The sequence below is a fragment of the Okeania sp. SIO2F5 genome (genome assembly GCF_010692685.1).
GTDB lineage: Bacteria > Cyanobacteriota > Cyanobacteriia > Cyanobacteriales > Microcoleaceae > Okeania > Okeania hirsuta.
This window is the reverse complement of the sequence record NZ_JAAHGU010000005.1, coordinates 1-57,671: the sequence shown is the minus strand read 5'-3', so window position 1 is coordinate 57,671 and position 57,671 is coordinate 1. Positions and strand designations below refer to the sequence as shown.

Sequence of the window (57,671 nt, the reverse complement as noted above, 5' to 3'; positions counted from 1 at the left end):
TTTTTAAGCTCTTATTGGTTTGATCGTTACTAATGACCGAATAATTAAAGTTTAAAACCTCTCCTTTAAAGGGGAAAAGCTCTCGTTAGCGGAGCTTCCAGTAGAGTGGGATGGCGTTAGCGGAGCGGCTCTGTTAAGAGCGGGTCTCTTCGCCATATCCAATGGACTAAGAGAAAAGAAAAAATTTTCCTTTGAGTCAATCCTATGTTTTCAAGGAGAGGTAATTGTTAATTATTCATTGTTAATTGTTAATTGTTTCTACTAACCATTCTTAAAGGCTATTTACTCTGAATTTACCTATTTCAAATTTTGCTATTTTTTGACTTATTTGAAATTTATGATTGATTCTATCTACTAATTTTTTTTGTTCAATAATTTGGGTAGCTTCTAATTACAGTGAATCAGTCTAAAATATCTAGAAAAATTACTGATTGCTGACTATTGATTTGTGATTTTCTGGTACATAGTTAGAATTAATTCGTTCAATTACTTTATTTTCTACTGCATCTCTTGCTGAACGAATTGCATTAGATATAGCTATAGCTTTAGAAGAACCATGACTAATAATACAAATTCCTCCTACTCCTAATAGTAATCCACCTCCATGTTCTACATGGTCTATTCTTTGCTTCATTCGTTTTAAATTAGGTCGTAATATTGCAGTACCTATTTTTCCACTCAGTCCTGGCGTTAATTCTTCTTTCATCATTTGCAATACAGCATCACCCACTGCCTCAGCAAATTTTAATAAAACATTTCCGGCAAAACCGTCACAGACTATCACATCAAAACTGCCAGATAAAACATCCCGACCTTCTGCATTACCAATAAACTTAATTTGATTATTTTCTTGCAGTATTTGATGAGTCCTGACTGATAAATCATTTCCTTTTGATGGTTCTTCCCCAATATTCAGTAGACCCACTTTTGGTTCAGTAGTCCCCAGAACATATTCGCTATAAATTGTCCCCATAACTGCAAACTGCTCTAAAAATTTAGGACGGCAGTCTACATTCGCACCAACATCAAGAATCAGTACTGGTTTTTTGGGAACCATAGTTGGCAAAACTGCCCCAATTGCAGGGCGATCGATTCCTGATAGTCGTCCCAAACGTAGTAATGCGGAGGCCATGGCTGCTCCTGAATGACCTGCAGATACCACAGCATCAGCCTCTTTTTGCTTGACTAAGTTCATCGCCACATTAATTGATGCTTTGGACTTACGTCTAATAGCAGTCAAAGGTTCTTCGTGCATTTCCACAATTTCCTCCGCAGGGACTATTTCTGGCAGAGGTTGATTTGACTTGTGATTAATACAGGCTTTGATTTTCTGAGGGTCGCCAACTAACAATACTTTTACACCATGAGTTTCTTGTGCTTGTATTGCTCCCTCAACAATTTGTGATGGGGCGTAGTCCCCACCCATAGCGTCTATTGCGATTCGTGTAGGTGTTATTCCCATTGATCCAAGTTAGAGAAGCCTTCAAGATTTTATCAGTTAATTGATATTTATTTACTTTTGAATGAATGACTTTTGAAAAATTACTCTCTCAGACATTAATTCAATTGATAACAGCAAAAAAATATTTTCTATAAACATACAAAAGATACAGCTTTCCGAGTCCATTGACAGAAGTCTTGATTACTGATAATTTTTGACTTAATAAATATCAATTTATTTGATTGGCTGCCTCTTGCAATTTTTCGACTATTTTTTTATTCTTTTGGCTACGGCTACCATATAACCTAGCACTAAAAACTTTGATTATTTCTAAGATATCTGTACCCAAATCTTCTTCTTCTGTGGATTCAGACAAGTGATTAATAATCACTATTTCTGTGCCAAAAATCTCACAAATTGTAAAAATTAGTTCCGAACCAAATCTTACTAAACGGTCTTTATTTGTTAAAACTAAACGCTCTACTTTTTCTGAGCAGATCATTTTTATTAATCTTACTAACCCCCGTTTTCTATAATTGATTCCAGAGCCTAAATCTCGGATAATTTCTACTAGCCAACCCTGATTCTTACAGTAGGCTTCTAGTACCATAATTTGTCTATTTAAATCGGCTGTTTGCTCAGAATTAGAAATGCAGGCATAACCAATAGTTTTACGTTCTCCAGCTCTTAGTCCAAGAAGAGTGGTCACGTCATATCGGCGATGTCCATTTTTGGTTCTTTCTGATTGGATTTTGCCTTCACGTTCCCATCTTCTTAGAGTACTTTCTGCTACTCCAAGTAGTTCTGCGGCTTTCCCTATAGAAATTTTGCTCATTTTCAGAACTTAGCATATTCAATAAACAAGTTTAGCAAATAATTTAGTAAAATTTTGTCAATCTTTAATCCTTCTTTTTTCAGTAATTAAAGTCAAAAATAATACTTTAAAGATTTCAAGAATTTAGAATGCGCGAATTTAGAATAACCTCTTCTTATAAATAAGAGGATTGGATCAAAGGATTTTTTTTCTTCTCTTGGTCGATGATCGGACAGCGAGGGGACCTCGCCATCCCTCGACCGCTTTTTTCTCCATGAATGGAGAGGCTTTATACCTGAATTTTTCGGCAAGTATGAAATTAACATCTCCAGAAAAGAGGGAACAGAGAACAGAGAACAGGGAACAGGCAGAAATAATTGATAATTTATTGAATTGAGTTATGTGGGATTTGTTCAGCTATGGAATTATATCTCTATGGCTAGAAATGGCAGGCATACAAACTATTGGGCAAAATACTGTAACCATACTCAAATGGCAAGCAGGTGTACCTCAATTAATTTCACCTGAAAATTCCGATCGAATATTAACTATAAAAGTAGATGAATACTTGAAAGGTTTGGCAGCCAAGAGATTACTAACTTCCGATGCTCAGGGTATATGGATACAGTCAGAATTTAAACTTTTGCATGGCCGCGAAGGTACACTTCCGATGCCTGGTGCTTCCTTAACAAAAATCGCCACATCTTTAGCTGCCCTAGAAACTTGGGGACCTCAACATCAATTTGAAACCTCCATCAGCACCACAGGACCAATTACAAATGGAATATTGCGAGGAGATTTGGTAATAAATGGCGGTAATGACCCATATTTTGTCTGGGAAGAAGCGATCGCCCTGGGTAACGCCATCCAAAAATTGGGAATTAATCAAGTCACAGGTAATTTGATTGTAGTGGGTGATTTCTGGATGAACCATCAGACTAATCCCATAGTTGCAGGCCAATTATTGCGAGAAGGTATCAATTCAGCCACTTGGTCTAATAATGTGAGAAATATCTACAACCGAATGCCACCAGGAACACCTCTGCCAAAAGTAGCGATCGCTGGTTCTGTAATATCCCAAAAATCTGTATCTACAGAAATTCCAATTATTCGACACAAGTCTTTGCCACTTATCTATATTCTCAAAACTATGAATGTAGAAAGTAATAATAAGTTGGCTGAAATAATAGCTAGTAATTTGGGTGGAGCAAAAGTTGTTCAACAAAAAGCTGCCTGGACTGCGGGAGTGCCTCAAGCAGAAATTCAGTTAATTAATGGTTCTGGGTTGGGAGTAGAAAATAAAATTTCTCCAAGAGCTGTGAGTGCAATGTTAATAGCTATTCAACGGTATCTTCAAACTTCTGAGTGGGTTATTGCTGACTTATTTCCGGTATCTGGTTATGACCGAGGAACTTTAGTAGACCAGTCTAGGAGTATTCCCCAGGGTTCGGCGGTGAAAACTGGTACTCTCAATGATGTGATTGCTTTAGCTGGAGTTATTCCTACCCGTGAAGAGGGTTTGGTTTGGTTTACGATGATTAACCGAAGTCCCTACTGGGAAGCAACACGGGTGGAGCAGGATAAGTTTTTACAGCAATTGGTAAGTCTTTGGGGAGTTACTGAAGTACCTGCTGTGATTACTCCTCAGATTAATGGTAATAGGTTGGGTTTGGGAGCTAGCGATCGAAATCAGATTTTGGGACAACAAAATTAAGGTGTTGCTGAATAAATTTATGATTTCACAGGAGTTAGTATTGCATCCGATAGGAAAAAGCGTAGCTCCTCCGGAGAAGGCTAACTGATAACTGAAATTACTTTTAGCTACTTACCATTACATTTAAGCAACGTTGCCAGACAAGGATTTGGCCACGGATACACGGATGATTAATCTGCATCCTGTGAAGCTCCAAAAAAACGGCAAGGTATAGCAATGAGCGCTCAGGTATTTACAATGTCCAGCTCAAAGTGCAGTAAGCGAAAAGGTGTACAAAAAATAATGTGTAAATATGCCAGCGCACATTGCTATATTTCTCCTTGCATCGCCAAAAAAATCATGATACGATTTTGTTATTAGGTGTTGTTCGCCCATATATATGACTTTTTATTCAACTAAAAAACAGCATATCGTTACTGAATATATATAGAAGAGATACTCGCACCATCAAAGCACCAGAAAAATTATCATCCTGTGAAGCACTTTGCTGGAAAAGTAACGATTGGAAAATGTTTCACCCCATCAACAGTATCAATATTATTCATGTAGAAGCGATCGCTATATTCACAAACCCAGAAACTATCATTTTGTGAAGCTCTAAAAAACGGCAAGGCTTTTCCCCTTGCATCGCCAAAAAAATCATGATACGATTTTATTATTGGGTGGTGTTCGCCCAGGGCAAACGCATCTCGTCAATAAACTAGGGGTAATTATCAATAAACCGGGTTTTATTGCGCTTGTTGACAATAGACTTTCAACATATAGTGTCTATAAAATCAAATAAACACTATATATAGGCAAGCAAAAATAATATGCGTTTGCGATGCGTGTTTGTCCGTACGCATGACTTTTTATTCAACCAAAAAACAGCACATTGTCACTGAATATATAGAGATACTCACATCATCAAAGCACCAGAAAAATTATCATCCTGTGAAGCACTCAAATAAAGAACTAACGGCCGGAAAAATTTTCACCCCATCAAAAGATCGATATTACATATTCACAAATCCAGAAATTATCATCTTGTGAAGCTCTAAAAAAGGCAAGGCTTTTCCCCTTGCATCGCCAAAAAAATCATGATACGATTTTATTATTGGGTGGTGTTCGCCCGTATGCATGACTTTTTATTCAACTAAAAATGGTGTGAAAACTTACCACTAATTGAATTTCATACATCAAATCAGCAACACCACAATTAGGAGTAATTTTTTTTATCATTTTAGAAGAACGTGCCGATCAAAAGAGAAAATATTCTAATTCTCTGGATTAACTGCCGAAAATAAAGCAGAATAATCCACATCTGACAATCCTAGTTCAATAGTTTTCCCCAAAACTTTACGCACTCCTTCTTGAATACTCACATCAAGTCCTACTGATTCTGCCGCATTAATAAATATGTTCGTATCCTTCAATAAATGTTTAGCTGGAAAATTAGGATTTTCATAATTTCTGTCTAACATTCGTTGTAATTTTTTATCAAATGTTGGAGCATATAAAGCGCTATCTCGAACAATTTGCATAAACAAATCTACATCTATTCCTTCCCGAACTATCAACCCTAAACTCAGAGCAAAAGCAGTTGTTAAAGAACCAATTAATTGATTCATTGCCAACTTAATTGCAGCACCACTACCTACCGCACCAATATGTAATGGTTCGGGACTAAATATCTTTAATAAACCACACCATTTTTCATATTGTTCTGGGGAAGCTCCCACCATCACAATTAAACTACCAGATTTTACTTGAGGAATACTGCCTAAAACAGGAGCTTCTAAATATTCACCGCCACAAGCAACAACTTCATCTCTAATTTGTTTACTTTCAGTAGGAGAAATAGTTCCCATTTGAATTACTGTTCGACCCGATAATTCCGCTTTTGAACTATCAGATAAAAGTACATCTTTAATAGCCGTATAATTTGTCAACATCAAAATCAAACATTCAGAATTTTGAATAGCTTCAGCCGGAGAATTAGCAATTTTAGCACCTGCATTTTCTAAAGGTTCTAATTTTGATTGAGTACGATTATAAGCAGTTACAATATGATTAGCTTCTAACAATTTTTGAGCCATTGGCAGACCCATTAAACCTGTTCCTAAAAATCCAATTTTCATTAGTCATTTCCTCTATGTTTTCAGATGTATATACCATTATTTTTGATATTTGTCAAAAAATATAGCATTTAACAAACTAATTCAAAGCAATGATTTCTAGAAATATTGTGCTAAACTTGCTAAGACAATGGGCTATAATAATATGAAATTTTGTCTGAAATTGAAAGGCTAAAATATTTAGTTGTTTGATGAGTAATTTGTAATTTATCGGTAATCCAAAATAACTTACTTTGAGGGTAAATCAGTTAGTAAATAGTATTTATCAACGGCAAAAATATTATTTGCTAGAGCCTATTTATTCTTATTTATGTCCCAATCTAAAACTACCAATCAATGATATTATACCAAGGGTAAAAAAAGAATGTTTAACTTAGGTAAAACTTCAATTATTAAGTAATTAACACAGGCGGAATGACATTTTTGATAATTAGCACGCCAGTTAATATTAATTATTCAAAAAAACATACCCCTGAAAACTAGTGCAGGATGGCACAAATAAGTGACCAGTAAAAGCACTGGCCTCTTCGTGAGATAGAATACTCATCGGTGCGATTGCTATCAGAGGCCAGGTCAAAAAAAAACCCCAGTAAAACAGGAGATTAACGGAGTAAACTAGAATTTATTCAAACCCAATCAACCAACAACCTTATTCCCTTACATCTCGAAAACTCCAGACCTGACCGACAATTTTACCTGTTAACTGTTGAGGCTTTCAACAATTAATAATTACTAATTAATAATTAATAATTAATAATTACCTCTCCTTGAAAAGAAGATGATTGACTAATCATGAAAATTTTTATTTATTATCCCCTTAAAAGGGGAGGCTTTAAACCACAATTTTTCGGTAAATAATATTCAATTACACTACCATTTTTTAATCTTAATAAATCCCGTTTTTTGATATTCTCTTGCACAAGTAATGCTTGAAAGGCGATCACATCTACTTCTATCAAAGGTTCTAAAATCAAATAAACTAACTTTTGGCTATCATCCGTTACTAATCCTATTTTAGTTTTTGCCTTCAAAAGTATCAAACTTCCACTAAAATCGGTAAAATTATCCGATGACTTACCAATATTAACAAATATAATAGTAGTATCAAAGAAAATAACTTCTTTATCCGTGTATCTATATTTTAACCAACTAAAATTATGGAAGATATCAACGATAAAATTCTAAATATAGTGGCAGAGTTTTTTGCCTCTTTTGGTCAAAAAGAAGCATTTACTTTATTACTGGCAATAGACAGAGAAAAAGTATATAATGATTTCTTAAAAACTGAGGCTGGTTTTAACAGTTATAAGCTAGCTTTTCTGGATAAAGGCATTAAAAATTCTCCCTATCAAAACCAGGTAGAAAATTATCCAGAACATTTAACTAGGCTGCCTAATTTAGCAATCCCAGGAGCAAAAACTTTTCCTAATGTTGGCGAACTTCCTGATATTGATGAACAGGCTCTTAGTTTTATTCATCCTGATATTAAAGAGGCTTGTATTTGCCTAGTTGGTACTGCTGGCGGACCGTTAAAATATCGTTGGTTAGGCAGAAATTCTTTGGATAAATGTCAATATTGGAGTTCTACTAAAATTATCGCAATCTTAAATGTTATTTGTTCTATTAATAGCGATATTAATACTTGTAAAATCATAGGAGATGGAAAAAATTTAGACTTTAATGATGTTGTAGAAGATATTTTTACTTATGGAAAGAAAATTGGTAGTTCAAATGCTTTAGCTGCAATATTTAAATGTTTTCAGATTTATGTAGATTTAGAATCATGGCTCAAGGAAATCACAGGTAATAATCATACGGAATTTCAAGGTTTATATGGTGAGGAACCGTTTATTTTTTCTCCCCAAATAACACAAGACGACCGGGTATTATTAAGTGCAGTATCGGAAAGTAAAAAGCGAGCAGAACAACCTGGAGAAAATACTGTCGCTACTTATGATTTAACTAGAATTATGTCAATGGTTGGTTACTATTATCATTTACCAGAATCGGCAAAACTGCCAGGAATGTCTTGGGAAAATTTGCAACCTTTTATTCGTAATGCTGGTAAAGATACTGCTCGTTATGTTGATGTGGCTCTGGAAAAATTGGGTATTCAAGATAGTATTAAATATCCTGTTATTCTATCTAAATTAGGTTTTGGATATAGTAGCAGTCGCAAACGTACAGAACTTACTTATACTTGTTTTACCCAGTTTGAATATCAGCAAAAAATCAGGTCTATGGCGATGACTTTGCGGGCAGCAAGAGCTTTAGGAGATTTTGACAAAGAAGCAGTAGAAATAGATGCACGGATGGCAGCCGAAGTTACGGAAATTCTGAGGCGTTTAGTAACTGATGAACTAGAATAATTTCCAATCAATATAATATTATATATTATTAAATAAAAAAAACAGAAACTCTAAGAAAAAATGCAGATTTTTTTCGCTCAAATAAAGTAATAATTTTTCTCTTTATTTTATTTTTTTGAGCAGGAAAGCAGAAGTTTAAATAATTAACAATTACTTTTTATTTTCAAGAAGATCATTAACTAATACCAAGACTGATAAGTGTTTGTTATATCATCTCCGGTAGCATGGTTTGTGTATAGAATTAAGTCAGCATTGGAATAAACCTTTAAACATAAGCGCCTTTTACCCTCTGCCTTCCTTCCAGCAAAGTATAAATCCAAGGATTTATTGAGGTTGAAAAAAAATTAAATAGAAGTTGCTTTGACCAAAGTATAATATATTTTTCCGGAAATTTCACAGCTAAAATTATTGTAATTCTCTGTCTCCTCTCAATAATTTGGATTTGTTTTGCGAAAAGTCTATTGCTGTTAAAATTATGAGGTATAAAGATTAAAAAATATCATTAATTCCTGGCTTTTGAAATCATCAACTTACACCAAAGTAAGTTGAAAATTAGAGATGATATAATGTTCGTTTAATTAGTAATAAAAAACTTCCTTATTCTTTCCTCCTGACTCCTGACTGCTCCGTAGTTATTTATTAAGTATTCAACCGGGTATGAGAGACTGTTTGTAAAAGGAATATTGAATCCAGGCGTAGAGTGGGTTAGGCGACAATAACTATGAATCGTAACAAAATTTAACTTTCCGCCGTAACCCACCGAATATTAAGTACTCTGGCCGTCTTAATCTTTAGTTTATAAACACTCTCTGATATGAGAGTAAATCTGGAAAGTTTACGCTATAACATATCTGCTTGGAGGTACAAAAAACATGAAATAAAAAAAATTGTATCTCATAAATAATTTATTTCCCAACACAAAATACTCGAAATAATTTTTAGATTTCTATATCGGGTGCTATGGCTGTTAATATATTTTATATAAACTATTTTTATGAAAAACTAATAATGAACATTAATCGACGCAAATTCTTAATCTTAAAGAGTGCAACTTTAGGATCTATGGTTCTAAGTGCTTGCCAAACATCAACAGATCATTCTTCTTCATCCGTAACTCCTTCTACTTCAATAAATGATACTAAATCAGTGGAAAACTCTGGGGTTTTTCAACTAACACCTCTACCTTATGAATATGATGCATTGGAACCTTATATCGATCAAGAAACTATGCAGTTTCACCATGATAAACATTATGCTGGTTATATTAAAAATTTGAATGGAGCGATCGCTAAGTATCCTGAACTTAAAGAAAAAAATGCAGAAGATTTATTGCGTAGTTTGAATACTTTACCGGAGGATATTCGTACTGCTGTACAAAACAATGGTGGTAGTTATGTTAATCATAAGATGTTTTGGGAAATTATGACTCCTAATGGTGGGGGTGAACCTGAAGGAAAAATAGCTGCTGCTATTAATGAAAGTTTTGGTAATTTTGATAGTTTTAAGCAAAAGTTTAATGCTGCTGGTGGTGGTCGTTTTGGTAGTGGTTGGGTTTGGTTGGTTTTGGGTAAAGGCGGAAAGTTAAAGGTTACTAGCACTCCTAATCAAGATAGTCCTTTTTTGACTGGGGATTATCCGATTATGGGTAATGATGTTTGGGAACACGCTTATTATTTGAAGTATCAAAATCGTCGCGGTGATTATTTGAATGCTTGGTGGAATGTTGTTAATTGGCCGGAGGTTAATCGCAGGTATGAATTGGCGATCGCTTTAATTGCTTAGTAATGGTTACTTGCTAAAATCTGATTAGTTTATCGAATATTTAAGGATTGGATTTTTAGTTGAATCAATAGTCATGCGTAGGTGCAAACGACTCCTAATAAGTTAATAGTATCAAAATTTTTTTGGGGATGCAATGGTAATTTTTGCTGTTTTTTTTGGAGCTTCACAGAATGATAATTTTTGTGGTGAGGAGTTATCAGGTTAGGTGGGAATTATCGAATAGATATTGATTTGATTGATAATTTGAGAAATTTGGTGGTGATATTTATTTGATTTTTTATGGCTGAGAAGATGAGTTAATTTCGTGGAGTGGAAATTGTGGGAAGAGTAGGAAGCAATATTCCTTGGCAAGGTTGAGGCGATCGCTACAAAACAACCACATCTTTGTTTTTTAGATGCTTCACAGAATGATTTTTCTCTGGTTTTAAGTGAACCTTTATGTTCTGCTCTTTCTAGGAGTTTTATCTGCTGTTGACGATACGGCTGATGCCACGCTTCGCGATCGCTACAATCTCTTAATATCCTAATCTTACTTTCTTAGTTGAATAAAAAGTCATGCGCAGGGGCGAACAACCCCCACTAAGTTAATAGTATCACAATTTTTTTGAGGATGCAATCAGAAATCCTTCCGAGCGCCGATTTTTCAGGAGCTTCACAGGATGATGATTTTTGTGGTGAGGAGTTATAGGTGGGAATCATCGAATAGATATTTATTTGATAATTTGAGAAATTTGGTGGTGATATTTATTTGATTTTTGATAGCTGAGAAAATGAGCGAATTTTGTGGAGTGGAAATTTTGGGGAGAGTAGGGAGGGATATTTCTCGGCAAGGTTGAGGCGATCGCTAGAAAAAATAGAATTTTTATATAGAGCTTCACAGAATGAAAATCCTTGTAGTTTTTGGATAATAGATGGGAATAATAGAGAAGAGATTAATTTCATTATTAGATATTTAGTTGTTTGAGCCATTTGATAAATCAAATACAGAAATAGTAACTATTGCAACTCTAACCTTTGAACTTAGCTAACCTTCTAATAAGTAATTCCCTACCAGAAAAAATTATTCGATCTAATTGTAAATATACTCAATTAATTTAAAACTTATAGAATCAAGGGAAAATACTAATGCTCAAAGAAGCTTGCTAGGAATAGGAATTAGTCATCAAATTATTGGCATAATTAAAGAGAAAGCTAAAGTTGCAGGAGTAATAACTGAATATCTATGCAAGTTACTATATTTTTTCCATGAAATAGGTTAATTCTGTCAGATTAAAATTGTTTCCAATAACATAAAGCAATATTCCTCGGCAACCTTGGGAAAACCATTTTTTTAATTGCGTGAAAAAAAGTTAGTCACAGAATATGAAAAATTTTCCAGATTTTACTAATTACGGTTATCAAGTTAGCAAAGAATTAGGGTGTAATTTACAAGGTGGAAGGATTACATATTTAGCTTCCTCTATCACTTCAAATCGACAGGTTGTAATTAAGGAATTTAGATTTGCTATTGCGGATGGGAGTTGGTCAGCTTTTAAGAATTATCAACGGGAAATATCAGCTCTCAAACAATTGAAATATTCTCAAATTCCTTGTTATTTAGACTCTTTTGAAACTGAGTCTGGTTTTTGTTTGGTAACAGAATATATTCATGCTCCATCTTTAGCAGAAAGGCATATTTTTACTCCTGAAGAGGTGAAAAAAATTGCTATTTCTGTTTTAGAAATTTTGGAATATTTGCAAAATTTTCAACCACCAATAATTCATCGGGATATTAAACCGGAGAATATTTTAGTAGATGAAAATTTACAGGTTTATTTGGTAGATTTTGGTTTGGCAAGATTGCGAGGAGGGGAGTTAGCTTTGAGTAGTATTGCGGCAGGAACTCCAGGATTTATGCCACCGGAGGAAATGTTTAATCGACCTTTGACAACTGGTTCAGATTTATATAGTTTGGGGGCGACTTTAATTTGTTTATTGACGGGAACTAGAAGTGTGGAAGTTGATAGGTTATTGGATGAAGATTATCGGTTTAAGTTTGAAGGTTTGGTTCCTAATTTACATTGGCGTTTTACTCAGTGGTTAAGAAAAATGGTGGAACTTCATCAGAATAAGCGTTATGAAAATGCTATTTTGGCTTTGCAAGAATTAAAGGGAGTTCCTGTTGTTGGAGGTGGGGAAATTTTTACTTTTCCAGAGAATGAAGTTAAGGTAATTCAAAAATTTGTTGGCAGAAAAATTCCTGTTGTTGGAGGTGTTTTTGGAGCTGAGGAAATATTTGCTTTTTCAGAGGATGAAGTTAAGGCCGATAAAAAATTTGTTGGTGTTGTGGAAAATGGAGAAATATCTGCTATTGGTAGGGGGATACTTAAGGTTAATCAAAAATTTGTTGATGTTGTGGAAAATGGAGAAATATCTGCTATTGGTAGGGGGATACTTAAGGATAGGAAAAAATTTGTTGGTGTTGTGGGAATTGTAGTGATTATTGGTATTTTGGCTGGAAAAAGTATTGTCTCGTTGGGCAGTAAAAATATCAACTTAGTCGAGCAAACCCATGTACATAGAACTTCAGAAAATAATCCTTATTCTATAAGCACTTTAAGTAATAATTTTTCTGAACTTTTTTCACCACATATTTGTATTGGATCGTTGGAAAAAGAATGTCTTGCCTCATTTATAAACCAGGTTCAGACCACAGGAGAATGTATCAGGTGTGACCTTACTGGGGCGAATCTAGAAAATGCTAATCTTGAAAATTCTAGTTTACAAGGATCATTTTTAGAAAATGCTAATTTACGAAATACTAATTTAAAAAATGCTAATTTAACACTAACAAATCTTAGGAATACATCAATTAATGAGCAAACTATTTTGAGTCCTAAATGGCGTTTAGTTTGGAAAATTGTTAATAACAAATATCAGGATTTGAATCTAAAAAATGCCGATCTATCTGGTGCTTTTCTAGGAGGAGCAAATTTAGAAAACATAGACTTAGAGAGTGCTAATCTAGAAAATACTAATCTCTCAGATAGCATACTGGTTGGTGCAAACTTGAAAAATGCTAATTTAAAGGGTGCTAGGATTAATTCCTATCAATATATGGGAGACAAATCTCAATCTCAACCTCAATTACAGCACGTCAATTTAGAAAATGCTAACTTGGAATCTGTCCATCTAATACATTCGAGGCTACAAAATGCTAATTTACAGGATTCTAATTTACAGAAAGCTTACTTACATGAAGCTCACTTAGAAAACACTAACCTAAAGGGAGCTAATCTAGAAAATTCTTTGTTAGAAAGTGTTTACTTACAAAAAGCCAACCTAGAAAATGCCAATCTCAAAAATGCTAATCTCAAAAATGCCAACCTTACAGGAGCAAATATTAAAGGTGCTGATTTTACAGGTGCAAATCTAGATGGTGCTACTATGCCGGATGGGAGTACATATAATGGCAAAATAGATCAATAAATAAGTAGGCAAAATTAAATAGAAGATGATTTTTTGACAGATAAAAGAGAATAGAAACAAAGCAATTTTTCTTACCTTATTTTTTAGCTCTACTTACTTAGTTAGATAGATAAGAAAATTATCTAACTGCTGTTTCTTCAATACCTTACGGTCATTACAGTGGTTAAAATTATACCAAAATTAAAAAAAGTTAATTACATCTTAATTTATGATTTATTCGTACAATAAAAAAAAATATAAATCCCATAAATTCTAAAAATTAAACTTTTTTTCCCTCTTTTTTATTATGTTTTTCTTTCCCAGTTAAGTTTTCCCTATGTCGTGACTGTAGCAATATTTTATGAAATTGGTATTAGTTCTGGCGATAATCCTTCCTTCTGCCTTTTTTAATCAGTGGGATGACAAACCAAAAGATAATCAAATTGCCCCACTAAATTAACCAGAGATTTTTCCTATTTACAGGTAGAGGTAGGTTTAATTATACAAAAGAGAAATTACTGGGTAAGTGTTATGTCAGATTATGAATTTCTCAATACTAAAACTCACTCATAGATTACTTCTGACTTCTAACTTCTGACTTGCACGCAGCGCTATATCTCATCCTAATATTTCATCCACTTGAATATTAATATCTGGAAACCTTTGAACAAAAAAATTTTCACCACGCTCTAACTTTTGTACTTGTTTATAACTACTACCAATAGGTTGTCGATACACCTCCAAACATTCCTCATTAATATCTACCAACCAAACCTCAATTACATTATTTTCTGCATCAAGAAGAACTTTTACTTCACGGTCGAATTTAATCGTACTATCTGCTACTTCAACTATCAAAAATAAATCCTGAGACTGGGGATGCCCTGATTCATAAAAATCTGCTTTTATCTCCAACAAAGCTATATCTGGTTCTGGTTCAGAATAATTATCTAATTCAACTGGGTTTTGAACACTAACTAAAACTCGATCGCCTAACTTTTGAGAAAATAATCTATTTAAACGATTTACACAAGCTGCATGGTGACGACCTACTGGGGACATTTTGAGAATTTCTCCTCGGATTAGTTCTACTCGCTCATCTTCTTTCAGGATGCCTACTTCAGGCATTTTGTTATATTCTTTGACGTTAAATTGTCGTTTTAGCAGTTGGACTGACATGGCACACAAGTTTTTGAGAGTAGCATTCCATAGGAAAGCGGAATGGAGTTCTATCTCTGAGAAGCTATAATATTTTTAGTTGAAGAAAAAGTCATGCGTATAGGCAAGTAACCCCCAATGATTATTATGATATCAAAATTTTTACCAGGATGCAACCAAAAATCCTTTGACGCGCGAATTTTCCTCATGAGCTTTAGAGAATGAAAATGTTGGTGGTTTTTCACTGGGAAGGATATAGATGGAAAGATTTTGAGAACAACAAGCATATATTTATGGATGCTTCGCAGGATGAAAAAAATTCTGCCATTGCTTCTGGGGAAGATTCTTGAAAATCCTTTGACAGGGCTAATTTTTCTGGAGCTTCACAAGATGAAAATATTGGTGATTTTTCACTGGGGAGAGATGGATGGGAAAATTTCGAGAACAACAAGCATATATTTATGGATGCTTCGCAGAATGAAAATATTCTGGCATTGCTCATGGGGAAGATTCTTGAAAATCCTTTGACAGGGCTAATTTTTCCGGAGCTTCACAAGATGAAAATGTTGGTGATTTTCCACTGGGGAGAGATTGATGGAAAGATTTGATCGTGGGAAAAAATTTAGCAGTTCACCGATAATTGATAACTGATAACTGATAACTGATAACTGAAATGACCATCCGCATCCGAGGTGCTAGACAACATAACCTCAAAAATATCGACCTCGAATTACCACGCGATCGCCTAATTATCTTCACGGGAGTTTCTGGCTCTGGCAAATCCTCCCTTGCCTTCGACACAATTTTCGCCGAAGGGCAACGTCGCTACGTCGAATCCCTCAGTGCCTATGCCCGACAATTTCTCGGACAACTCGACAAACCAGATGTTGATGCTATTGAAGGATTAAGCCCCGCCATATCCATCGACCAAAAATCCACATCCCATAATCCCCGCTCCACCGTCGGCACCGTCACGGAAATTTACGACTATCTCAGATTACTATTTGGCCGAGCAGGAGAACCTCATTGTCCCATCTGCCACCATAATATTGCCCCACAGACCATTGATGAAATGTGCGACAGAATTATGGCTCTCCCAGACCGGAGCAAATTTCATATCCTAGCTCCCGTGGTTCGAGGCAAAAAAGGGACTCATCAGAAACTTTTATCTAGTTTAGCTGCTCAAGGATTTGTTCGTTTGAGGGTTGATGGAGAGGTCGTAGAAATTGCTGAAAACATCAAATTAGATAAAAATCGTACACATACTATAGAAATTGTTATTGACAGACTTATAAAAAAGCCAGGTATACAAGAACGTTTAGCAGATTCTCTAAATACTTGTCTACGTCAATCTACTGGAATTGCTTTAATAAACGTATTAAATGACACATCGGCAAAGATAGGGGCAGTGCCTACAAAAAATAAGTATAACCTAACTCCGGCAAAAATAGCAACTTCAGCTAATTCTAAATCTGACAATAATTCAGCTAATTCCAGTCAGGAACTAGAAGAAGAACTAGAAAATTCTCAGACTCAAATAGTATTTTCGGAAAATTTTGCCTGTCCGGAACATGGAGCAGTGATGGAAGAATTATCACCCCGACTCTTTTCTTTCAACTCCCCCTACGGTGCCTGTCCGACCTGCCACGGCTTGGGTAGTCTCAAACAATTTTCCCCAGAATTAATAGTACCCGACCCCAATGCACCCTTATATTCAGCGATCGCTCCTTGGTCAAATAAGGAAAATCCTTACTATTTTTCTCTGCTTTATAGTTTGGCTGAAGCTTATGACTTTGAGATAGAAACTCCCTGGAATAAATTGAGCAAGAAAGAACAAAAGTTAGTGCTAGAAGGTAGCGATGAACCTATCTGGATAGAAGCGAAAAATGGAGAAGGAGATTATCGTTATTATCCTGGAGTTATCCCGATTTTGGAAAAGCAATATGAGGAAACAGGTTCAGATTTAATTAAACAAAAATTAGAGCAATATTTAGTCAATCAAACCTGTGAAACTTGCCAAGGAAAAAGATTAAAACCAGAAGCACTTGCCGTAGAAGTAGGGCAATATAAAATTACCGATTTTACAGAAGTTTCTATTCAAGAATGTCTAGAAAAAATCAATAACTTAAAACTGAGCGATCGCCAGGCAAAAATAGCAGAATTAGTCTTGAGAGAAATTCGAGCCAGATTACAATTTCTCCTCGACGTTGGCTTAGATTATTTAACATTAGATCGAGCAACAATGACACTTTCTGGAGGAGAAGCGCAAAGAATTAGATTAGCAACACAAATTGGTTCTGGTCTAACAGGAGTTCTCTACGTTTTAGACGAACCAAGTATTGGTTTACATCAGAGAGATAACAATCGCCTCTTGCAAACTTTAACCAAACTTCGCGACTTAGGAAATACATTAATAGTTGTAGAACATGACGAAGAAACTATTAGAACTGCCGACCATATTATTGATATAGGTTCGGGTGCAGGAGTGCATGGCGGGCGAATAATTTCTCAGGGAAATTTTCAGACATTATTAGCAACAGAAGAATCACTAACAGGTGCTTATTTATCTGGCAAAAAAATTATTGCCACCCCATCCGAAAGAAGAACAGGAAATGGCAAATCTCTACTTTTGAAAAATTGTCATCGAAACAACCTCAAAAATATAGATATAGAAATTCCTTTAGGAAAACTTGTCTGTATTACTGGCGTTTCCGGTTCAGGAAAATCTACCTTAATGAACGAACTACTTTATCCAGCTTTGCAAAATCATCTCAGTCGTAATGTTCCTTTTCCCAAAGACTTAGAAAAAATTAAAGGATTAAAAGCAATAGATAAAGTAATCGTCATCGACCAATCACCTATTGGCAGAACACCCCGTTCAAATCCAGCAACTTATACAGGAGTATTTGATGTAATTCGAGGAATATTTGCCGAAACCATAGAAGCAAAAGCCAGAGGTTATAAACCAGGGCAATTTTCTTTTAATGTCAAAGGCGGCAGATGTGAAGCTTGTAGCGGACAAGGCGTAAATGTAATAGAAATGAACTTTCTCCCAGACGTTTATGTGCAATGTGAAGTTTGTAAAGGTGCAAGATATAGTAGAGAAACTTTGCAGGTCAAATATAAAGATCGATCAATTGCTGATGTTTTGAATATGACTGTAGAAGAAAGTTTAGAAGTATTTAAAAATATTCCTAGGGCAGCCAATAGATTACAAACTTTAGTAGATGTAGGCTTAGGTTATATCAAATTAGGTCAATCCGCACCCACACTTTCCGGTGGAGAAGCACAAAGAGTAAAATTAGCTTCCGAATTATCTAAGCGAGCAACAGGAAAAACTATTTATTTAATAGATGAACCAACAACAGGTTTATCATTTTATGACGTTCATCAGTTATTGAATGTTTTGCAAAGATTAGTAGATAAAGGAAATTCCATTGTAGTAATTGAGCATAATTTAGATGTGATTCGTTGTGCCGACTGGGTAATAGATTTAGGTCCCGAAGGAGGAGATAAAGGAGGAGAAATAATTGTGTGTGGAACCCCCGAAAAAGTGGCAGAAAATTTTGAGTCTTATACTGGGAAATATTTGCGGGAAGTATTGCAAAAGTATCCGTTAAAAAAGGAATAGGGAATAGGCAATAGTTCAAGAAGGGAAAATAGCAAATAAAATTAAACAGATAGTCAAAAACTTGCCAGAAAATTTTCTCGAATATCTGCTTTTTGTAGGGAAAAGTAGAGATTTTTGGAAGTGGAGCGAGCGCCTCTTATCTCCCCCTGACTGTTTGCCAGTTTTCTGAGCAGATAAAAATTTCACTTCTATATAGATAGTCGAAAATTTTTCAGAGACTTTTCCAGAAAATTTGTTCTTTCTAGAAGTAAGTAGAGATTTTCGGAAGTGGAGCGATCGTCTCTTGCCTTCCCCAACTTTTTGCCAGTTCTCTGAGGAAATGAAAATTTTACTTTCAGATATAGATAGCCGAAAATTTATCAGATAGTTTTCCAAGATATCTATAGAGGAAAGTAGATATTTTATGAAGTAGAGCGATCGCCTCTTGTCTCCCCTAAACTTTTTACTATTTTTCCTCAGAGATGGAATTTTCTCTCCTAATATTATAGATAGTCGCAAATTTTTTAGAGACTTTTCTAGACTATCTGGTCTACCTAGAGAGAACTAGATATTTTCTGAAGTGGAGCGATCGCCTCTTACCTCCCTCTCGGCTTTTTGCCAGTTTTCGGAACAGGTTAAAATTTCATTCCTATATTCCTATATATAGATACTTGAAAATTTGTCAGATACTTTTCCAGAATATCTGCTTTAGCTACAGGGAAGTAGATATTTTTTGAAGTGGAGCGATCACCTCTTACCTCCCTCTCGACTTTTTGCCAGTTTTCGGAACATATAAAAATTTCATTCCTATATATAGATACTTGAAAATTTGTCAGATACTTTTCCAGAATATCTGCTTTAGCTACAGGGAAGTAGATATTTTTTGAAGTGGAGCGATTGCCTCTTGCCTCCCCTCAACTTTTTACCAGTTTTCGGAACAGATGAAAATTTCACTTTCATATATAGGTAGTCGCAAATTTTTCAGAAATTTTTCCAGAATATCTGGTCTACCTAGAGAGAACTAGATATTTTTTGAAGTGGAGCGATTGCCTCTTGCCTCCCCTCAACTTTTTACCAGTTTTCGGAACAGATGAAAATTTCACTTTCATATATAGGTAGTCGCAAATTTTTCAGAAATTTTTCCAGAATATCTGGTCTACCTAGAGAGAACTAGATATTTTCTGAAGTGGAGCGATCGCCTCTTACCTCCCTCTCGACTTTTTGCCAGTTTTCGGAACAGGTTAAAATTTCATTTTTATATATAGATTTTCATTCCTATATATAGATACTTAAAAATTTGTCAGATACTTTTCCAGAATATCTGCTTTTTCTACAGGGAAGTAGATATTTTTTGAAATTGTTATTCTGTGAAGCTCTAGTAAAGATATATGCTTGTTTTTCCCTCATCAAATCTTTTCATCCCTCCCTCCTCAGTGGAAAACCACAAATATTTTCATTCTCTTAAGCTCTAAAAAATCGCGCCTCAAAGGATTTTCGGTTGCATCTCCACAAAAATTGTGATATGCTAAAAACTATAAGGACTTGTTTGCCCCTGTACATGATTTTTTATTCAACTAAATTTCTTGGCTAAATATCATAATCACTTCAGCAAATTGCTTTCTAACTTCTCCCACTCATTACATCTCCAAAAAAATTAAAATTATTCAGAAGCAGACAAATTTTTATCTGTAAGCCAAGAGCAATATCTATCAACTTTCATCTCAAACTCATCCTAGATAAATTTACTTTAAATATCCAGTGATTAATTTCCTTTTCAATCTAAATTTTTATCTGGCATCAAAAATGCAGTTACCAAAGCAATAGTACCCCCCAATAACCCCCAACCTAGCCAAATATTAAAATTCCTACCTCTACTTTTTGCCACAAAAGCAGCAGCAGTACCAATAACACAATGCAAAATCATTAATATCCAGAATAATTGCCAGTTAATTTCAGTCATAATTTTTTTCAAGTATCAGTTATTTGAGAATAAGGACCTAAAAATTTTTCACCATCAAAATGAATTATATGGTCTGGTGCATCAGCTTCTCCCATCCGGCAATTTTATCCGGTGCATATCGCCAGTAGGAGCCGAAATATTTCGACAAGTTAAAGTTCTCGCAGGTTTATCTAAATATAAGTCGCGAGGTTGTTTACAACTAGAAGCTTTTTCATACTTTGCCACATATTTATCCATATTTGGAGTGAGAAATTTTGACTCTGGAGACGCGTGCAATGCCATTTTTTCCAAAGCTTCTCCAACAGTAACTTTTCTGTCTAAAACTTGAGGAAATTTAAACTCACCTTTATGTCCAACAACTATTACTCGTTGACGATTTTGAGGCACGCCAAAATCAACAGCATTTAACAATTTAACTTCAATAATATAACCCAAAGATTGAAGTGCTTGAGTAATTTCATCCAAATACCATTTATTTCGATAAAGCAAACCTCGTACATTTTCAAATAACCAAATTTTCGGCTTTAATCTTGCCACTGCATTAATAAAAATAGGAAAACCATCTCGCGAATCTTTCAAACCCTTTTGCTTTCCCCCAACACTAAAAGGTTGACAGGGAGGACCGCCAATTATTACATTTGCCGGAGGTAATTCTGTTTCAGAAGAAAGAGTAATTTTAGTGCAATTACCTTTGAGATTTTTATTATAAGTTGCACAACAATCGGCATCCATTTCAAAACCATAAGTTTGAAATCCCTGGGCTTCAAAACCGAGAGATAAACCACCACATCCAGCAAATAAATCTATAGCTAAATTAGTTAGATTAACAGATGGTTTAAGTAAATGATTGATTTTTTCTATGTAATTCATAAATCTTATGCAAATTATTAGAATGCTTGTGTAGAATACATAGGTAAAATTAATTAAGAAAAAAGGGTTGATTTTTATGATTTTCATACTAAATATGCTGATAAAAAGGTACTAATTAACTCTCTATAAGTCTATCACATCCTACTTTATCATTGCAATAAAGCTCCGATATCAACATAATTTATATTAGTTTATTTTTGATTTTTTGGAATTTTTAATAAATATATTTAAATATATTTATTACTTAGTTTTCCCTTTAATTGTTAGCAGTTAATATCCCAATAAAAAAGTCATTAATTGTTTATAAATAGCAATTTTTACGCTTAAATAATTATTGATTTAACTATAATTTATCAGGTGATTTATGATAATAAATTGTTGTTTTATTAATAAAAAAATGCTATTTTTTCCTGATACTATTTTCAATTAACATATCCTCTCAAAGATTTAATTCTATATTCATATTTCAAATGTAAATGCTATATACCAATAATAAATAACTTGAAATTGGAGATTTTTCTATAAAATCTTAATCTGCCTTCCTCCTAAAATATTACATCTGCTAGATATGAGATTTGCCAAAATTAATAAAAAGCGTTATATACTTATAAGTCAATTTATGATTAAACAATAAATAATTAACAATGTCAGAAAATCAACAAGAAACTTGCCCAGTCTGTCTAGTTAAAATAGTAGATGGAGATCGGGTGTTATTTTCTTCTGGACCACCTGGTATTAAAGCAAAGTTATGGGCTCGTGTTTGTCAATATGCTCAAAGACAAGGTTGTATAAATCAAGATCTAGATGAAGTTGGAAAGGTCAAATCTGAAGATTACTATAACCCTGAGATTTCCTAGCATCTTTTCATTTTTTCTTCTAACTTACTTGTTCTTTATAAATAGGAAAAACAGAGGCCATTATTAAAATAAAATTGTTAATTAATTCGCTTAATTAATATATTAAGAGTCAATATGTTACCAAAAATATATAAGGTACTAAATCCCTGTATCTTAAAAATATATAAGTAAGAATAACAAAATTCTTAAGCTTAACATATCTTGTGGTAGAAATCAGATATGATTTCTATCACCCCTTGAGTTTTTGATAGATTTTTCTTACCTTATAACCCTTAATTTTGATTTTTGATTTCTTACTTCCGTGAAGTAGTAAGCGCTACGCAAATACGCTCTTGACATTCCTTTGTTCCCTCACAGGAGTGCCCATTACCTCTGTTAGTAGGCATTCCCATGGCGAGGTTTGCTCGCCGGGTTCCGAGTGGTTGCCTCTGTTGAACCCCGCTGGGTCCCACCCCTATTCCCATATCCGGTGTTCCCTTACAACCTACATTTATTGTCAAACGCCAAAAAACGTAGTGCTATACAGAAATAAGAAAGGAAAGGACAAGAAAAGAAAGGCAGCTTTGCTAAAAAAAAGGGGGGTGATTTTCTACCAAGATTTTTTCTCCTAACCTCCTGCCACGCTGCTATTTGCTTTTCTGTGGTAAAAATATTTTTCAGATTATTTCCTAGAAGAAAACTTGGAAGTCCAAGACAAATGTTTTTAGATGGAGGTAGCATCAAAATACTAATTGTCGTAGGATCTTATTTCAAAGTCCGTATATTTCTATATTAATTTTTTCTAGAAACCAGTGCAGTATGCCCAACAGATCCTACTATTAACAGAAGGTTAAACATTTGAAACTCAGAAGAACTGAGATAATTTTGACTTGACGTAAATACAGTAGTGATGTTTTTGATTTTTGTTGCATAAGCTTGGTTATGATATTAATCGGCATTAGAGAATAGATACTCTATATGATTTGTCAAATAGTCCTGGTTTAACCATCAAGTAAAATTAAATAATGAATCAGACTGCAGCGTTTATAGGAGGATGTATTCTGACGGGGATATTAATTGTCCTCTTGCTCATGGGTTGGATTGTATTTGGCAAGTCGTCTCCTGATTATCGGACGGAAGCGCCAAAAGCATCCCCTTCTCCCTCAATCACATTTTCTCCTTCTCCAAAAGTATATCCTTCTCCTTCTCCTTTAGTAGCTGTCTCACCCCAGCCATTACCACCCCCACCAATTTCAGTCCCTTCAGTTCCTGACTTTAAGGACTATCAGTTGGAACAACAAATTAAAAATCAATCAGAGCAACAACGTTCAGCTTATGAGCAACTGAAAACTCAACTACAGCAGCAATTACTTGATATGCGACAGTTGAAAACTCAGTTAGAGCAACAATGGGCAGAGACACAACAACTGAGACTGCAACAAGATCAACTGAGGCTACAAAATGACCGATTGTTGATTCAAGTCCAGGAGCAAGAACGTTTGATTTCTGGCTTGAGTCTACAACAGGGGATAGATAATTATAGCAGAAGAGCTTCAGGTAGTTCTGCGAATTATTTAGAAAAAGGTATACTGTGGTTTATTGGAGGAATAGTCTTAGCTATTTTACTTCTTGGCGGTGGTATTATTTTAGTCGGAATGATTATTTTATTAGCTCAACCCCAACGTCGATCTTCTTACAATGGGAAGAGTACAGCTCACGATATTAATGTTCCTTGGCAATATACTATTTATGAGGAGGAGGAAACTAAATTTTTACCTCCTTATATTGACAGGAAAAGAAAGCAAAAATAATAAAATAAATTTCAATAAATCAGAAAAAATAAAAAGGTAAACAATGATAGAAATAGGTGAGTAATAGAATTGAGTATTGTCCTTTGAGGCATAAATTTCCAATTTCTTTTTTGTAGTATTATTTTTGGTAATTGCTATAAATAGAGCAAGAAAATTTTAACTTTTTTAGCTAAAGGAGCAAATATTTCTTTCACTGTCAGAGCATTTAGTGTGCTAATCTAGCATTTTTTATAAATTTCTCTAGCTCTCTAGATGGATATTACTTCATTTGGCATCTATTTATAGCAATTTCAGAAGACAAAAGCGGGAAAAATACTTTCCTGTCTAAGGTTGATTATTAGTCTATGTTCTAATACGAAATTAAGATAAAGTTATATAGAATAAAATTTTAATCAGAGTTGACTGTAGATCAAGACAGACAAGTTAATCAATTTCATAATTATTTTCAGCCTTACATAACATTGGTATAAGCAACTCTTTATTTTCTATATGAATATGTTATTTAATAGATTTTAGTATTAAGAATTTTTGCCCAGCTAGGATTACCAGCAGCTAATTTATAGGAGAAGGAAGAAGGAAGAAGGAAGAAAGCGTTTAGTTATCTACCAGAGAAGGAAAAATCTGGTGTTGTCTGAGTTTTAAGTTTTTGATATGTCCGTGCCCTTTCCTCCCACTGCTATACCCTTGATATCTGAAATATCAAACTAGAGAAGAATGGAGTTATTTATAATTGTTACTTCGTGTTAGTTGGTAGTTAATTTTATGGATAAGTTTATTGCTTTACTATAGGTAGATGCTACTATTATTATTTAATGGATTTAAGGGTCAGAAAAAATGATTATTTTCGTGATTAAATATCCTTGATTATTGATGTACCTATTATGAAAAAGCATTTCCTGAGGTCATGCTCTGCAAACAGCAATTTAGCAGTCAGCATTTCCTGAGGTCATTCTCCGTAAACAGCGAGTGATAAATAGCTGAAACCGATAAAAATACAATTTAAAAGAGTATTTAAACCACTCTTAAACTATTTGGCATTTATAGGCCGGAGATTTAAACTAAAGCTAAAAGCTTTTAACCCAGAGCTAGTTAACACTACAAAAAAAATTAATTGCTACAGTTGATCATTGGATATTCTGACCTTCATTCACTTTTACTATTCTGATAGTTGTATTTGCTTCTCCAATTTTAAAATTTTTGGTACAGGGTTTGTAGAAGCAAAAGAGGAAATGATTGTTCTGATTTTAGAGTAGTTAGTAAATGCAGGAATTAGTTCTGTAGGTTGGTTAATGATTATGACTGGATATCAAAGTACATTGATTTTGATGTTTTGATTTAGTGTAGTGATAAATATATTTTAAATAATAATCTTAATAGCAAATTTTAGTATCGTCTGAGCAGCGATCGCCACAGTAATAACAATGATTATGTGGAAGATTTTACTACATATTCTAGTAGTAAAATAGTTGAATTTATATCGATATATAATTTATCGCATCATCAGAAAATGATAGAATGAAGTGTAAAGTTCAACTATTTAAACTTACTGTAATTATTCAGGAGGTATCAATGTTAACCAAAGAAAATCCTTGGTCTAGCAATTTTATCACAGCAAATAGTATTAAAATCCATTATGTGACTCAAGGTTCAGGCCCTTTGATGTTAATGTTACATGGATTTCCTGAATTTTGGTATTCTTGGCGACATCAAATTCCTGAATTTGCTCAAGATTATAAAGCAGTTGCCTTAGATTTAAGAGGCTACAATGAAAGTGATAAACCAGAAGATAAATCTGCTTATGTAATGTCAGAATTTATTAAAGATATAGAAGGAGTAATCAAAGAATTAGGTTATGAAAAATGTGTTTTAGTAGGACATGATTGGGGAGGGGTAATAGCTTGGTCTTTTGCTTATGCACATCCTGAAATGGTAGAAAAATTAATCGTAATGAATATTCCTCATCCAGCAAAATTTAAGGAGGGTTTAGGTACTCCAGAGCAACTTTTGAGAAGTTGGTATATGTTTTTCTTCCAGTTACCTTTTTTGCCAGAATTAATGCTTGAATTTGATGATTATCAAGGTATTGGTTCTATTTTTAAAAGTATGGTAAATAAATCTGCTGTTACTGATGCTGATATAGAAGCTTACAAGGATGCTGTGGCTAAACGAGGCGCTTTAACTTCAATGATTAATTATTATCGTAATATATTTTCTGGATTTTTCAATCAACAAGAGTGGGGAATATTGCGAATTCCTACTTTAATGCTTTGGGGTGAAGAGGATACGGCTTTAGGAAAAGAATTAACTTATGGCACAGAAGAATATGTGGAAAATTTTCAGATTCGCTATATTCCTAATTGTGGTCACTCGGTACAACAGGAACAGCCTCAATTGGTTAATCAATATATGCGAGAATTTTTGAGTAATGATAATGATTTAAATTGAAATAAGTGCAGAGAGAATATTGATTTTATGCCATTGAAGAAGGAAGAAGGAAGAAGGAAGAAGGAAGAAGGAAGAAGGAAGAAGGAAGAAGGAAGAAGGAAGAAGGAAGAAGGAAGAAGGAAGAAGGAAGAAGGAAGAAGGAAGAAGGAAGAAAAAAAAATTAGTATTATTACTAATTTATAGTTCGCCTTAAATGATGTGAATAGAACATTAAAATTTTTGAGGAAATAGGAAGCAGTTTCAGGTAATTAGCTAGTTTTGGGGAGAAGCAAAAATGACGATTTAGTTTTCCAATATACTTGGGAAGTAGTAATTATTGTCAGAGTTGTAAAACCCTCAAAAATAAACAGAATAAAGTCTGAAATCTTTACCACTATTTCCTCTTTCCTGATTCTTAAGATATTTTCTTTATAACTGTAAGCATTTCCTGTGGAATGCTGCGCAAACAGCTATTAGCTTTCCGCAACAAGACTTTCTCTTTAAGAACAGTGTTTAAATTAATATTGACTTTAAGGTCAAGGGAACCAACTTTTGTAGTAAGACAATTAATAAAGCTTTGATCGTAAACTAAAAGCAATAGCTGATAGCTGATGGCTGACGGCTGAATGCTTACTTATAACTGCGTCGAATATTACTAAATAAGAAGAATAAGCCACAAAAAAACTTAAGTATTTGACGAAAAAAAATTTTTTCAAAAATTTATTTCCTTGTGCCCTTTCTAATTTTACCAATCCAACGACCACCCTATCTGCCTTGGCATAACAATAATTTTTAACGCCAACCCGCTTATATAATCAATGCCACTCAAATTACTCTAATAATGATTAATCAATTAAGTAATACGACCGGAAATAGCCTAATAGTAATAACTATCCTAATTATCATAAATTGGTTCTTGCTATCTTCTAATATTTCCGCTCAACCCATTGATAATAGTCGGCGCGAACAACAAGTATTCCAATCCATTGAATTAAATACGAATTTAATTTTAGAAAATGCAAATCCAGTGGAAAAACAACAGTTAAAAGACAAAAAATATGCTCAGATGCAAGAGTCAGAATTTGCATTCTACAGAGCAACAAATCATTTGTTTTGGCAAGATTTTGCTAATGATAGTAGACTCAGTAAATTTGGTAATCCTAATACAAAAACTTGGATTTTAGGAGATTGTCATGTTGATAATTTTGGTGCTTATAATAACGATCAAGGAGAAATTATCTTTGATATGAATGATTTTGACGAATCAATTATTGCTGATTATCAATATGATTTGTGGCGTTTAGCAACCAGTATTATTTTAGTGGCAAATGATTCTACCCTATCTAAATCCGAACAAGAAGAAGTTGTTGATAGTTTTAGTGAAACTTATCTAGATACCTTAGCTTCTTATGTAGGAAATGACGAAGAAACTAAAATATATTTTACAGAAGCTAATACTAAAGGAGAGATAAAAAGAACCATAGAAAAAGCCGCTCAAAAAACACGACAAGGAATGCTATATAAGTGGACTAAAGTCATAGATAATCAAATAATGTTTGATTTTTCCAGTGAAAAATTAGGTCTTGCTACTGATGTTAAAAATGCTATTAAATCAGGAATGCTAGATTATAGTAAAACCCTTTCCAGCAACCTAAATTATGACCCAGAATATTTTAAAGTTAAAGATGTTGCCCAAAGATTAAATGCCGGATTAGGTTCCTTAGGAACACCACGTTATTATGTCTTAATAGAAGGAAAAACTGATGCTTTAGATGATGACCATATCCTAGATATTAAATATCAGTTTCAACCGACACCTACTTATGAATTGTTCAGCTTATATGACCGAATTAATTATTGGAAAATATTTAATAATAGTGCTCAACGCCATGCTCTAGCTTATAAAGCACTAATTAAACACGCTGATGATTTTTTAGGATGGATAAAACTTGTGGATAATAATCCTATTGATGGAGATTTTTCTGGTGATTATTCTGTTAGAGAAATATCTCCTCATAAAAAATCTCTCAAAATTAAAAATTTAACAGATAAAAATAGTTTTATAGAAGTTGCTCAACAATGGGGAAAAATTTTGGCTACCGACCATGCTAGAGCAGATAAAGATTTTGATAAAAAATTAGTTTCTACTTCCTTTGAAAAACAAGTAAAAAAAATTACTGATGGTAAACATCAAGAATTTAGAAAATTAGTGCGTGAAATAGCCTTTAAATATGCAGAACAAGTTGAAGCTGATTATGATAATTTTGTAATTGAATAAATAGAGAATAAAAGGAATAGGGAGTAGGGGAGTAGGGGAGTAGGGGAGTAGGAAACCCACCCCTCACCCCTCCCAGGAGGGGAAGTTAAAGATATGAATAATTAACATTAACTGAGCTGCTAATTAGCAAAAAAGTTATTCTGCTATTTTTAATTACTTAATAACTGAAGTCTTACCTAAATTATATCAAATCCGGTTAAATAACCTCACAATCAATAGATATCTCCAGTAGGGAGTAGGGAGTAGGGAGTAGGGGGAAATAATTGATGATTTATGTAGGATAATTGATTTTATTTTTTATTATTGGAGATGTCTAATAGCTTAAAATCCTAATTATGACGTTATTGGATCTATGTGCAATTAGGCGGATTTGATATTAAGCATTAATGCATGGGAATTGGTATAAATTTTTGAGTTTATTTTCTAAATGTTTTTGACTAAAGTCCCGATATAGTGTTTTGCTCTGGGATGTGGAGACCAAGTGCTACGAAATAGGGAATAGAAAATATTAAAGGAGGGAAAACAGCATTAAATAGTAGCAAAGATAAGAATATAAGTTACTCGAACGGCGCATTTTTTTTATAAGAAAAAAACTCAATCTAGATTTAGATTTTAAATAAAAACACTATAGCTCTCAAAAAGTGAGGAATGTTACCAAATAATTAAATTTTAAAGCCTCTCATTTTCAGAATAAAAAAGAGAAAAAAATCACTTTAATTGACTCTCTTCTTTTAAAGAGAAGTAATTATTATAGGACTTACGAATTACACATATTTTTGTCATTGCCACCCACAGGGAAACAATCTCACACTCAAATCCTAATTTTTCGTACCTCGTCCGTAAGTCCTGTATTAATTATTGAATATTAGCCATGAATGTAAATTCATTACGATATTTGACTCTTAATATTTTGCTTATAAATACAAGACTTAATATCACTAATCATTATTCCTCTAATTCCTGGGTTGCTTTTCTTTCTTTTCTCCTTCTTTGAATAATTTTCAGTGCGGAAGCTGCTCCAGCACTTATTGCAGCGGCTCCTAATATTGAACTTGATGCAGCTATTACTCCTATCCCCGCTCCAATTAGAGATGCTGTAACCATTGCTGTACTAGCTATTGTTGTAGAAGTATTTTCATTTTCTTTACTAAATACTACTTGATTTTTTTGATAACTGTCGTTAGCTTCTTCTTTCATAACTAAAATTGTTATCTCTTAATCCCAAACACAAATAAAGTCATTAATCCTATACCTATTATATTAGAAAAGAAAATCAACCAAAAAGATTCTTCTCTGGGTGTTGTGTTTTGCCATTCTTGATGCCGACTTAAAACGTAGATAAAAAGACCAAAAGATATCTTCAACAATTAATAATTAATTATTAATTATTACATCTTCTTATTTACAAGAAGATTTGCTAAAAGGATTTTTTTCTTTTTTATCCATGAATGGAGAGGCTTTATACCTTAAATTTTCGGTAATAAATAGTCCAGCTTTTTGAGCCTCATCAGCATTAATATTAGAGTCAAATAATAGTGTTAAACCTCCAGAAATAAAAGATAACGTAAGTTCTATTCCCCAAAATAAATCTTGTCTTTCCCAACCTTTCCCTCTTGCTAATTTCTTAGCAATAGAACCTATAAATATAATTACTAAAGGAATAAATAGGGCTTCAAATAAAATATCCAAACTAGCATTTTTCATATTTGCAATTTGCTTTTTGCCACTTGCTTTTTTCAAGCATCCATATGACTTTTAATTTTAGACTCTTGACTAATAAGATTGACAAATTATATGGCAATCTGAATATAGGACAAAACCTATTACTCAGCCTTTCGCTACAGAAATATCACGATATATTATGCAAACTCTACCCAACCCAACCAAAACTTCTGCAAATCAACCCGCCTTTGACACAACTATCCATAGGCGAAAAACTCGCCCCGTCAAAGTAGGTAATGTAACCATCGGTGGTGGCAATCCAGTCGTAGTCCAGTCAATGATCAATGAAGACACCCTTGACATTGACGGTTCCGTAGCTGCTATTCGTCGTTTACACGAAATTGGGTGCGAAATAGTCCGCGTTACCGTTCCCAGTATGGCCCATGCAAAATCCTTGGCAAAGATTAGACAGAAATTAACAGAGACCTATAAACCAGTACCACTGGTAGCTGACGTTCACCATAATGGTATGAAAATTGCTCTAGAAGTTGCCAAGCACGTTGATAAAGTCAGGATTAATCCTGGCTTATATGTGTTTGAGAAACCTCAATCTGGCAGAAGCGAATATACCGAAGTAGAATTTAAGGAAATAGGTGAAAAAATCCGCCAAACCCTCGAACCTTTAGTAATTTCTTTGCGAGACCAAAATAAAGCCATGCGAATTGGAGTTAACCATGGCTCCTTAGCAGAAAGAATGCTATTTACTTATGGGGATACTCCAGAAGGCATGGTAGAGTCCGCTCTGGAATTTATTAAAATTTGTGAATCCTTAGACTACTACAATTTGGTAATTTCTCTGAAGGCATCGCGGGTGCCAGTCATGCTTGCTGCTTACCGATTAATGGTAAAGCGGATGGACGAACTAGGTATGGCCTATCCTCTTCATTTGGGTGTAACTGAAGCAGGTGATGGAGAATATGGTCGGATTAAGTCTACTGCTGGTATCGGTACACTTTTAGCAGACGGAATAGGGGATACAATTCGCGTATCTTTAACTGAAGCACCCGAAAAAGAAATTCCAGTTTGCTACAGTATTCTTCAAGCCTTGGGTCTGCGGAAAACAATGGTAGAGTATGTTGCCTGTCCCTCCTGTGGCCGAACTCTATTTAATCTGGAAAATGTTCTGCATCAAGTGCGAGAGGCAACAAAACACTTAACAGGATTGGACATTGCTGTTATGGGTTGTATTGTTAATGGCCCTGGAGAAATGGCAGATGCAGATTATGGTTATGTAGGTAAGCAACCAGGGTATATTTCTTTATACCGTGGACGGGAAGAAATTAAAAAAGTCCCTGAGTCTCAAGGTGTTGAAGAATTAATTAATTTAATTAAAGCTGATGGGCGTTGGGTTGAACCCTAGTCTATAATTAACATTTAATTGGGAGTGGGAGTGTATTAGACTTGTCGCTTTATAACTTAAAAATCCCCCAAAAACCTTGTTATGTCAGGATTGTAGCTATTGGATGGCAAAAATGCTGGGAATTATTGCTCTGTCTAGGTTAGAGTGATTCTTTCCCTTTATTTAGCGACAACTCTATTCTTAATTACACTCCTTGGTTAACTAGCGATCAGCATTTCAGCATTTCAGCATTTCCGTAGGAAAAAGCGGAGCATTCCGGACTGAAATGCTTTTTAAATTAACAATTGATAGATGGGGCTTTACATTTTGTAGGGTATGAAGAATCTAATAAGAATCTAAATTAGTTAATTTGGATACAGATAAAATATCAATGTTTTAGTTGGAATATTGGAAATAAATCTACTATTTTTCTTAACTAGAAAAGCTTGTACAGAAAATTTTAGGAAGCGTGAGGTAAAGTTTAAGACTAATCTATAATTTTTATTCATTCCTATGTTCCCTCATACCGAGTGCGCTACCAAATACGTCTGTCGCCGACGTGGGGTCGCACCGCTGTTCCCTAAAAGGATAAAACTTTGTACCTGATCAACTCGAAAACTGCTGTAATTAATAGATGAGAGTGAGCCTAATATTATTTTTAGCAGAGATAGTTAAAAATAACATTCAAGAACTGTATAAATAAATCATAATTTTATATACCCCCAAAAAATTGTTAACACTAAATTTATATTAAGGAGAGTAAAAAAAAGAATTATCGATGCACACCTCTACTAATACTAGGGAAATAAACAGTTATAGCAGAAGCAATAAGGAAGAAGGAAAAATCTGGTGTTGTCTGAATTTTAAGCTTTTGATATATCTTAACCTTTGCTTCGACTGCTATGAATATTCATAATTTTATATCTGTTAATCAGGTATTAGTGCTGAAGTTTGACCAAGCTCCTAAAGTTAGATAAGAATATTTTTTTCTAGACATACACCATAAGAAAAAAATAAAGTATTCCCTTTAAATATCCTAAATTTATTGATGAAGATTTACCTGATTCCCTTCTCCATGCTTGATTTTTAGATATCAAAAACCTAGCTACAAGCATTATATTACTTATGCTAAATTAGGCATAATAGTAGTGATGGTAATTATTGTTTAAATTAATTCAACAAACAAATGGTTATAGCAAAACGTGGGCTAATTCTTGGTGCAACAGCATTGATGTTAACAGGCGTTACTGTCATAGGCGCTGGTATTCATCTTTCCTCTCAAGCATCATTAAATAATAACGACCCTAAAGAATTAATCGACCAAGTTTGGCAAATTATTGATAAAACTTATGTTGATGGTACTTTCAATCAAGTAGACTGGAAAGCTACTCGCACTGAATATCTCGATCAAACTTATACAACTGATGAAGAAGCTTATGATGCAATTAGGGAAATGCTAGAAAAGCTAGGAGACCCTTATACCCGCTTCATGGACCCGGAAGAGTTTAAAAATATGCAAATTGACACTTCTGGAGAACTCACAGGTGTAGGTATTCAACTAACCCAAGACCAGGATACAAAAAAATTAGTAGTAATTTCACCAATAGAAGATACCCCGGCTTTTGAAGCAGGTATTCTAGCTAAAGATATTATTAGCAAAATTGACGGCCAAAGCACTGAGGGGATGGATATAAATCAGGCAGTAAGTCTGATCCGCGGTCCCATAGGTTCTCAAGTAACTCTAACCATTAAACGAGAAGGTAGGGAAATAGAGTTTCCTATTACCAGAGCCAAAATTGAAATTCATCCTGTAAAGTATTCTCAGAAAGACAGTTCTCTGGGTAAAGTTGGTTATATCCGCTTAAATCAGTTTAGTGCTAATGCTGCTGGTGAAATGCGAGAGGCCATAGATGAGTTAGAGACTCAGAATGTATCGGGTTATATTTTAGATTTACGTTCTAATCCTGGTGGCTTACTTTATGCTAGCGTAGAAATTGCTCGGATGTGGCTCGAACGTGGAGATATTGTTTCTACTGTAAACCGTAGTGGTATTACTGATCGCCAGAAGGCTACTAATAGGTCTTTGACAGATAAGCCATTGGTGATTATGGTAGATGGGGGTTCGGCAAGTGCAAGTGAGATTCTTTCTGGTGCTCTACAAGATAATGAGCGAGCGACATTAGTAGGTACTAAAACTTTTGGTAAAGGGTTGGTGCAGTCAGTGCGTGGTGTGGGTAAAGGTGCAGGGTTAGCAGTGACGATCGCTAAATATTTCACCCCGAGCGGTCGCGATATTAACCATGAGGGAATTAAACCAGATGTAGAAATCTCTCTGACAGATGAACAAAAAGAAGCTTTGCGGAAAAGTCGCGACAAAATAGGTACTCTTGACGATCCTCAATATGCAAAAGCATTGGAAATTTTGAATCAAGAGATTGCAAAACTCCAAAATAATAAAGCTCAGTCAACAACAAAGTAGATTGATAAATTAATTATATTAATTATTTTGGCTGACATTTTCCTGCTCGAATCAATCCTACACGACGGGCGATCGCTTCTTCAACAGTATCAAATGGACCCCATGTTTCTATAACGTCGGGGCCTTTTTTTTGTTCGACTTGTGTACTAGGCAAAATTTCACAGGTTTTCTCTAGTTTCTTGATAATATAGTATTTTTGTGATGAGTCATTCATATTAAAAAAAGAAGAGGGAAGAAGGAAAAAGGCAGAAGACAGTTGGTAATAACTCAAAAAGTGGCCTTGCATAAATACGGGATGATTTTAATAGTTTTGTGGAATGGGCATCTTGCCCGTTCCCGTTCCTGATATTTTCGGGATAGGCAGGATGCCTGCCCCCACTTACCACTTATATTCATCCCCCCCTCAGCAATGCCCAAAAAGTACTTATATCATGTCAAGATAATTAAGCATAATCAAAATTTTATATTTAAGGGTTATTGAAGAAATATCCCAAATTCATGATCTGTTTCCTGTATTAGCTCTTGAATTTACACCTACGATGTACCACCTAACACCTACAGCCTAATTAATATAAATATTTACTTAACAAAGTTACAAACCATATTAACATAATAATGTTTTTTGTACTTCCAGTAAAATTATTAAACTAAAAATATGGGACGTAAGTTTTATGGTGCAGTATTCCCATTCATTTTAGGCATAGGATTTGTCTTGTCTATTACTCCAAGTAGTGAAGCCAAGAAACAACAATCAAGTGAAAGTCTTGACCAAACTGCTCAGATTTTAGAAACAATAGAGGAATACAATCCACTCAAGCAACCTCCACAGACATCGAAATCACTTGAAGAGTTAGACCAAAAAAAAACAAATATTGTTACAGACAAAAATAATGATACTTTAGGACAAATAGAACAATACAATCGACTCGATCAGCCTCCCGAAATACCACCCCCCCTAGAACGAGTTAACTCTGTCAATCAACTGAGTGATGTTCTACCCACAGATTGGGCATATAGTGCCTTACAAGGATTAGCAGAACGTTATGGTTGTCTATTGGCCTCCCCAAATGCTACATTTGGTGGCAATAGAGCCATCAGTCGTTATGAGTTTGCTGCTAATCTTAACGAATGTTTAGAAGTTATTCAAAGTCTAATTGAAGAATTCGGTGAAGGTTATATTAGTCAAGAAGACTTAGCTAAAAGTCAACGATTACAAGCAAATTTTGCGGTTGAAATAGCCGATACTAAATCCCGCCTGAATGCTCTAGAAACACGAACAGATATCCTGGAAGCTAATCAGTTTTCTACCACAACATTACTAAAAGGGCAAGTAACCATGGCCCTTTATGATGCTTTCGGTAATGATGGAGAAGACGGTGCTACAGTGAGTGCCGATGATAGCCAAACAGGGTTTGGTCATGCTGTAACATTGAACTTTGATACCAGTTTTACAGGTCTAGACTTCCTGAGAACTAGGCTAAGAGTTGGAGACTTACCTGGAGTAAATACAGGTACAGCTCATACTTTCATAGGCGCAGGTTCTCCACCTAATGACATAGCGCGATTAACAGAAGTATACTATATTTTTCCCCTCAACACGAAAATGAGTCTTTATATAGGAGCTGCTGGACTTGACTTCGATTTGATGGCTCCTGCTCTTAATCCCAAACTACTCAGTGGTAATACAGGAAGTATAGCCTTGTTCGCTTTTTACAACCCCGTCATTTATATTCAAGTAGGCGGTGCTGGTTTAGGTTATAGTTATCAAATTAACGATAATTTTAGGTTAGATGTGGCTTATCTGGGAGGTGGTCCTGGTGGTGGTACAGGAAGAGTCAACGATCCCAGAGAAGGTGGGGGAATTTTTAACGGTACAAATAGCGCTTATGCTCAGTTAACAGTCTCACCAACAGTAGATTTTGATTTTTCTTTTGCTTATGTAAGATCATACTATACAGCAGATTTAGTTAATGTAGCAGGTTTTACAGGTAGCAGAAATGCTCAACGACCTTTTGGCAGAGTGGCAACTTCAGCAGACCATTTTGGATTCCAAACTAGCTATCGCTGGGCACCATTTACTTTTTCTGGTTGGGTTGGTTATAGCAATGCTGAAGCAGAAGCAGGCGATCGCGAAGGGGATGAAGCAGATATTTGGAATTGGGCAGTAACGGTAGCAATAGATGACTTAGTATTTGAAAATGGAATGTTAGGTCTTTCCGTTGGTCAGCAACCAAAAGTAACAGATATTGATGGTGGAGAAGATGATCCAGATACTTCTATACAATTTCAAATTTTCTACAATTATAGAATTTCAAATAATATAGATATAACATCCGGTTTCTTTATCGAAACACAACCAGAGCATGACGATCGAAATGACCCAATTACAGTATTTGTTACTCGAGCTACTTGGAGATTCTAAACCTCGTCCATGTTGAAACCTGAAGTTTCTAATTATTCCGATGTGTCATTGCGATGTAAGGAAGCAATCTCGAAGTATTGGCAGAAAAACTATAGTTTTCAAAGTAGAAGCGGTTTAATTATTCTAATTATTCAAACGAGGAAAAATGAATAAAAAACTAAAAATTTTGATTGTTTCATCCCTAGCATTCTTGGCGACTATTTTTCCACAAAAAATTAGTCACACACAAACAGAGGAAACTATCATTAGAAGAGAGCTGATATTCGTAGGAGTTAGAGGAGATTCTCCTTGGTTTGGCTACAGAAATGACGGAAAATGGACAGGGTATTGTATAGATATTGCCTATGCTTTAGCTGAACGTCTGAGTGCCAACCAACTAGACCCAATTAGGGTAAGATTAGTTACATCAACTACCCAAAGTCGTTGGGATATGGTAACAAGTGGTCAGGTAGATTTGGAGTGTGGTCCTAATACTATTAGTGCTGAACGTGAAGAAAAATACGGCGTTAGTTTTTCTACACCTTTTTTTATTACAGCAACACAAATCTTAGTCAAAAAAGAAACCCAAGAAGAAGATTTGAAAGCTGGTAATGGGGTAGTTGGTGTAGTTAGGAATACTACGAATGAAAATGATATTAAAACAAGTTATCCTGATGAACAAATTGATAATAAATATTTAAGCAGAGAACAAGGGGTAAAAGCTTTATTGGATGGTGAAATTAATGGATTTGCCAGCGATGGAACTCTTTTGTTAGGTTCATTATTTATACTGAACTCTGAGTTAGGGGAAGATTATAATTTACTCACTCCTCAGCAAAATGGCCGTCCTTTTTGTGCAGGTTATGGCTTTATACTTCCTGGAGGAGAAGAAAATTCTAGTTGGAAGAGGTATGTTAATGACTTTCTTGCTAATGATAAAAAAGCTCGAAGAGTCAGACAAAAATGGTTGGGCGATCTAAGTGAAAATAGTCAAAGAATTTATGATGCTTGTACTCAGGAATAGGGAGTTATTTCAGTTATCAGTTATCAGTTATCGGCGTTGCACAATCAGGGATGATTAAATCCGAAAGTAGATATTTTTGGATAATTCTTTCCTCAATATATGTACAGTTTAAAATCTATTATCATTCTTTAATGTGCAACCCCCAGTTATCACTTATCACTTATCAGTTATCAGTACCGACCGCTCAAGTTAGAGACTTGAAATACTGAATTTGATTTTTTTCATCCCCTTAAAAGGGGATGCTATTGAGCTGATTTTTTTGTCAGGAGTCAGAAGAAACGGAAGTTAGAAGATTGAGTAGGGTGCGTATTTACGGCTTAAATTCAGACTATGAAAGGGATTTGGCAATCCGTTGTCATGCACCATATTCAGAATTTAGAAGATTGAGTAGTAAACCAACACAGCTAAAATTGTGCAGAGCGTTTTTTTCTAAGGCAACATTTACAGCGCTTTTCAGATTGATCGACCATATCGTCACAACCAAAACCTTGTAGGGAAGTTCCATGGAACGTCCCTTATGAAAAATATCTTTAGCAGGCATATTTTCAGTTATCAATTATCAGTTCAGTAGTGGACTGTTTCGCCTAAAATAGTGCATTAGCCTTTTTGATAATCACCCCATCACCCTGTCATTACATTCCCTTACCCCCCATTTTCTAATGCACATTTTTAGATGAAACAATCCAGTAGGGTGTGTTAGACGCTTACAAAAAACTAGGTTTTGTGTGTAAAATATCAGCTTGCGTCGTAACGCACCACTGATTAGGGTTAGTTTTAGGGTATATATCGTGGTGCGTTAGGAACGTAACGCACCCTACTGGACTGACACGCCTAAAAATGTAGGTTGGGTTGAGGAACGAAACCCAACCTACACCTAATGCACCATTTTAGATGTGTCAATCCACTACTAGAATGAATGCTTACCTTAAATTAAACCTCTCCAAAAATGCCTATTTTAGAACGGCGGGGTAATAGTTTGAGAATCTTTTCTGGAGAAGTCTATTGATGCCCGGTTATGAGGAGAATCTAAATCAATCTCAGGGCCAACCGGTACAATTTTAGTAGGATTAACATTAGGATGACTCATGTAATAATGCCGTTTAATATGGTCAAAATTACAAGTTCCTTTTATCCCTGGATATTGATAAATATCTTTCAGATAATTCCAGAGATTTGGATAATCCCAAATATGACGTAAATTACACTTGAAATGAACATAATAAACCAGGTCGAAACGAAGCAAAGTAGTAAACATACAAATATCAGCTTCAGTTAAGCGATCGCCACACAAATAACGTTGTTTTGATAATATATTTTCCCAATAATCTAAAGCAGCAAATAAATCTTTTACTCCTTCTTCATAAGCTAATTGAGAACCTGCAAAACCCCCTCGATAAACACCATTATTAATTGGCTGGTAAATAGTATCAAGAGTTTTTTCAATAGTATCTTTTAAATCTTCAGGACACAAATTCAGGTCATTTCTAGCAATACCATTAAACTCAGTATCAAACATCCGAATAATTTCACGGGATTCATTATTAACAATAGTATTTTTCTCCTTATCCCAAAGTATAGGTACGGTAACTCTCCCACTATAATTAACATCAGCTTGAAGATAAACTTGCCAAAGATAATTAGTATGATTAATAGTATCAGGAATACATCCTGATTCAGAATCAGAAAATTCCCAACTATTTTGGTCAATTACTGCCCCTACAACTGACAACCCAATAGCATCTTCTAATCCTTTTAACTTTCGCATAATTGCAGTTCGATGTGCCCAAGGACAAGCCCAAGAAATGTATAGATGGTAACGTCCTGTTTCTGCCTTAAACCCACTAGAATTATCTGCCGTAATTTTATTCCGAAATGTAGTATTAGGGCGAATAAATCTACCTTGAGAATCTTCTTGTTCTCGTTTAGATACCCATTTACCATCAATTAAAATACCTAATCCCATGATTACCCCCTCAAAAAATAAAATACTTGTTGAATAATTATCATACTATTTAGGGGTGGGGAGTAGGGGAGTAGGGGAGTAGGGGTACTTTAATATTTTTCACAGTTAAAATGCCTTCAAAGCTAGTAGGGGTAAGGAAAATACGTTGCTCTGGCTAAAAATGGCTCTTTGCGTAGCATTCCGCAGGAAAACCTAGATATATCAGGAAAAAGGTTGATTAAATGTAAAACCTAGACCATATAAGGGTTTGATGCTGTTATTAACATATTTTTTGCCAAAGTACCCGTAGGGGAAATTGAAGTAATGATAGAATTATAAACATATATTATATTATATAATTTTCCATCTATATCAGGAGTCAGAAGGAGAGAGAATCACAAAGATGAGGGTAGTTATGACAATTGGATATTTTTTTTATGTTCAATCAAACCGATTTGATATAACTCCTAAAAAAACTAGCTTATAACAATTAACTAGGAGTTTTCCTAGCTTTTTTTCTAGCCTTTAATAACTCCAAATTTTTTTTCAAAATCATCATAGCATCTTGATTTTTTTTTCTATATATAACCCCCCTTTCAATACTTTTGACTTTTAACTTTTTACTTTTTACTTCCGCGTAGCGGAACTGGCTTTTTTTCTAGCCTTTAATAACTCCAAATTTTTTTTCAAAATTACCATAGCATCTTGATTTTTTTGTTCTATATATAATTCTCCAGCTTGCAAAAAATTTTCTACACTTTCATCATCTTGACGTAGATTAGCAAAAGCCAAACCCCGATTATGATAAGCTTCAGCAATAGTTGAATTATTTTTCAGAGCTTCAGTAAACTTATTTATTGCCTGTTGATAATTTCCCTTTTGAAAAGCCTCACATCCTTGTTGAAAATTTACTTCTGCCTCTGATGGTATTGATGAAGATGCTGAAATGAATTCTGTAAATAGGACAGAAATACTACCTTTTCCACGATAAGCATATATCATAGCACCAATACCAATGCTACTTATTAATCCAAAAAAGAGTAACCAAGTCAGAAAATTTGTAGTTTCCATATATTAATATAGTTCTAAGTAAATTGAATTATTACTATTCAATATTTAAGAATCAAGTTATTGATTATTATAGCAATTATATTTAAGTTGTAATATTTTGATGGTAGGAGTGTTAACGATAGTTATGCGAAGCTAAAGGCCTCCGCTTTACATTTCGCGGAGCATTAACATAGTTGTGCGCTAGCAAAACGCCCGTACAGGAGTCAGGAAGACCGAGTCAGAATTTTAAAGGTTTTCAATTCAAATTAACTATGATCAAAATTGTCATATAAAATCCAGTTATACAGTTATCGCACTTTCTACTTCCATTCAATGCAGATATAAAATGCCAGAATATCTCCAGATAATTCCCACTCTCATCCTGACTTTCTCCTGACTCCTGACTCCGAGCACGATACGATAACTAATATCATGTTCCCCCTCCGGGGGAGCTACGCTAACGGTTGAATACTTACACTTTGCAGGAAGGAAGGCAGAAGGCAACCCACCCCTCGCCCCTCCCCCTGCCAGGAGGGGAAGGTAGAAGGGAAAGAAAGCTTCAAGGCCAGAAGTTTTTTTATAACTGATTATCCGCAATTCGTAGCTCCCCTGGAAGGGGAACATAATATAATTACCTGAATTATATATCACAACCAATTTAGGATTGCTATAAGTAATTTTTCCCAGAAAAAATGTTTTAAATTATAGCGTTTTTATCTAGTGTCTAATTGTATAAGTTAATCTATTTCTTAGAAGAATGAAAAAAGCCTAAACTCACCTAAACTCAAACGAAGTCAACTCAAAAATAATATTACTAATTTTTGCAGCTAAACACTAGGATGTGGAGACCAAGTACTATGAAAAAGGTATGGAGGGAATAGTAAAAGAGGTAAAACAGCATTAAATAGTAGCAAATACAAGAATATAAGGTAATCTATTTATTCGTCACATTCTTTTTTCATGCATGGTCTTAGTGATAAAAAACTTCCTTCTTTTTTCCTCCTGACTCCTCCATTGACAACTGAATTGATCTTTCTCTTAATCAGGTTAAATAATTTCATTACAAGAGCAAGGTAGAATTGAGAAGATAATTTACCAGTGAACTTAATACCAATGGATAGTAAATTAGTCAACCAGGCTAGATATTGGCCTTTGCTGTTATCCGTGCTTATATTAAGCTCCTGTGGAGGTGAAACACCACAAGCAGTAGCACCCCCACCTACTGCGGTTGAAATAGCCAGAGTCAATCCAACTCAAGTGGCAGACAGCACAGAGTATATCGCAATAGTAGAAGGAAAAGAAAGAGCAACTATTACGCCAAGAGTAAGTGGACAAGTAAGTCAAGTATTTGTATCACTAGGTAACAGAGTTAAAAAAGGAGACCCCATACTGCAAATAGATCCTTCTCAACAACAGGCAGTTCTTGATAGTAATATTGCTCAGATAAGTTCAGCTCAGGCACAATTAGATAGTGCAGAAGCTCAACTAAGAGCCTTGAGAGATGATAAAACGGAACTAATTGCCCAAAGAGAATTAAATTCTGAAAGAGCTAATCTAGATAATGCTGAAGCGAACCTCCGGAGGGAACGTCAGGAACTAAATAGATTACTAGCTGAATTTGGCTTTCTGTCTGAAGAAGCTAATTTAGAAAATACTCAAGCAACTCTCAGGTCAGAGCGTCAGGAACTAAATAGATTACTAGCTGAATCAAGTTCTTTATCAGAAGAAGCACAATTAGAAGATGCCGAAGCAGCTTTACGAGCACAAAGAGCTGAAAAAGAAAGAAGGGAAGCGACTTTAGAATACCAAAAAATTGAACAAGTAAGATTTTCCACTTTGTATGAAGAAGGAGCTGTCCCTAAAGAAAGGTTTGACCAAGCTACCCGTGACATTAGACAAGCTGAAGCTGAAATAGATGCTATAGAACAAGAAATTGATGCAGCACAAGCACGAGTAGAAAGTGCCAAAAAAGACTTACAAAGACGCACAGGTACATTAGATGCTCAAATAGCAGCTCAAAAAGAAGTTATAGATGCTGCTAAAGCACAGGTAGAAAGTGCCAAAAAAGACTTACAAAGACACACAGGTACATTAGATGCTCAAATAGCAGCTCAAAAAGAAGTTATAGATGCTGCTAAAGCACAGGTAGAAAGTGCCAAAAAAGATTTGCAGCGTCGTATTGAAACTTTAGATGCTCAAATAGCAGCTCAAAACGAACAAATTTCCTCTCAGGAAAGTCAGGTAGCTCAAGTTCGCGGTCAACTACAACAAACTCAGGCAAATGCAGTGGCAGAACAAGTAGAGTTACAATATTACAATATTCTTGCTCCTATTAGTGGGGTGGTTGGAGAAGTAAAACCGAAAGTGGGTGATTATGTAGATAGTCAAACTCCATTAACCACTATTCAGGACAATAATACTTTAGAAGCGAATATTAATATTCCTATAGACCGACTTCCTGAAATTAGACTAGGTACACGAGTTGAATTACTTCAACAAACAGATAAATTAATTGGTAGCAGTAGGATATCTTTTATCTCTCCAGATACAGGTCAAGGAACTCAAACTGTTTTAGTCAAAGCAATATATGACAATGGGGAAAAGAAACTACAAACTAACCAGCAGGTAATAGCAAGAGTTATCTGGGAAGAAAAGCAAGGATTAACTGTTCCTATTACTTCTGTCAGACGGATCGGAAATCAAGCTTTTGTTTTTGTTGCAGAAGAGAAAATCATGGATGGTGAGAAAAAGTTGATTGCAACTCAAAAACCTGTGAAGTTGGGAAGCATTCAAGGTGAAGATTATCAAGTAATTGAGGGATTGAAAAGCACTGACAAAATAGTTGTTTCCGGTGTGGTAAAACTCCGGAATGGTATACCTATTGCTGATGATTCTGAATTGGGCAATCCCATTGAGAAGAAAAATGAGAAACAGTCCCTCTAAAATATAGATGGGGAGATGGGGAGATGGGGGGATGGGGGGATGGGGGGACAGAATATTGAAGTAGTTATAGAATTCTAAATATATTAGACATCTGGTAAAAATCAAAAATAAAATCAATTATCGTACAGAAATTATCAATTATTTTCCCCTCCATACCTATTCCCTATTCCCTCTTTTCTGGAGATGTTTATTATATAACTGGATTCTATAGCAATGTGCGCTGGCATATTTACAAATTACAAGAGGTGTCCAATAGCTAAAATCTTATATTATAGGTTTTTTATTCCCCCTGTTGCCTGTTGCCTGCGCGCAGCGCTATAACTGATAACTGATAACTGATTCATTATGCTTTTAAGTATTGCTGATACCTTTATCAAACGGCCTGTCTTAACGACAGTCTGTACAATCATAATTATATTAGCGGGGGCAATTTCAATTCCATTGTTGCCCATTGCCCAATTACCACAACTAGCTAATACCGAAATTCAAGTATCATCAACCTATATTGGAGCTGATGCTCAAACCACAGAAAATACCGTAACCACAATTTTAGAAAGAGAAATTAACGGTGTTGAAGACATGAAATATATGTATTCCAACACCAGTAATAGCGGTCAGACGAGCATTAATATTGTATTCCCTAATGATGTAGACCGAGACACCGCTCAGGTTAATGTTCAAAACCGAGTTTCTCAAGCAGAAGCTTCTTTACCAGATTTAGTCAGACAAACAGGTATTACTGTAGAAGCTGCATCTCCTAATATTCTCTTAGTGATTGCCACTTACTCAGAAAAAGATGAAAATGGCAACTTTTACTACAGTCCTGACTTTATGAGTAACTATATTGATCTCAACGTCTTAGATCAAATTAAGCGTATTCCTGGAGTTGGTCAGGCGACAATTTTAGGAGAACGGAAATATGCCATGCGCATTTGGCTTAACCCCCAGAAAATGGCAGTTCGTGAATTAACAGCTCAGGATGTAGTTAATGCTTTGCAAGAACAAAATATTCAGGTGGGAGCAGGTAAAATTGGTCAAAACCCGGCACCACCAGATTTAGTTTATGAAATTCCTTTGCAAGCTATTGGTAGGTTAAAAAATGCCCAAGAATTTGAGGATTTAGTGCTGAAAGTAGATGAAAATGGTACTTTGGTTAAGGTTAGAGATATAGGTAGAGCTGAACTTGGAGCGGAAAATTACGATCTAGTTACCACATATAATGGAGATCCGACTACGGGTTTAGCAATCTATCAACTTCCTGGCAGTAATGCTCTAGAAACAGCAAATCAAATCAAAGCTACAATGCTGGAGCTTAGTCAGAATTTCCCCCCCGGATTACAATATAGCGTTGCTTATGATACAACCTTATTCGTGGAAGTATCATTGCAAGAGGTAGTTATTACTCTACTCCAAGCTGTAGGATTAGTGGTTTTGATTATCTTTATTTTTTTACAAGATTGGCGAGCTACCTTGATTCCAGCGATCGCTATTCCTGTAGCTTTAATTGGGGCAATGGCTGGTTTGAAAATTTTGAATTTTGAAATTAATACTCTGACTTTGTTTGCTTGTACTTTAGCATCAGGTCTGGTGGTGGATGATGCGATCGTAATTGTGGAAGCAGTCTCAAGTAAAATTGAACAAGGAATGAAGGCAAGGCAAGCAGCATTGGATGCCATGGAAGAACTCACTGGAGCAACGATCGCCACTTCCTTAGTATTAATGGCTGTATTTATTCCGGTTTCATTCTTCCCAGGAACAACAGGAGTAATTTACAAACAATTTGCTTTGACTATTGCTTTTGCCGTTGCCTGCTCAACTTTTAATGCTCTGACCTTCTCTCCTAGTATATCTGGTTTGTTACTACGTCCAAAACAAGAAGCTACCGGACTCTTGGGTTGGATATTTGATACCTTTAACCGAAGTTTTGGTTGGTTACAAGATAAGTACGGTAAATTAGTCAGCTTTCTCACTCGCATTAATATCATTGTCATGGGGATTTTTATTGCGGGTCTAGTGGCAACTGTTTGGATGTACGGTTTAGTTCCTGGTGGATTTGTTCCCGAAGAAGACCAAGGTTATTTTATCGTCATTTATCAAGCTCCTGACGGAGTTTCCCTCAATTATAATACTGATGCAGCAGCCAAAATTCAAAAAGAAATTGCGGAGATTGACGAAATCAAATCTTCTTTTGGTGTTGCTGGATTTGGTTTTGATGGTCTCAACCCTAGTCAAGGGGTATTTTTCGTCCTACTTAAACCTTGGGAGGAACGAACTTTACCAGAGCAGTCTGTTTATGGCATCACCAGAAGATTAAATGGAGCGTTGCAAGGAATAAAAGAAGTGAACGCTTTTGCTGTGAATGCTCCACCAGTACCAGGACTAGGTAGTACAGGAGGTTTTGAATTTCAATTGCAAGACCGTACTGGAAGTTTGCCTATTCAAGCATTACTCGAAAATGGTAATCGATTAATTGGGGCAACTAATTCCCCAGAATATCCTAGTTTACAAGCTGTTTATAGTCAGTTTAGCGCTAATAAGCCTCAGAAGCAAATTGAAGTTTTACGCGATCGCGCTAAGGCATTAAATGTGAATGTTAATGATATATTTTCCACCTTACAAATTTATTTCGGTTCGTCTTATGTGAATGATTTTGTTTTAGGGCAACGCCAGTATCGGGTTTATGTTCAAGCGGAGCCAGAGTTTCGTTCTAAACCTGATGATATTAATCAATTGTATGTCCGCTCTGTTGATGGTGAAATGATTCCCCTGGGAAGTTTAGTCAGAATCAGAGATTTTGTCGGGCCGGAGATTATCACCCACTATAACATTTTCCGTTCCATGAAAATTCAAGGTGGACCTGCTCCTGGTTATAGTTCTGGGCAAGCGATCGCTGCCATGGAGCAAGCCTCGGAAGAATTGTTAGACCCTGGTTTTGGTTATGCTTGGCAGGGCAGTGCGTTAGAGGAAAAATCATCTGGTGGTGCAGCACCGATTATTTTTGGCTTGGGTTTTGTGATGGTGTTTTTGGTACTAGCAGCACAATACGAAAGCTATATCGACCCTTTAATTATTATGCTCTCGGTACCACTGGCGGTATTAGGCGCTCTGGTAGCAATTTGGTTTCGATCAAATATACTTATGGCTGGCTCTGTTTGGCCAGTGGTTACAAATGATGTGTATGCTCAGGTTGCCTTAGTGATGTTAATTGGTTTGGCTTCCAAGAACTCAATTTTGATTGTAGAATTTGCCAACCAGTTAAGGGATAAGGGTGTAAATATTACTAAGGCAGCAATTACAGCAGCAGAGCAACGTTTTCGACCAATTCAGATGACGGCAATCTCCAGTTTGATTGGTTTTATGCCTCTAGTTATTGCTACTGGGGCAGGTTCGAGTAGTCGTTGGTCTCTTGGTACTGCAATATTTGGGGGAATGTTGTTTGGTACTCTTTTGAGTTTGTTGATTACTCCTAATTTATATATTGCTGTTAAAAATTTGGAGGGATGGCTGTTGGAGGGTGAAAAACCTAAGAAGTCAGAGCGACCTGATTTGTCAAATTATGATGATGCTCATTCTCATGGATATGAATCTGTTGATGATGGTATCAAAGATAGCGATCGCGAGCACACTGTCACTGCAAATGGTTCCAATGGTTCATCTGAAAATCAAGCTAATTCTACAGAAAATACTACCTCTGATTCTGATATTGATGAGGTTGTCAGACAGAAGCCACCTCAAAGTTAGATCGAGCTAGTATTATTGCAGAAGGAAAAAGGAAAAATCAGGCGTTTTTTGAATTTTAAGCTTTTGATATGTCAAATACAGTGCTTAAGATTATTTCACTATCCAAGTCTTTGATGATTTATACCATGTCCGATAGCACTGTTATAATTAGCCTCTCTCTAAGAACTCAGTATTATCTGTCAAAAATATTATCAAGTATGAAATTTTGGACTCGACCTGCTGAGTAGCTAAGTGGATCTATTTAATCTAGGGCATAAGCTTCCCGTAAAACCTAAGTCATTTGACAGAAAGATTCTTAAAATATGGAAAAGAATATATTTTAAACAATTATCTTCGTGATAGGTTCTAATCAAATCAAGCATAAGTCAAACTTATAGTGACTTTCAGCTATTCATTATAAAGGAGTGTATCCATGGCCTTAAAAGTAGCTATCAATGGATTTGGCCGTATTGGACGTCTAGTTTTCCGTGCTGGACTTAACCATCCCGACTTAATCGAGTTTGTTGGGATTAACGATTTAGTACCACCACCAAACCTAGCCTATTTATTAAAATATGATTCAACTCATGGACGTTTCCAAGGAGATGTGTCAGCTTCAGATGATGGTATGACAATTAACGGAAAATTGATTCCATGTGTATCAGTTAGAAATCCTGCTGAACTACCCTGGAAAGAAAAAGGTGCAGATTATGTAGTTGAGTCTACAGGATTATTTACCACTTTTGACGGTGCTTCAAATCATTTGGCAGCAGGCGCAAAGCGAGTCATTATTTCAGCTCCAACAAAAGATCCAGATAGGGTAAAAACCTTGTTGATGGGTGTTAATCACGATCAATTCGAGCCTACCGAAGATACTATTGTTTCTAATGCTAGTTGTACTACTAATTGTTTAGCCCCTATTGCCAAAGTTATTGATGATAATTTTGGTTTGGCAGAAGGTCTAATGACAACTGTTCACGCTATGACTGCTACTCAACCAACTGTAGACGGTCCGAGTAAAAAAGATTTTCGGGGTGGACGTGGTGCAGCTCAAAATATTATTCCCGCTTCTACTGGTGCAGCAAAAGCAGTAACTCTGGTTTTACCACAATTAAAAGGCAAGCTGACTGGTATGGCATTCCGGGTTCCGACTCCAGATGTTTCTGTAGTTGATTTAACTTTCAAGAGCGAGAAGTCAACTAGCTACAAAGAAATTTGTGCAGCGATGAAAGCTGCTGCCGAAGGACCGATGAAGGGTATTCTTGGATATACTGAAGACCCTGTAGTTTCGACTGATTTTACCAGCGACTCTCACTCTAGTATTTTTGATGCAGGTGCTGGAATTGAACTTAACTCCAATTTCTTTAAGGTTGTTTCTTGGTATGATAATGAATGGGGTTATTCTTGTCGAGTAGTAGATTTAATGTTATCAATGGCACAAAAAGAAGGTATTTTAAGTAAATAGCTAACTAACAATAATTCAATTATGGGAGAGGCACTCCACGCCTCTACATTTTATTCTTCTTTTGTTTCCCTGATTCATAAGTATAGCAGAAGTTAAGAAGGAAGAAGGAAGAAGGAAAAATATTGCTTTGTCTGAGTTTTAAGCTTTTGATCTGTCTGTGCCCTTTCCTTCTTCCTTCTGCTACATCATAATATAATTATATAAAAATAAGTAAAATGGAGTCAGCTTTTATGTCTGAACTACCACCACTGAATAAAGAAACTATTCAGGCAATTATTGATGAAAAAATTGATGATAATACTGTTAATCAATTAGTTTGGTATTATCTTGGTTATCGCTATGATGCTAATACTGATAAATGGGATGCTTCTAGTGTCGCACCAGAGTGGCGAGATGAATATCTAGAACCTCCTAATTTTATTGAATTTCGCCCGCCCACTGTCAAGTTAACTCGTTCTATTCCTAAAGAAAATAAACAGTTACTGAAGCAAAAGTTGGGTTTTAAAGGTTATAAAATAGGAGAATTTACTCCTGTGCAAGCACGCCGTGCTACTATGGCAAATTGGCTTTTAAGCTACATGGAAATTAGTAGTCGTTGATATTTTTATATCAAATTGTAGTAAATATCTTTATAAATTTTCATACATTGTAAAGACTTTCATTTCAATAGAATGTTTCTACATTTTTTTCACTATAATAATGATTTGATTTGTCAAAAATCTAATAATGGCCAAGAAGTGAGGTTGTTCAACCGAATTTGATATTATAATATTATGTTCGGATAATTAGGGATTGCTGATTAAACCTAAAAGCATTTACAGATAAAGGTTTTAGCCTTTTTAGAACGAAAAAAAAGTGCAACTTTTTAAGCTTGAGCGACCAAAAAGTTAGGATTTTGGGCTAACTACGGCAAAAAAATAAAGGGATAAATATATCCGACTACCTCCTCTAAATCCCCAATTCCTCCTGACTTCCCCTCCTGGGAGGGGTTATATCAAATCCGTTTAATTGGACATAAAAAAAATCTTCAATCGCCATAACTACGTTTATCTTTGTAATTCTTTCTCCTCCTGACTCCTGACTCCTCCTAACTTAACCATTCTATGGCTGTTTAACCGGATTTGATATTAGGGGTGGGTTGACTCCTGACTTCTGATATCATGTCCGTTGGTATCGTTTGTGTAAAAGTTAGCGTGGATATTTACAGGAAATTTAAGTTTTTTTCTTGCTCAATTACCTTCCTGTTTGTTGCCTGTTGCCTGTTGCCTGTTGCCTGTTGCCTGTTGCCTACCTTTTCTATACAATACCGATGCTACCGGACATGATATGACTCCTACCCCTGCCAAAAGACTTTTTCAGCAAACCCTAATTAGTTATAATAATAGTTATAATGGAGTTTTTGTTTGTAGTTGGGCTTTAGCCCTTTACAGAACTTTTGATATTGATGAACCACATTATCACAATCACGCACCCTATAGGGACATTCCATGGAACGTCCTTACTGTAGTCTACCGGAATGAAAACCCTTGTAAATATTGGCCTTAGGGCTAAAGCACAACTATGAACCTAATTATAACTGTTCTACTGTAAGCGTAGCTCCCCAGAAGGGGGCACATAATATTACCTAATTGCCAGATATTTTTTCACATTTTCACAACCAAAATTAGGATTGCTATAGATGTCTATTGATTGATTAAATTGAACTAATCTTCTACACATCCATCTAGTTTTTCTGAATTTTTTTCCAAAATTATGACATCCGAGCTACTCTCTATTTTTGCTTGTTGAATCCAACCTTTATCTTTTGGTTGTAGTAAAAAATTAGAAAATTCTAGGTCAATATTTGAGGGAGTTTCAGTTGCACAAACCTGTAATTCTAACCAATTTTCTTCCGATTGATTCAATTTTCTAGTTACTTGGAGAATACTACCATCACCAACTGTACCTTTAACTGTCTTATTTGTTGTATTATTTAGTAATTCAATTGGTTCATGTAAGCTTTCGCGATCATGACCGCCATGACTAATCAATATAAATGAACCTATATCCAAAGATAAACTAGGAGAAAATATAGAATTTGTTTGTTGACTAGGGTTTTTCGTATTTCCTGCAAAAGTATTATTCTTTGGAGAGCTTACATCCAATGGCTGTGTTATTTTTTTTTGCTCTGTTAATCCTTTTACTAAAGGACTTAAAAAGTATGCCAATATTCCACCTAATACCAGAAGTATCAGAATTCCTGACAAGTAAAACCACCCACTTTTATATTCTGAGTCATATGGAAAATTTTTGGGTTTATTGTCGAAAAATTGATTATCTGATGAATTAAATTCCGAATTTTTTCGTGATTTTTCTACTTTTAAATGCTGAACTTTTACAGGTGGAACAGACAATTCTGTTATCTGACCTTTATCAGTTACTTGATAATACACTAAAGCTACTGTTACATTATCATGCCCATTTATGGTGTTAGCAATTTCTATTAATCTATCTCTCACTGTAGCTAGATTTGTTTTCCCTTCTAGCAATGGTAATATTTCTGTTTGCCAATATTCTTCTACTCGATTTCTATCGCTTAAACCATCAGAACAAATCAAGAAAATACTATCTTCATCTATTGGAAAACGTTGTACAGTTGGATGTAAACTTGTTGAGGCCGTAATACCCAAAGCTTGTACTAGAGCACCTGATGCAATTTGGTTGACGGCATCTTGATATAAAGAGTAGCCTAATCTGACTTGACGAGTCGCAACATCATCATCTAGAGTTACTTGATAACATCGAGTCGGAGTAATCCAATAAGCACGACTATCTCCTACATGAGCTATGTAGAGTTCATGGAGATGGGCGAGTGCCATAACTAGAGTGGTTCCCATCCGTTGACGACCTTGGCGTTGCTCGTTATCGTTACGCTCATAGATAGCATCATTAGCAGCATAAGCAGATTCTTCTAATTTTGTAATTATAGTCAGAGGATCGCCATCCTCAGGTATGTTATGTAATCTTTGGCACAAAACTTTAATTGCTAACTCTGATGCTTCTTCTCCTCCTTCTTGACCACCAATACCATCGCAGACCATAGCTACTGTTTTATAACTCGGTGGATAGCTAATGGCTGTTTTGCTGGGTGGGTAACAAGCATCTTCATTGTTAGAACGATTAGGTCCGGTATCTGTAGCAGTGGCAATGTTAATTTTTCTAGTTTGCGATCGCCCCAATAATTCCAGAGCTTGATCTAGTTGTACTATAACCTGATCGGCATTGTAGACTTCACCTGCAATCATTTGGTGAAACAGTTGTTTCAAGAATTTTTCTACTGCTGGATGAGCATTGCTTGCCCATTTCTGCCAGAATCTACCTAAGTGCTGCAATGTCAAAGATTTTTGATCTGCCTGTAGCTCTAATAAGCGTACTAATTGTCCTTCTACCCGCAGATTTTCTGAATTTAGCAAACTAGAAGCTACTTTTTGCACATTCAACGGTTGCCAAAGTTGAGCTATTTGCCATAACCAATTTAACTGTCGCATTGCTGTAGCATGTTTCCATGATGTAGCTATTTTTGGCATTAAGCTTCCTGAATTGGAATTAATTGGCCCTGCTTCTAAAAGCCAAATTTTTCGAGTCCCTTTTTTTTCTGTTACTGATATAATTCCAAAAACTTGAGGAATATGAAGTCTATAGGGAAATAATCTTAAATATGGTTCTATTTTTCCCGGAATTTCTTCGGGCATCTGGGGCGTTTTTTCTGGTTGAGTATCCATTAGTATTCGATCGTCTTGAACTTGATAACGATCTACTATTATTTCTCCTGGCCGATAGGTTTTTATCCCTTCACCTATAACCCACAGGTAGTGTTTTGGCATAGTGTTTTGCATCAGGGCTCCTCGCAGCTTTCGGCCATTTCTTTGATCGGTTAGATTTATCTTTAATTATTTATGCTAGTTGAATTAGGTCTTTGTTCTTGATTTTTCAGCATAATTTCAATATCTATCTAAAAATATCTAATTCCTAAACTGTTTTACTGATAAAACTATAAATATTATCTTGATTGTCAGTTGTACTAAGTTAATTTTATCATATATTGTTTTTAATCATGTGACGTGATTCATGTCTAAATTTTCTGATTCTAATGCTCTTAGTAATTTTACCAATCAAGAAACTAATTACAAACAGCCACTTCCTCAGTATAGATATAGATTAGCTGTTAACTCAACTTAAACATTCTCATGAATTATATTATAAAATGTTTAATATGGAAATTTTTGCTTTAGTCGAAACTCTAGAGCAATTTTTTCCTGATACTTGGAGTCAGTCAATTTATGGCCAATTGTCAGGTATCTATGAAGCAATTTTTACAACATTATCAAAGTATCTAATCCGATAACAGTGATGTTATCAGATTATTATCAGGACTTACGCAAATTGATTTTTAAACCACTATCTGTAGGGGCGAATGGTATTCGCCGTCGCTATATGTATAGTCTCTGCGTAAGTCCCGATTGATTATATTAGAGATTAAATTTTAATATCCTATTGAGCTTCAGGGTCAATGTCTACTCTTGGTAGTCCTAGGCTATAGTTATTGACACGACTACCAAGATTATAGCTAATTTGACCTGATTGTAATAGCGATCGCACAAAATGCTCTAAATCGGAACCTATACGACGTAGGTTGTATTCAGTTAAATCTTCCCCACTACAAGATTCTACCAGATCGTCAAACTTTCTGTAAATCTGCTGCACGGCAGTATCATTCCAGTTAAGTTCGTTATCGGGGTCGATATCGAGGGTTAATACCTGATCATCAGGAACAAGTTCATTGTCTTCTATAACTCCGGCAAAAATACGAATATGTCTAGTTGTTGACTTTAATAGCATGAGTAATTTTCTCTCTATGACTTTTTGTTAAATTCTATCGTAAGTATTGAAGTATCAAATTACTTAACTTTATGGGTTAAAAAATTCTCACGGAAAAATATTCAGATAATTCACGCTAAAACACTATATTAATAGGATTAAAGCTATAGTGCTACGCTATATTTAGTGTTTATAACTAAAAAATTTGTAACAGCATTTCTGAATAGTAATGCTATGTTTGATTACCGTCTCCCCATTTCCCTATCTCCCTATCTCCCCATGAGTTAAAGATAAATAGCAAACTTTTTGAGATTTGGTATAACATCAAGTTCACTAAATTCGGTATAAAAAAATGTTCCATCACAAGCGCCATTGCCAAATCTTTCTCGATATTCCCCTCCTGGGAGGGGGAGGGGCGAGGGGTGGGTCTCCATCTCCCCATCTTCCCATCTCCCCATCTCCACACTCTCCCCTACTCCCATTCTGGACCCATTAACTTACCTCTTAATTGCCATTTACCTAGCTTGGGGTCATCAACTTCTAGCAACCCACTGTACAACCCTTGTTTGGTGTATGGACTCTCTAAAACAGGCCAATTTTTTAAAATTCTTTTTTCCCCATTAACTACTGCGTCCCCAATAGCACCATCTTGCTTATATGTCATAACTATGCGATCGCCAGCTAAACTCAAATAACTTAAACGCCCTTGACTCTCCCATTCCCTATCATCAACCATAGTTTTATCCAAGGCCTGTTTTAAACTTTCAAAATCTCCAATATCAGCTACTCTTGCTACATCAGTAACCCAAGCAGTCTTTTTTCCTTTGGCAACCATTGCTTGGTAATCTTTATATTTCCGAGATAATGGTTGTAAACTTACCTCACCTGCCCAAGGTCGAGCACATAGCCAAATATTTTCAATGCGCCAAATATACCAATTTTTATATTTTCTCGGTTCGCCATAACGCTTTGGCAAAACTAAATGCGACTGTGCTGGCACTCCTGCTTGCAAATCTCGATCGCTGAGAATTAACTGAAATATTACTGCTCCCTGTTGTTGAACATATTGATCGCCGGGACTACGTCCAGTTGCTCGGGGTCCATGATAAGTGCCACCTAAACCTACTACTGCGTTATTAATGCCTTCAGGGTCGCGCACTACTAACTTATAAGTAGTATATTGTGCACTAATTGTACCCTCGACTTGATAACTGCGAGTAGGCTCTAATAAAGTTCCTAAACTATAGTCCTCAGTTATATAGAATTTTTCCCATAAGCGGTTTCCTTGAGAGTAACTATAGTAAATTGGATGACTTGCTCTGAGCTGAAATGGTAATGGCACTTGTTTACGAGCGAGTGCCCTCAGATGTTCTGGAGGACGATATGTGCTTAGAGCTGCTGGCAATGCTAACCTAGCAGTACCATTTCTCATCTTTTCTGCAGCTTCAGTGCCTTCTCCCCACCACATCCATGCTACTGCACCTAACTCAGTATTCCAGGTACTGCGATCGAAACCCCGACTTTCTGCACCTCCAGCAGTCCCCCAACTTAGTCTTAGTGCCATATTAGTTGCATACCAATCTAATAAACCTTTTGCCAGTTTTTTCAATTCTGGGTCGCGAGCAAAATCATATAGATTGAGTAATCCACCAATACTATATCCATAATAAGTGGAAGAATGAAATTCTCCTTGTCCAATAGTTAAAAACTTATTCAGCTCTGCTCGCAACCATGCCTCATTTGTGGCTTCACTTGCAGGGTCTTCTACAGGCCAACCACTTCCATCCATCAACGCTAAACCAGATGCACGTTGCATAAACATATGATTTTCTGTTCCAGTTTTTATCCAGTTGAAAACTTTCGGTCGTTGTAGTTGATTTTTGTAAGATGCTAATACATCAGATGGCATTTTATCTCTAAATAAAAAGAAAATTCGCACATCTAGATAACTACGGAAGTGATAAAGGCTTGGTTTATCTTTATCTAGTTGGAATAAAATTTTCCAGGTTTTTTCTTGATTATAAAGTTCTCCTATTTGTGTATCTTCTAAACTTAATCTGGCTAAAATTACTGGCAGTAGATATTTATGAGGGTCTCCAATTTTTCTTGGTCTCCACCAACTATCTAGTTCTTTTAAGTCTACGGCTGCTAGTTTCTTACGAATTGCCAAACTTCTTGCTTTAAATTTACTTTCTTCTTCTACAGTATTTGGCTGTAACAATGTTGTATTGTTTTTGTTATCTATTTTCTGTATTTTTTTGCTGGTTTTTTGACATCCTAAAATTATGAAATTCAAGGCTATAGTTAATATTATTACTATAGGAGTATAATTTTTTTGCTGATTTTTCATATACTTTTAAACTCTTACTTAAAGTATTTTTTTACGCCATTTGCTTAATTTATCAATACTTTTGAATGCTATATAATACTTAATATTTATACAGTGGCAATAGTAACAATTAATATTAATTATTGATTAAGTATAACATTCAAATTATTGGTTGTATGATCTAATTATTCCCTTAATTATGCTGAACAAGTATCTTTTTTCAAAAAAATCTGGCAACCATTGATTAATATTATTATTCTTAATATCTTATACTATTTTTTTATAACCATGGATTGAAGAATTTTGTTGAAGATTTTTTTCTATGACCTTATTCTGCTAATAATTATTCTCTTTTATAGAGTGTAACTTCATAGAAAAATGGCATAAATTACAGAATTATGCTTTAACTATGGTGACATAAGTCACGAATTTTCTAGATAAATATAACTTAGAGTAAATTTTTTATCACAGTTATTAATTGTTAAATTGGGGATACTATAAACAGTATATTATGATGAACTACTATGAACTATCAAACCCTTTTACCAGAAGTAATTATTGCAGATTTAGTATTCCAAGTCTATGGATTTGGTATTTTGACTAAAGAACACAGAAAACAGCTCAGAAATTTATTTTTATACCATAATTGGAGTGAAGAAGATACAACAGCTATTAATCGATTACTTTATGGGGTTCGGCGTGGATAGCTGAGGATAGCAGATTGATATTTTTGCTATTCAGCTTAGCTAATAATCATAAAATTTATTTTTTTTTAAAATACCCCTTTTCTAAATTATTTGAAAGATATAACATACCTTTACCTTTAAATAACACAAAAATTTCAGCTTGTAGAAAATTGGTATAGCATTTCTTAAAAAGTGTGAGATACAACGGAAGGGCGATGCTTCATTTAATAAAATATAATGATTGTGGCTTGAAATACAAGTGAGAGTTTTAGGTAAAATTAAAACTATCCTATTTTTAGGTTATCACTATTATTTTAAAGTTCAAAAATGAGCAATCTTTACATCTCTTGGTTAGACTATCATCAAAAAATTGAGTATCTAGCAGCAAAAATTTATCAATCTCAATGGCAGTTCAATCAAATTGTTTGTTTGGCTAGAGGAGGATTACGAGTAGGAGATATTTTGTCTCGCATTTTCAAAAAACCTTTAGCGATTCTAGCTACTTCCTCTTATGGTGGTATTAAAGGCCAGGAACAGGGTAAGATGATCATAGGAAAAAATTTAACTATGACTACATATCGTTTAGGTAGTCATGTGTTGCTAGCTGATGATCTAGTAGATTCGGGAGTTAGTATAGATAAGTCTATCGCTTGGCTTCAGGATAATTATGGTCAAGAAATTCAGGAACTCAAAACAGCAGTTTTGTGGTACAAGGCTTGCTCTATATTTGAACCTGACTACTATGTTGATTATTTGCCAGATAATCCTTGGGTCCATCAACCGTTTGAAATATATGAACAAATAAGTGCTGCTGATTTAGCTTTTACTTTGACTAGGATGAACATAGATCGGTAGGGAGACAAAATTATTTGTATATTTAGCTCAAGCATATTTTCTATTCCCTGTTACCAAACCGGGCATTCCCTAGCTCCACTAAATTGTTAAATTAATTTGTGATATCATGTCCGGTAGCATCGTTTGTGTATAATTGAAGAGGAGAAAAATAATTCCCAGGAGCGATCGCCATTATGCCAAGACGCTTAAGTATCCAAGAACACCTAAGTATAGATGAACTAGAAAGAA

41 protein-coding genes are annotated in these 57,671 nt (G+C 35.2%); 22 read left to right on the top strand and 19 right to left on the bottom strand.

Annotated features, from left to right (window positions below):
* Positions 1 to 424 precede the first annotated feature (424 nt).
* On the bottom strand, positions 425 to 1,462 hold the full coding sequence (plsX, locus tag F6K27_RS02890; protein WP_124146516.1) for a phosphate acyltransferase PlsX: 1,038 nt from the start codon (positions 1,460 to 1,462) through the stop codon (positions 425 to 427).
* Positions 1,463 to 1,670: 208 nt separating this feature from the next.
* Positions 1,671 to 2,276, bottom strand: coding sequence for an IS607 family transposase (locus F6K27_RS02885; RefSeq protein WP_287274146.1), 606 nt, complete (start codon positions 2,274 to 2,276; stop codon positions 1,671 to 1,673).
* 379 nt (positions 2,277 to 2,655) lie between these two features.
* Between F6K27_RS02885 and F6K27_RS02880 the strand changes: the two genes are divergently transcribed.
* Positions 2,656 to 3,969, top strand: a complete 1,314-nt coding sequence (locus tag F6K27_RS02880; RefSeq protein WP_287274148.1) for a D-alanyl-D-alanine carboxypeptidase — start codon at positions 2,656 to 2,658, stop codon at positions 3,967 to 3,969.
* A gap of 467 nt (positions 3,970 to 4,436) precedes the next feature.
* On the opposite strand, the gene F6K27_RS02875 is transcribed toward F6K27_RS02880, so the two are convergent.
* From F6K27_RS02875 to F6K27_RS02865, 3 genes are all read right to left on the bottom strand, one after another.
* Positions 4,437 to 4,580, bottom strand: coding sequence for a hypothetical protein (locus F6K27_RS02875; protein ID WP_161564655.1), 144 nt, complete (start codon positions 4,578 to 4,580; stop codon positions 4,437 to 4,439).
* 645 nt (positions 4,581 to 5,225) lie between these two features.
* Positions 5,226 to 6,089 carry an NAD(P)-dependent oxidoreductase gene (locus F6K27_RS02870; RefSeq protein WP_287274149.1) on the bottom strand — a complete coding sequence of 288 codons (864 nt, stop codon included), beginning with the start codon at positions 6,087 to 6,089 and terminating at the stop codon, positions 5,226 to 5,228.
* Positions 6,090 to 6,895: 806 nt separating this feature from the next.
* The gene (locus tag F6K27_RS02865) at positions 6,896 to 7,117 is read right to left on the bottom strand and encodes a hypothetical protein (protein ID WP_287274151.1); all 222 of its coding nucleotides are present in this window, start codon (positions 7,115 to 7,117) and stop codon (positions 6,896 to 6,898) included.
* Between the two features lie 126 nt (positions 7,118 to 7,243).
* On the opposite strand from F6K27_RS02865, the gene F6K27_RS02860 reads away from it, so the two are divergent.
* A complete protein-coding gene (locus F6K27_RS02860) occupies positions 7,244 to 8,455 on the top strand; it encodes a hypothetical protein (protein WP_287274153.1) in 1,212 nt (403 codons plus the stop codon).
* A gap of 1,008 nt (positions 8,456 to 9,463) precedes the next feature.
* On the top strand, positions 9,464 to 10,237 hold the full coding sequence (locus tag F6K27_RS02855; RefSeq protein ID WP_287274155.1) for a superoxide dismutase: 774 nt from the start codon (positions 9,464 to 9,466) through the stop codon (positions 10,235 to 10,237).
* Positions 10,238 to 10,981: 744 nt separating this feature from the next.
* On the opposite strand, the gene F6K27_RS02850 is transcribed toward F6K27_RS02855, so the two are convergent.
* The gene (locus F6K27_RS02850; RefSeq protein ID WP_287274156.1) at positions 10,982 to 11,206 is read right to left on the bottom strand and encodes a hypothetical protein; all 225 of its coding nucleotides are present in this window, start codon (positions 11,204 to 11,206) and stop codon (positions 10,982 to 10,984) included.
* Positions 11,207 to 11,599: 393 nt separating this feature from the next.
* Between F6K27_RS02850 and F6K27_RS02845 the strand changes: the two genes are divergently transcribed.
* Positions 11,600 to 13,705, top strand: coding sequence for a serine/threonine-protein kinase (locus F6K27_RS02845; RefSeq protein WP_287274158.1), 2,106 nt, complete (start codon positions 11,600 to 11,602; stop codon positions 13,703 to 13,705).
* A gap of 597 nt (positions 13,706 to 14,302) precedes the next feature.
* Here F6K27_RS02845 and F6K27_RS02840 read toward each other — a convergent pair.
* Entirely contained in the window at positions 14,303 to 14,863 is a 561-nt protein-coding gene (locus F6K27_RS02840) for a Uma2 family endonuclease (protein ID WP_287274160.1), read from the bottom strand.
* A gap of 206 nt (positions 14,864 to 15,069) precedes the next feature.
* On the opposite strand from F6K27_RS02840, the gene F6K27_RS02835 reads away from it, so the two are divergent.
* Both F6K27_RS02835 and uvrA read left to right on the top strand, forming a co-directional pair.
* A complete protein-coding gene (locus F6K27_RS02835; RefSeq protein ID WP_287274162.1) occupies positions 15,070 to 15,192 on the top strand; it encodes a hypothetical protein in 123 nt (40 codons plus the stop codon).
* A gap of 323 nt (positions 15,193 to 15,515) precedes the next feature.
* Entirely contained in the window at positions 15,516 to 18,473 is a 2,958-nt protein-coding gene (gene uvrA / locus F6K27_RS02830; protein ID WP_287274164.1) for an excinuclease ABC subunit UvrA, read from the top strand.
* A 15-nt stretch (positions 18,474 to 18,488) separates the two neighbouring features.
* Here the strand turns inward: uvrA and F6K27_RS02825 are convergent, their stop codons facing one another.
* The 3 genes from F6K27_RS02825 to F6K27_RS02815 all read right to left on the bottom strand — a co-directional run bounded on the left by F6K27_RS02825 (position 18,489) and on the right by F6K27_RS02815 (position 21,282).
* Positions 18,489 to 18,971 carry a hypothetical protein gene (locus tag F6K27_RS02825; RefSeq protein WP_287274166.1) on the bottom strand — a complete coding sequence of 161 codons (483 nt, stop codon included), beginning with the start codon at positions 18,969 to 18,971 and terminating at the stop codon, positions 18,489 to 18,491.
* A 1,255-nt stretch (positions 18,972 to 20,226) separates the two neighbouring features.
* Positions 20,227 to 20,412 (bottom strand): hypothetical protein, encoded by a 186-nt coding sequence (locus F6K27_RS02820; RefSeq protein ID WP_287274168.1) that lies wholly within the window; start codon positions 20,410 to 20,412, stop codon positions 20,227 to 20,229.
* A gap of 81 nt (positions 20,413 to 20,493) precedes the next feature.
* A complete protein-coding gene (locus F6K27_RS02815; protein ID WP_287274170.1) occupies positions 20,494 to 21,282 on the bottom strand; it encodes a DNA cytosine methyltransferase in 789 nt (262 codons plus the stop codon).
* A gap of 644 nt (positions 21,283 to 21,926) precedes the next feature.
* Here F6K27_RS02815 and F6K27_RS02810 point away from each other — a divergent pair.
* The 5 genes from F6K27_RS02810 to F6K27_RS02790 all read left to right on the top strand — a co-directional run bounded on the left by F6K27_RS02810 (position 21,927) and on the right by F6K27_RS02790 (position 28,631).
* Entirely contained in the window at positions 21,927 to 22,139 is a 213-nt protein-coding gene (locus F6K27_RS02810; RefSeq protein ID WP_287274171.1) for a hypothetical protein, read from the top strand.
* Positions 22,140 to 23,143: 1,004 nt separating this feature from the next.
* A complete protein-coding gene (locus F6K27_RS02805; protein ID WP_287274172.1) occupies positions 23,144 to 23,929 on the top strand; it encodes a hypothetical protein in 786 nt (261 codons plus the stop codon).
* Between the two features lie 1,515 nt (positions 23,930 to 25,444).
* The gene (locus F6K27_RS02800; protein ID WP_353734823.1) at positions 25,445 to 26,374 is read left to right on the top strand and encodes an alpha/beta hydrolase; all 930 of its coding nucleotides are present in this window, start codon (positions 25,445 to 25,447) and stop codon (positions 26,372 to 26,374) included.
* Positions 26,375 to 26,401: 27 nt separating this feature from the next.
* Complete coding sequence (locus tag F6K27_RS02795) at positions 26,402 to 26,557, top strand: hypothetical protein (protein ID WP_287274173.1); 156 nt, start codon at positions 26,402 to 26,404, stop codon at positions 26,555 to 26,557.
* Positions 26,558 to 27,194: 637 nt separating this feature from the next.
* Complete coding sequence (locus tag F6K27_RS02790; RefSeq protein WP_287274174.1) at positions 27,195 to 28,631, top strand: DUF2252 domain-containing protein; 1,437 nt, start codon at positions 27,195 to 27,197, stop codon at positions 28,629 to 28,631.
* Positions 28,632 to 29,576: 945 nt separating this feature from the next.
* On the opposite strand, the gene F6K27_RS02785 is transcribed toward F6K27_RS02790, so the two are convergent.
* The gene (locus tag F6K27_RS02785; RefSeq protein ID WP_287274175.1) at positions 29,577 to 29,828 is read right to left on the bottom strand and encodes a hypothetical protein; all 252 of its coding nucleotides are present in this window, start codon (positions 29,826 to 29,828) and stop codon (positions 29,577 to 29,579) included.
* A 201-nt stretch (positions 29,829 to 30,029) separates the two neighbouring features.
* On the bottom strand, positions 30,030 to 30,371 hold the full coding sequence (locus tag F6K27_RS02780) for a hypothetical protein (protein WP_287274177.1): 342 nt from the start codon (positions 30,369 to 30,371) through the stop codon (positions 30,030 to 30,032).
* A gap of 121 nt (positions 30,372 to 30,492) precedes the next feature.
* Here F6K27_RS02780 and ispG point away from each other — a divergent pair, with 121 nt between their 5' ends.
* Positions 30,493 to 31,713, top strand: coding sequence for a (E)-4-hydroxy-3-methylbut-2-enyl-diphosphate synthase (gene ispG / locus F6K27_RS02775; protein WP_287274179.1), 1,221 nt, complete (start codon positions 30,493 to 30,495; stop codon positions 31,711 to 31,713).
* Positions 31,714 to 32,878: 1,165 nt separating this feature from the next.
* Complete coding sequence (ctpC, locus tag F6K27_RS02770; protein WP_287274181.1) at positions 32,879 to 34,171, top strand: carboxyl-terminal processing protease CtpC; 1,293 nt, start codon at positions 32,879 to 32,881, stop codon at positions 34,169 to 34,171.
* 22 nt (positions 34,172 to 34,193) lie between these two features.
* Here ctpC and F6K27_RS02765 read toward each other — a convergent pair whose 3' ends face one another.
* Positions 34,194 to 34,385: a DDE transposase family protein gene (locus F6K27_RS02765; RefSeq protein WP_287274182.1), complete on the bottom strand. Its 192-nt coding sequence runs from the start codon at positions 34,383 to 34,385 to the stop codon at positions 34,194 to 34,196.
* A gap of 441 nt (positions 34,386 to 34,826) precedes the next feature.
* Here F6K27_RS02765 and F6K27_RS02760 point away from each other — a divergent pair, with 441 nt between their 5' ends.
* Complete coding sequence (locus tag F6K27_RS02760) at positions 34,827 to 36,593, top strand: iron uptake porin (RefSeq protein ID WP_287274184.1); 1,767 nt, start codon at positions 34,827 to 34,829, stop codon at positions 36,591 to 36,593.
* Between the two features lie 145 nt (positions 36,594 to 36,738).
* Positions 36,739 to 37,596 (top strand): amino acid ABC transporter substrate-binding protein, encoded by an 858-nt coding sequence (locus F6K27_RS02755; RefSeq protein ID WP_287274186.1) that lies wholly within the window; start codon positions 36,739 to 36,741, stop codon positions 37,594 to 37,596.
* Between the two features lie 955 nt (positions 37,597 to 38,551).
* On the opposite strand, the gene F6K27_RS02750 is transcribed toward F6K27_RS02755, so the two are convergent.
* Positions 38,552 to 39,559 carry a glutathione S-transferase family protein gene (locus F6K27_RS02750; RefSeq protein WP_287274189.1) on the bottom strand — a complete coding sequence of 336 codons (1,008 nt, stop codon included), beginning with the start codon at positions 39,557 to 39,559 and terminating at the stop codon, positions 38,552 to 38,554.
* A 606-nt stretch (positions 39,560 to 40,165) separates the two neighbouring features.
* Entirely contained in the window at positions 40,166 to 40,609 is a 444-nt protein-coding gene (locus F6K27_RS02745; RefSeq protein ID WP_287274190.1) for a tetratricopeptide repeat protein, read from the bottom strand.
* A gap of 1,077 nt (positions 40,610 to 41,686) precedes the next feature.
* Here F6K27_RS02745 and F6K27_RS02740 point away from each other — a divergent pair.
* The 4 genes from F6K27_RS02740 to F6K27_RS02725 all read left to right on the top strand — a co-directional run bounded on the left by F6K27_RS02740 (position 41,687) and on the right by F6K27_RS02725 (position 49,315).
* Positions 41,687 to 43,531 carry an efflux RND transporter periplasmic adaptor subunit gene (locus F6K27_RS02740; RefSeq protein ID WP_287274191.1) on the top strand — a complete coding sequence of 615 codons (1,845 nt, stop codon included), beginning with the start codon at positions 41,687 to 41,689 and terminating at the stop codon, positions 43,529 to 43,531.
* Positions 43,532 to 43,876: 345 nt separating this feature from the next.
* Entirely contained in the window at positions 43,877 to 47,272 is a 3,396-nt protein-coding gene (locus tag F6K27_RS02735; protein WP_287274192.1) for an efflux RND transporter permease subunit, read from the top strand.
* Between the two features lie 412 nt (positions 47,273 to 47,684).
* Positions 47,685 to 48,716, top strand: a complete 1,032-nt coding sequence (gene gap, locus F6K27_RS02730) for a type I glyceraldehyde-3-phosphate dehydrogenase (RefSeq protein WP_287274193.1) — start codon at positions 47,685 to 47,687, stop codon at positions 48,714 to 48,716.
* 230 nt (positions 48,717 to 48,946) lie between these two features.
* On the top strand, positions 48,947 to 49,315 hold the full coding sequence (locus tag F6K27_RS02725) for a DUF1823 family protein (RefSeq protein WP_287274197.1): 369 nt from the start codon (positions 48,947 to 48,949) through the stop codon (positions 49,313 to 49,315).
* Between the two features lie 1,104 nt (positions 49,316 to 50,419).
* Here F6K27_RS02725 and F6K27_RS02720 read toward each other — a convergent pair.
* Positions 50,420 to 52,579 carry a protein phosphatase 2C domain-containing protein gene (locus F6K27_RS02720; protein ID WP_287279767.1) on the bottom strand — a complete coding sequence of 720 codons (2,160 nt, stop codon included), beginning with the start codon at positions 52,577 to 52,579 and terminating at the stop codon, positions 50,420 to 50,422.
* A gap of 380 nt (positions 52,580 to 52,959) precedes the next feature.
* On the opposite strand from F6K27_RS02720, the gene F6K27_RS02715 reads away from it, so the two are divergent.
* The gene (locus tag F6K27_RS02715) at positions 52,960 to 53,100 is read left to right on the top strand and encodes a hypothetical protein (RefSeq protein WP_287279765.1); all 141 of its coding nucleotides are present in this window, start codon (positions 52,960 to 52,962) and stop codon (positions 53,098 to 53,100) included.
* A gap of 146 nt (positions 53,101 to 53,246) precedes the next feature.
* Here the strand turns inward: F6K27_RS02715 and F6K27_RS02710 are convergent, their stop codons facing one another.
* The 3 genes from F6K27_RS02710 to F6K27_RS02700 all read right to left on the bottom strand — a co-directional run bounded on the left by F6K27_RS02710 (position 53,247) and on the right by F6K27_RS02700 (position 55,923).
* Positions 53,247 to 53,594: an NAD(P)H-quinone oxidoreductase subunit M gene (locus F6K27_RS02710; RefSeq protein WP_124142856.1), complete on the bottom strand. Its 348-nt coding sequence runs from the start codon at positions 53,592 to 53,594 to the stop codon at positions 53,247 to 53,249.
* Positions 53,595 to 53,857: 263 nt separating this feature from the next.
* Positions 53,858 to 54,055, bottom strand: a complete 198-nt coding sequence (locus tag F6K27_RS02705) for a hypothetical protein (protein ID WP_287279762.1) — start codon at positions 54,053 to 54,055, stop codon at positions 53,858 to 53,860.
* Complete coding sequence (locus tag F6K27_RS02700) at positions 54,046 to 55,923, bottom strand: hypothetical protein (protein WP_287279760.1); 1,878 nt, start codon at positions 55,921 to 55,923, stop codon at positions 54,046 to 54,048. The genes F6K27_RS02705 and F6K27_RS02700 overlap by 10 nt, the downstream gene beginning before the upstream one ends.
* A 503-nt stretch (positions 55,924 to 56,426) precedes the next feature.
* Here F6K27_RS02700 and F6K27_RS02695 point away from each other — a divergent pair.
* Both F6K27_RS02695 and F6K27_RS02690 read left to right on the top strand, forming a co-directional pair.
* Complete coding sequence (locus tag F6K27_RS02695) at positions 56,427 to 56,609, top strand: hypothetical protein (RefSeq protein WP_287245172.1); 183 nt, start codon at positions 56,427 to 56,429, stop codon at positions 56,607 to 56,609.
* Between the two features lie 306 nt (positions 56,610 to 56,915).
* Positions 56,916 to 57,443, top strand: coding sequence for a phosphoribosyltransferase (locus tag F6K27_RS02690; RefSeq protein WP_287245174.1), 528 nt, complete (start codon positions 56,916 to 56,918; stop codon positions 57,441 to 57,443).
* Positions 57,444 to 57,671: the final 228 nt, after the last annotated feature.

Excerpts from the sequence above, each read along its gene's own strand:
- F6K27_RS02760 (WP_287274184.1), top strand. The coding sequence starts at position 34,827 with ATGGGACGTAAGTTTTATGGTGCAGTATTCCCATTCATTTTAGGCATA.
- F6K27_RS02725 (WP_287274197.1), top strand. The coding sequence starts at position 48,947 with ATGTCTGAACTACCACCACTGAATAAAGAAACTATTCAGGCAATTATT.
- F6K27_RS02800 (WP_353734823.1), top strand. The coding sequence starts at position 25,445 with ATGAAGTGTAAAGTTCAACTATTTAAACTTACTGTAATTATTCAGGAG.
- F6K27_RS02745 (WP_287274190.1), bottom strand. The coding sequence starts at position 40,609 with ATGGAAACTACAAATTTTCTGACTTGGTTACTCTTTTTTGGATTAATA.
- F6K27_RS02820 (WP_287274168.1), bottom strand. The coding sequence starts at position 20,412 with ATGACTGAAATTAACTGGCAATTATTCTGGATATTAATGATTTTGCAT.
- F6K27_RS02735 (WP_287274192.1), top strand. The coding sequence starts at position 43,877 with ATGCTTTTAAGTATTGCTGATACCTTTATCAAACGGCCTGTCTTAACG.
- F6K27_RS02810 (WP_287274171.1), top strand. The coding sequence starts at position 21,927 with ATGTCAGAAAATCAACAAGAAACTTGCCCAGTCTGTCTAGTTAAAATA.
- F6K27_RS02870 (WP_287274149.1), bottom strand. The coding sequence starts at position 6,089 with ATGAAAATTGGATTTTTAGGAACAGGTTTAATGGGTCTGCCAATGGCT.
- F6K27_RS02750 (WP_287274189.1), bottom strand. The coding sequence starts at position 39,559 with ATGGGATTAGGTATTTTAATTGATGGTAAATGGGTATCTAAACGAGAA.
- F6K27_RS02690 (WP_287245174.1), top strand. The coding sequence starts at position 56,916 with ATGAGCAATCTTTACATCTCTTGGTTAGACTATCATCAAAAAATTGAG.
- F6K27_RS02815 (WP_287274170.1), bottom strand. The coding sequence starts at position 21,282 with ATGAATTACATAGAAAAAATCAATCATTTACTTAAACCATCTGTTAAT.
- F6K27_RS02845 (WP_287274158.1), top strand. The coding sequence starts at position 11,600 with ATGAAAAATTTTCCAGATTTTACTAATTACGGTTATCAAGTTAGCAAA.
- F6K27_RS02840 (WP_287274160.1), bottom strand. The coding sequence starts at position 14,863 with ATGTCAGTCCAACTGCTAAAACGACAATTTAACGTCAAAGAATATAAC.
- F6K27_RS02795 (WP_287274173.1), top strand. The coding sequence starts at position 26,402 with ATGCCATTGAAGAAGGAAGAAGGAAGAAGGAAGAAGGAAGAAGGAAGA.
- F6K27_RS02880 (WP_287274148.1), top strand. The coding sequence starts at position 2,656 with ATGTGGGATTTGTTCAGCTATGGAATTATATCTCTATGGCTAGAAATG.
- F6K27_RS02860 (WP_287274153.1), top strand. The coding sequence starts at position 7,244 with ATGGAAGATATCAACGATAAAATTCTAAATATAGTGGCAGAGTTTTTT.
- uvrA (WP_287274164.1), top strand. The coding sequence starts at position 15,516 with ATGACCATCCGCATCCGAGGTGCTAGACAACATAACCTCAAAAATATC.
- plsX (WP_124146516.1), bottom strand. The coding sequence starts at position 1,462 with ATGGGAATAACACCTACACGAATCGCAATAGACGCTATGGGTGGGGAC.
- F6K27_RS02700 (WP_287279760.1), bottom strand. The coding sequence starts at position 55,923 with ATGAAAAATCAGCAAAAAAATTATACTCCTATAGTAATAATATTAACT.
- F6K27_RS02850 (WP_287274156.1), bottom strand. The coding sequence starts at position 11,206 with ATGGCTCAAACAACTAAATATCTAATAATGAAATTAATCTCTTCTCTA.
- F6K27_RS02885 (WP_287274146.1), bottom strand. The coding sequence starts at position 2,276 with ATGAGCAAAATTTCTATAGGGAAAGCCGCAGAACTACTTGGAGTAGCA.
- ctpC (WP_287274181.1), top strand. The coding sequence starts at position 32,879 with ATGGTTATAGCAAAACGTGGGCTAATTCTTGGTGCAACAGCATTGATG.
- F6K27_RS02710 (WP_124142856.1), bottom strand. The coding sequence starts at position 53,594 with ATGCTATTAAAGTCAACAACTAGACATATTCGTATTTTTGCCGGAGTT.
- F6K27_RS02765 (WP_287274182.1), bottom strand. The coding sequence starts at position 34,385 with ATGAATGACTCATCACAAAAATACTATATTATCAAGAAACTAGAGAAA.
- F6K27_RS02835 (WP_287274162.1), top strand. The coding sequence starts at position 15,070 with ATGTTGGTGGTTTTTCACTGGGAAGGATATAGATGGAAAGATTTTGAG.
- F6K27_RS02785 (WP_287274175.1), bottom strand. The coding sequence starts at position 29,828 with ATGAAAGAAGAAGCTAACGACAGTTATCAAAAAAATCAAGTAGTATTT.
- ispG (WP_287274179.1), top strand. The coding sequence starts at position 30,493 with ATGCAAACTCTACCCAACCCAACCAAAACTTCTGCAAATCAACCCGCC.
- F6K27_RS02790 (WP_287274174.1), top strand. The coding sequence starts at position 27,195 with ATGATTAATCAATTAAGTAATACGACCGGAAATAGCCTAATAGTAATA.
- F6K27_RS02805 (WP_287274172.1), top strand. The coding sequence starts at position 23,144 with ATGAATCAGACTGCAGCGTTTATAGGAGGATGTATTCTGACGGGGATA.
- F6K27_RS02715 (WP_287279765.1), top strand. The coding sequence starts at position 52,960 with ATGTTTAATATGGAAATTTTTGCTTTAGTCGAAACTCTAGAGCAATTT.
- gap (WP_287274193.1), top strand. The coding sequence starts at position 47,685 with ATGGCCTTAAAAGTAGCTATCAATGGATTTGGCCGTATTGGACGTCTA.
- F6K27_RS02695 (WP_287245172.1), top strand. The coding sequence starts at position 56,427 with ATGAACTATCAAACCCTTTTACCAGAAGTAATTATTGCAGATTTAGTA.
- F6K27_RS02705 (WP_287279762.1), bottom strand. The coding sequence starts at position 54,055 with ATGGGAGTAGGGGAGAGTGTGGAGATGGGGAGATGGGAAGATGGGGAG.
- F6K27_RS02755 (WP_287274186.1), top strand. The coding sequence starts at position 36,739 with ATGAATAAAAAACTAAAAATTTTGATTGTTTCATCCCTAGCATTCTTG.
- F6K27_RS02720 (WP_287279767.1), bottom strand. The coding sequence starts at position 52,579 with ATGCCAAAACACTACCTGTGGGTTATAGGTGAAGGGATAAAAACCTAT.
- F6K27_RS02855 (WP_287274155.1), top strand. The coding sequence starts at position 9,464 with ATGAACATTAATCGACGCAAATTCTTAATCTTAAAGAGTGCAACTTTA.